Origin of the sequence: Segniliparus sp., from assembly GCF_051660745.1 — a bacterium.
GTDB lineage: Bacteria > Actinomycetota > Actinomycetes > Mycobacteriales > Mycobacteriaceae > Segniliparus.
In genome coordinates, this window is record NZ_JBOFQF010000028.1 from 167,509 (window position 1) to 223,359 (window position 55,851).

At 68.5% G+C, this 55,851-nt stretch carries 52 protein-coding genes and 1 tRNA gene (2 of these 53 cut by a window edge); 27 read left to right on the plus strand and 26 right to left on the minus strand.

The window, feature by feature from the left end:
• Positions 1–68: the 3' end of a M23 family metallopeptidase gene (locus ACRC20_RS08305; protein ID WP_438685892.1), read on the plus strand. 490 nt of this gene lie to the left of the window's left edge; only the last 68 of its 558 coding nucleotides appear in the window; the start codon falls outside the window, past its left edge; its stop codon occupies positions 66–68.
• Here ACRC20_RS08305 and ACRC20_RS08310 read toward each other — a convergent pair.
• The 5 genes from ACRC20_RS08310 to ACRC20_RS08330 all read right to left on the minus strand — a co-directional run bounded on the left by ACRC20_RS08310 (position 65) and on the right by ACRC20_RS08330 (position 5,256).
• Positions 65–964: a tyrosine recombinase XerC gene (locus ACRC20_RS08310; protein ID WP_438686195.1), complete on the minus strand. Its 900-nt coding sequence runs from the start codon at positions 962–964 to the stop codon at positions 65–67. The genes ACRC20_RS08305 and ACRC20_RS08310 overlap by 4 nt on opposite strands.
• A 69-nt stretch (positions 965–1,033) precedes the next feature.
• Positions 1,034–2,227, minus strand: a complete 1,194-nt coding sequence (gene dprA, locus ACRC20_RS08315; RefSeq protein WP_438685893.1) for a DNA-processing protein DprA — start codon at positions 2,225–2,227, stop codon at positions 1,034–1,036.
• Entirely contained in the window at positions 2,224–3,732 is a 1,509-nt protein-coding gene (locus ACRC20_RS08320) for a YifB family Mg chelatase-like AAA ATPase (protein ID WP_438685894.1), read from the minus strand. Before ACRC20_RS08320 ends, dprA begins: the two co-directional genes overlap by 4 nt.
• Positions 3,732–4,148, minus strand: coding sequence for a YraN family protein (locus ACRC20_RS08325; protein WP_438685895.1), 417 nt, complete (start codon positions 4,146–4,148; stop codon positions 3,732–3,734). The genes ACRC20_RS08320 and ACRC20_RS08325 overlap by 1 nt, the downstream gene beginning before the upstream one ends.
• A gap of 151 nt (positions 4,149–4,299) precedes the next feature.
• Complete coding sequence (locus ACRC20_RS08330; RefSeq protein ID WP_438685896.1) at positions 4,300–5,256, minus strand: hypothetical protein; 957 nt, start codon at positions 5,254–5,256, stop codon at positions 4,300–4,302.
• 31 nt (positions 5,257–5,287) lie between these two features.
• Here ACRC20_RS08330 and ACRC20_RS08335 point away from each other — a divergent pair, with 31 nt between their 5' ends.
• Positions 5,288–6,292 carry an endonuclease/exonuclease/phosphatase family protein gene (locus ACRC20_RS08335; protein ID WP_438685897.1) on the plus strand — a complete coding sequence of 335 codons (1,005 nt, stop codon included), beginning with the start codon at positions 5,288–5,290 and terminating at the stop codon, positions 6,290–6,292.
• A 121-nt stretch (positions 6,293–6,413) separates the two neighbouring features.
• Here ACRC20_RS08335 and amaB read toward each other — a convergent pair whose 3' ends face one another.
• Together amaB and hglS are read right to left on the minus strand one after the other, a co-directional pair.
• Complete coding sequence (gene amaB / locus ACRC20_RS08340; protein WP_438685898.1) at positions 6,414–7,991, minus strand: L-piperidine-6-carboxylate dehydrogenase; 1,578 nt, start codon at positions 7,989–7,991, stop codon at positions 6,414–6,416.
• The gene (gene hglS / locus ACRC20_RS08345) at positions 7,988–9,370 is read right to left on the minus strand and encodes a 2-oxoadipate dioxygenase/decarboxylase (protein ID WP_438685899.1); all 1,383 of its coding nucleotides are present in this window, start codon (positions 9,368–9,370) and stop codon (positions 7,988–7,990) included. The genes amaB and hglS overlap by 4 nt, the downstream gene beginning before the upstream one ends.
• A 17-nt stretch (positions 9,371–9,387) precedes the next feature.
• On the opposite strand from hglS, the gene ACRC20_RS08350 reads away from it, so the two are divergent.
• Both ACRC20_RS08350 and lat read left to right on the plus strand, forming a co-directional pair.
• The gene (locus tag ACRC20_RS08350; protein ID WP_438685900.1) at positions 9,388–9,936 is read left to right on the plus strand and encodes an Lrp/AsnC family transcriptional regulator; all 549 of its coding nucleotides are present in this window, start codon (positions 9,388–9,390) and stop codon (positions 9,934–9,936) included.
• An 89-nt stretch (positions 9,937–10,025) separates the two neighbouring features.
• Positions 10,026–11,402, plus strand: a complete 1,377-nt coding sequence (gene lat / locus ACRC20_RS08355) for an L-lysine 6-transaminase (protein ID WP_438685901.1) — start codon at positions 10,026–10,028, stop codon at positions 11,400–11,402.
• 126 nt (positions 11,403–11,528) lie between these two features.
• On the opposite strand, the gene ACRC20_RS08360 is transcribed toward lat, so the two are convergent.
• A complete protein-coding gene (locus ACRC20_RS08360) occupies positions 11,529–12,704 on the minus strand; it encodes a low temperature requirement protein A (protein WP_438685902.1) in 1,176 nt (391 codons plus the stop codon).
• A gap of 64 nt (positions 12,705–12,768) precedes the next feature.
• On the opposite strand from ACRC20_RS08360, the gene ACRC20_RS08365 reads away from it, so the two are divergent.
• The 6 genes from ACRC20_RS08365 to ACRC20_RS08390 all read left to right on the plus strand — a co-directional run bounded on the left by ACRC20_RS08365 (position 12,769) and on the right by ACRC20_RS08390 (position 19,015).
• Positions 12,769–13,425 carry a TetR/AcrR family transcriptional regulator gene (locus ACRC20_RS08365; RefSeq protein WP_438685903.1) on the plus strand — a complete coding sequence of 219 codons (657 nt, stop codon included), beginning with the start codon at positions 12,769–12,771 and terminating at the stop codon, positions 13,423–13,425.
• Positions 13,422–14,363 carry an oxygenase MpaB family protein gene (locus ACRC20_RS08370; protein ID WP_438685904.1) on the plus strand — a complete coding sequence of 314 codons (942 nt, stop codon included), beginning with the start codon at positions 13,422–13,424 and terminating at the stop codon, positions 14,361–14,363. Before ACRC20_RS08365 ends, ACRC20_RS08370 begins: the two co-directional genes overlap by 4 nt.
• 50 nt (positions 14,364–14,413) lie before the next feature.
• Complete coding sequence (locus ACRC20_RS08375) at positions 14,414–14,719, plus strand: putative quinol monooxygenase (protein ID WP_438685905.1); 306 nt, start codon at positions 14,414–14,416, stop codon at positions 14,717–14,719.
• A gap of 58 nt (positions 14,720–14,777) precedes the next feature.
• Positions 14,778–15,590, plus strand: coding sequence for a serine/threonine-protein kinase (locus tag ACRC20_RS08380; RefSeq protein WP_438685906.1), 813 nt, complete (start codon positions 14,778–14,780; stop codon positions 15,588–15,590).
• 216 nt (positions 15,591–15,806) lie between these two features.
• Entirely contained in the window at positions 15,807–17,372 is a 1,566-nt protein-coding gene (locus ACRC20_RS08385) for an amino acid permease (protein WP_438686196.1), read from the plus strand.
• 71 nt (positions 17,373–17,443) lie between these two features.
• The gene (locus tag ACRC20_RS08390; protein WP_438685907.1) at positions 17,444–19,015 is read left to right on the plus strand and encodes an amino acid permease; all 1,572 of its coding nucleotides are present in this window, start codon (positions 17,444–17,446) and stop codon (positions 19,013–19,015) included.
• On the opposite strand, the gene ACRC20_RS08395 is transcribed toward ACRC20_RS08390, so the two are convergent.
• The 6 genes from ACRC20_RS08395 to ACRC20_RS08420 form a co-directional block, all read right to left on the minus strand.
• Positions 19,002–20,273, minus strand: coding sequence for an ABC transporter substrate-binding protein (locus ACRC20_RS08395; RefSeq protein WP_438686197.1), 1,272 nt, complete (start codon positions 20,271–20,273; stop codon positions 19,002–19,004). The genes ACRC20_RS08390 and ACRC20_RS08395 overlap by 14 nt on opposite strands.
• Positions 20,274–20,392: 119 nt before the next feature.
• Positions 20,393–21,220, minus strand: a complete 828-nt coding sequence (locus ACRC20_RS08400) for a carbohydrate ABC transporter permease (RefSeq protein WP_438685908.1) — start codon at positions 21,218–21,220, stop codon at positions 20,393–20,395.
• Positions 21,207–22,109: a carbohydrate ABC transporter permease gene (locus ACRC20_RS08405; RefSeq protein WP_438686198.1), complete on the minus strand. Its 903-nt coding sequence runs from the start codon at positions 22,107–22,109 to the stop codon at positions 21,207–21,209. The genes ACRC20_RS08400 and ACRC20_RS08405 overlap by 14 nt, the downstream gene beginning before the upstream one ends.
• Positions 22,100–22,915, minus strand: coding sequence for a crotonase/enoyl-CoA hydratase family protein (locus ACRC20_RS08410; protein ID WP_438685909.1), 816 nt, complete (start codon positions 22,913–22,915; stop codon positions 22,100–22,102). Before ACRC20_RS08410 ends, ACRC20_RS08405 begins: the two co-directional genes overlap by 10 nt.
• A 9-nt stretch (positions 22,916–22,924) precedes the next feature.
• Positions 22,925–23,260 (minus strand): 2Fe-2S iron-sulfur cluster-binding protein, encoded by a 336-nt coding sequence (locus ACRC20_RS08415; protein WP_438685910.1) that lies wholly within the window; start codon positions 23,258–23,260, stop codon positions 22,925–22,927.
• Entirely contained in the window at positions 23,242–24,633 is a 1,392-nt protein-coding gene (locus tag ACRC20_RS08420; RefSeq protein WP_438685911.1) for an oxygenase MpaB family protein, read from the minus strand. The genes ACRC20_RS08415 and ACRC20_RS08420 overlap by 19 nt, the downstream gene beginning before the upstream one ends.
• A 194-nt stretch (positions 24,634–24,827) precedes the next feature.
• Here ACRC20_RS08420 and ACRC20_RS08425 point away from each other — a divergent pair, with 194 nt between their 5' ends.
• From ACRC20_RS08425 to aroB, 4 genes are all read left to right on the plus strand, one after another.
• Entirely contained in the window at positions 24,828–25,445 is a 618-nt protein-coding gene (locus ACRC20_RS08425; protein WP_438685912.1) for a prepilin peptidase, read from the plus strand.
• Positions 25,446–25,520: 75 nt separating this feature from the next.
• Positions 25,521–26,723: a chorismate synthase gene (gene aroC / locus ACRC20_RS08430; RefSeq protein ID WP_438685913.1), complete on the plus strand. Its 1,203-nt coding sequence runs from the start codon at positions 25,521–25,523 to the stop codon at positions 26,721–26,723.
• 8 nt (positions 26,724–26,731) lie between these two features.
• Positions 26,732–27,313 carry a shikimate kinase gene (locus ACRC20_RS08435; protein WP_438685914.1) on the plus strand — a complete coding sequence of 194 codons (582 nt, stop codon included), beginning with the start codon at positions 26,732–26,734 and terminating at the stop codon, positions 27,311–27,313.
• Positions 27,310–28,392 carry a 3-dehydroquinate synthase gene (gene aroB, locus ACRC20_RS08440; RefSeq protein ID WP_438685915.1) on the plus strand — a complete coding sequence of 361 codons (1,083 nt, stop codon included), beginning with the start codon at positions 27,310–27,312 and terminating at the stop codon, positions 28,390–28,392. Before ACRC20_RS08435 ends, aroB begins: the two co-directional genes overlap by 4 nt.
• Here aroB and ACRC20_RS08445 read toward each other — a convergent pair.
• The 5 genes from ACRC20_RS08445 to ACRC20_RS08465 form a co-directional block, all read right to left on the minus strand.
• The gene (locus ACRC20_RS08445; RefSeq protein WP_438685916.1) at positions 28,389–29,093 is read right to left on the minus strand and encodes a hypothetical protein; all 705 of its coding nucleotides are present in this window, start codon (positions 29,091–29,093) and stop codon (positions 28,389–28,391) included. The genes aroB and ACRC20_RS08445 overlap by 4 nt on opposite strands.
• 9 nt (positions 29,094–29,102) lie before the next feature.
• A complete protein-coding gene (locus ACRC20_RS08450) occupies positions 29,103–30,404 on the minus strand; it encodes a DUF222 domain-containing protein (protein ID WP_438685917.1) in 1,302 nt (433 codons plus the stop codon).
• Between the two features lie 89 nt (positions 30,405–30,493).
• Positions 30,494–32,362 (minus strand): M91 family zinc metallopeptidase, encoded by a 1,869-nt coding sequence (locus ACRC20_RS08455; protein ID WP_438685918.1) that lies wholly within the window; start codon positions 32,360–32,362, stop codon positions 30,494–30,496.
• 87 nt (positions 32,363–32,449) lie between these two features.
• A complete protein-coding gene (locus tag ACRC20_RS08460) occupies positions 32,450–33,868 on the minus strand; it encodes an HRDC domain-containing protein (RefSeq protein WP_438685919.1) in 1,419 nt (472 codons plus the stop codon).
• A 27-nt stretch (positions 33,869–33,895) separates the two neighbouring features.
• Positions 33,896–34,480, minus strand: a complete 585-nt coding sequence (locus ACRC20_RS08465; RefSeq protein WP_438685920.1) for a DUF3000 domain-containing protein — start codon at positions 34,478–34,480, stop codon at positions 33,896–33,898.
• A 64-nt stretch (positions 34,481–34,544) separates the two neighbouring features.
• Here ACRC20_RS08465 and hemE point away from each other — a divergent pair, with 64 nt between their 5' ends.
• The 3 genes from hemE to hemQ are packed head-to-tail and all read left to right on the plus strand — an operon-like array spanning position 34,545 to position 37,728.
• On the plus strand, positions 34,545–35,633 hold the full coding sequence (gene hemE, locus ACRC20_RS08470) for a uroporphyrinogen decarboxylase (protein WP_438685921.1): 1,089 nt from the start codon (positions 34,545–34,547) through the stop codon (positions 35,631–35,633).
• Between the two features lie 22 nt (positions 35,634–35,655).
• Positions 35,656–37,002: an FAD-dependent oxidoreductase gene (locus ACRC20_RS08475; RefSeq protein ID WP_438685922.1), complete on the plus strand. Its 1,347-nt coding sequence runs from the start codon at positions 35,656–35,658 to the stop codon at positions 37,000–37,002.
• Positions 37,003–37,029: 27 nt separating this feature from the next.
• On the plus strand, positions 37,030–37,728 hold the full coding sequence (gene hemQ / locus ACRC20_RS08480; protein ID WP_438685923.1) for a hydrogen peroxide-dependent heme synthase: 699 nt from the start codon (positions 37,030–37,032) through the stop codon (positions 37,726–37,728).
• Between the two features lie 4 nt (positions 37,729–37,732).
• Here the strand turns inward: hemQ and ramB are convergent, their stop codons facing one another.
• Positions 37,733–39,148 carry an acetate metabolism transcriptional regulator RamB gene (gene ramB / locus ACRC20_RS08485; RefSeq protein ID WP_438685924.1) on the minus strand — a complete coding sequence of 472 codons (1,416 nt, stop codon included), beginning with the start codon at positions 39,146–39,148 and terminating at the stop codon, positions 37,733–37,735.
• Positions 39,149–39,263: 115 nt separating this feature from the next.
• On the opposite strand from ramB, the gene ACRC20_RS08490 reads away from it, so the two are divergent.
• From ACRC20_RS08490 to ACRC20_RS08510, 5 genes are all read left to right on the plus strand, one after another.
• The gene (locus ACRC20_RS08490) at positions 39,264–39,911 is read left to right on the plus strand and encodes a hypothetical protein (protein ID WP_438685925.1); all 648 of its coding nucleotides are present in this window, start codon (positions 39,264–39,266) and stop codon (positions 39,909–39,911) included.
• A 358-nt stretch (positions 39,912–40,269) separates the two neighbouring features.
• Positions 40,270–41,556 carry an isocitrate lyase gene (gene aceA / locus ACRC20_RS08495; RefSeq protein ID WP_438686199.1) on the plus strand — a complete coding sequence of 429 codons (1,287 nt, stop codon included), beginning with the start codon at positions 40,270–40,272 and terminating at the stop codon, positions 41,554–41,556.
• A 96-nt stretch (positions 41,557–41,652) separates the two neighbouring features.
• Positions 41,653–42,531, plus strand: a complete 879-nt coding sequence (locus tag ACRC20_RS08500) for a 3-hydroxybutyryl-CoA dehydrogenase (RefSeq protein ID WP_438685926.1) — start codon at positions 41,653–41,655, stop codon at positions 42,529–42,531.
• Positions 42,532–42,540: 9 nt separating this feature from the next.
• Positions 42,541–44,838: a 5-methyltetrahydropteroyltriglutamate--homocysteine S-methyltransferase gene (gene metE / locus ACRC20_RS08505; protein WP_438685927.1), complete on the plus strand. Its 2,298-nt coding sequence runs from the start codon at positions 42,541–42,543 to the stop codon at positions 44,836–44,838.
• 40 nt (positions 44,839–44,878) lie between these two features.
• The gene (locus tag ACRC20_RS08510; RefSeq protein ID WP_438685928.1) at positions 44,879–45,343 is read left to right on the plus strand and encodes a PPOX class F420-dependent oxidoreductase; all 465 of its coding nucleotides are present in this window, start codon (positions 44,879–44,881) and stop codon (positions 45,341–45,343) included.
• Positions 45,344–45,383: 40 nt separating this feature from the next.
• On the opposite strand, the gene ACRC20_RS08515 is transcribed toward ACRC20_RS08510, so the two are convergent.
• The 5 genes from ACRC20_RS08515 to pepN all read right to left on the minus strand — a co-directional run bounded on the left by ACRC20_RS08515 (position 45,384) and on the right by pepN (position 52,287).
• Positions 45,384–45,974: a hypothetical protein gene (locus ACRC20_RS08515; protein ID WP_438685929.1), complete on the minus strand. Its 591-nt coding sequence runs from the start codon at positions 45,972–45,974 to the stop codon at positions 45,384–45,386.
• A complete protein-coding gene (locus ACRC20_RS08520) occupies positions 45,971–47,665 on the minus strand; it encodes a hypothetical protein (protein WP_438685930.1) in 1,695 nt (564 codons plus the stop codon). The genes ACRC20_RS08515 and ACRC20_RS08520 overlap by 4 nt, the downstream gene beginning before the upstream one ends.
• Positions 47,662–47,991, minus strand: a complete 330-nt coding sequence (locus ACRC20_RS08525; protein ID WP_438685931.1) for a hypothetical protein — start codon at positions 47,989–47,991, stop codon at positions 47,662–47,664. The genes ACRC20_RS08520 and ACRC20_RS08525 overlap by 4 nt, the downstream gene beginning before the upstream one ends.
• A gap of 130 nt (positions 47,992–48,121) precedes the next feature.
• Entirely contained in the window at positions 48,122–49,702 is a 1,581-nt protein-coding gene (locus tag ACRC20_RS08530; protein ID WP_438685932.1) for a Na+/H+ antiporter, read from the minus strand.
• A gap of 14 nt (positions 49,703–49,716) precedes the next feature.
• Complete coding sequence (pepN, locus tag ACRC20_RS08535; protein ID WP_438685933.1) at positions 49,717–52,287, minus strand: aminopeptidase N; 2,571 nt, start codon at positions 52,285–52,287, stop codon at positions 49,717–49,719.
• 139 nt (positions 52,288–52,426) lie between these two features.
• Here pepN and ACRC20_RS08540 point away from each other — a divergent pair, with 139 nt between their 5' ends.
• Positions 52,427–53,077 carry a DsbA family oxidoreductase gene (locus ACRC20_RS08540; protein WP_438685934.1) on the plus strand — a complete coding sequence of 217 codons (651 nt, stop codon included), beginning with the start codon at positions 52,427–52,429 and terminating at the stop codon, positions 53,075–53,077.
• On the opposite strand, the gene ACRC20_RS08545 is transcribed toward ACRC20_RS08540, so the two are convergent.
• A complete protein-coding gene (locus ACRC20_RS08545) occupies positions 53,074–54,303 on the minus strand; it encodes a M48 family metalloprotease (RefSeq protein ID WP_438685935.1) in 1,230 nt (409 codons plus the stop codon). The two genes, ACRC20_RS08540 and ACRC20_RS08545, sit on opposite strands and share 4 nt — an antisense overlap.
• 110 nt (positions 54,304–54,413) lie before the next feature.
• Here ACRC20_RS08545 and ACRC20_RS08550 point away from each other — a divergent pair, with 110 nt between their 5' ends.
• The 4 genes from ACRC20_RS08550 to ACRC20_RS08565 form a co-directional block, all read left to right on the plus strand.
• Positions 54,414–54,878: a ribose-5-phosphate isomerase gene (locus ACRC20_RS08550; RefSeq protein WP_438685936.1), complete on the plus strand. Its 465-nt coding sequence runs from the start codon at positions 54,414–54,416 to the stop codon at positions 54,876–54,878.
• A gap of 86 nt (positions 54,879–54,964) precedes the next feature.
• Positions 54,965–55,038, plus strand: a tRNA-Gly gene (locus tag ACRC20_RS08555).
• An 89-nt stretch (positions 55,039–55,127) separates the two neighbouring features.
• A complete protein-coding gene (locus ACRC20_RS08560) occupies positions 55,128–55,451 on the plus strand; it encodes a hypothetical protein (RefSeq protein WP_438685937.1) in 324 nt (107 codons plus the stop codon).
• 98 nt (positions 55,452–55,549) lie between these two features.
• A protein-coding gene (locus ACRC20_RS08565) for a PaaI family thioesterase (protein ID WP_438686200.1) crosses the window boundary here: on the plus strand, positions 55,550–55,851 show its 5' portion. It continues 97 nt past the right edge of the window; the window shows 302 of its 399 coding nt (coding positions 1–302); it begins with the start codon at positions 55,550–55,552; the stop codon falls past the right edge of the window.

Below are 55,851 nucleotides of genomic sequence, written 5' to 3' on the forward strand. Positions count from 1 at the left end.
ACCCGCTCGTGCTGGTGGCCGAGCTGCCGATCCGGCTCAAGCCTGTGAACGGCATACCAGGCTCCTAACCCCTTGGGTGGGCCTGCTCGTGGACTTTGCGGATTCGCTCCACGCTGACATGGGTGTAGATCTGCGTGGTGGCGAGGCTCGAATGCCCCAAGATCTCCTGCACCACCCGAAGGTCCGCGCCGCCTTCGAGCAAATGTGTCGCCGCGCTGTGCCGCAGTCCGTGCGGGCCGAGATCCGGCAGGTCTGGCTCTTTGGCGACTCTGGCGTGCACCACCCGGCGGGCGGTCCGCTGGTCCAGCCGTCCTCCGCGCGCTCCGAGCAAAAGAGCCGCGCCGGATCGCGGTCCGGCGAGCGCAGGCCTGCCGCCCTGCAGCCATGCCGAGAGCGCTTCGGCTGCTTTCGCGCCGAACGGGACCACGCGTTGCTTGTCGCCCTTGCCAAGCACAGTCGCCAGCCGCCGGGCCTGGTCCACGTCGTCGATGTCGAGGCCGCAGAGCTCGCCGACGCGCATCCCGGTCCCGTAGAGCAATTCGAGGACGAGTTGGTCGCGCAGTTGCGCAGGCCGGTCGGGATGCTCGGTGACTGGCACGAGGGCTTGCTCGGCCTGGTCTTGGCGCAGCACGTGGGGCAGCGCTTTGCGAAGCTTCGGCGTGGCGAGCCGCACGGTCGGATCGTGTTCGGCGAGGCCGCCCCGCAACGCCCAGTCGAAGAAGGTTTTCATACCGGAGGCGCGCCGGGCCAAGGTCGCCCGGCTCGCCCCTTCTGAGGTCATCTCGGACAACCAGCCGCGCAGGTCGGCGATGGTGACCGAGCCGAGGACCGCGCGCGCGGCGGCATTGTCAGAGGCGGGGCCGAAATAGGCGCGTAGATCGCCCAAGTACGCGCGCACCGTGTTCGGCGACCGGTTTCGTTCGAACCGGAGGTGCCGCTCGTACTGGGCGAGCGCTTCTGCCATGGAAGGCTCGGACGTCGAAGGCATACGCAGAGCTTGCGCCCTCGGGCGGAACGAGGCAAGGCGACGTGCTCAAGGTTTATCGCATCGAGAAATTCTGATCCAACCGCCGCCTGCTGCTTCTTTCGCGAAACCGCGCAATTCGAGCAGGGCGAGCCCGGCCCGCACAGCGCCCGTGGCGAGGCCGCTGGAACGGGAGACCTCCACGACCGACCGGCCCTTGCGGGAGTCGAGCGCGCTGTGGATCCGGCTCTGGTCGGGGGAAAGCTCGTCGAGCGCCCTTTTGGAACTAGGCTCCTCCGGCGCGAGCAGCCCGAGCAGCCCGAGCGGGCCGACACGCTCGATGAGCGCTTGGACGTCCCACGCGAGCTCGGCTTCCCCCGAAGCGATCAGCTTGTGGCAGCCTGCCGAGGAGAACGCGAACACCGAGCCGGGCACGGCGAACACCGGCAGGCCGAGCCGCCGCGCCCAGCCTGCGGTGTTCAAAGCGCCGCTGCGGCTCGCCGCCTCGACGACGAGGACCCCGCCAGACATGCCCGCGACGAGCCGGTTTCGCGCGAGGAAACGGTGCCGCGCCGGTTGGACTCCGGGTGGATATTCGCTGATCGCCGCGCCGCTCGAAGCGATTCTTCGAAAGAGCTGGGCATGACCTGCGGGATAGGGCACGTCCACCCCGCAGGCGAGCACCGCGAGCGTTGTGCCGCCTGCCGCGAGCGCGCCCCGGTGGGCGGCGGCGTCGACGCCGTATGCCCCGCCGGAGACCACTGTTCCGCCTGCTGCGCCAACGGCTGAGGACCATTCCGCGGCGATTCGTTCCCCGTACCCGGACGAGGCTCGGGTGCCCACCACCGCGCAACTGAACTCGGCTGCCGAGGCGAGGTCGACCTCGCCGAGCGCCCAGAGCGCGAACGGGGGAGCGAGCGGAGCATCGGCCTGCCCCTGCCCCTGCCCATGGCCTTGGGCCCGTGCCTGCGCCTGGGAGAAGGCGAGCAAGCGCCAGGCAGGCCAGTCCGGCGAGTCCTCAGTGACGAGCCTGCCGCCGAGCTCGGCGATCGTTTCCAAGTCACGCCGGGAGAAATCGCATTCGCGCCGCGCGCAGGTCGCCGCGCGGAGCTTCCCGTGGCCTTCGGGGAGCTTGTCCCGTGCGATCAGACGGGCGGCTTCGACCACGTCCCGCGTCGCGAGGAAGTCGACCAACGCGGGGCAGGGCGGTTCCACGACACGGGAGAGATACGCCCAAGCAAGATCGCGCTCGTCCCAGCTCATGCGGCGCTCCGGTCACGGAAGGACAGGGCTTGCGCGACCTCGTCGACCGTCGGGCTGCTCTTTCCCGCGAGATCGCTGAGGGTCCAGGCGACCCGCACGCACCGGTCCGCGCCGCGCGCGCTGACAACGCCTCGACGAAGTGCGAGCTCCACCGGCCGCAGCGCGGCCTTGCCCAACGGGAACTGCTGCCGCAGGACTGGCCCTGGGACCTCTGCGTTGGTGCGCCAGCCGTGGCTTTGCCAGCGCTCCCGCGCAGCGCCGCGCGCCGCGACGACCCGAGCCCGGACCGTCTCGGAGGACTCCGCGCGCTCGGACTCGAACATGCCTGCGGACACCTGGTGCAATCTGACCCGCAGATCCACCCGGTCCATCAACGGACCCGACAGTTTGCCAAGATAGCGCCGCCGAAGCTGCGGCGGGCACACGCAATCGAGGTCGCGGGACGGCGCGCACGGGCAGGGATTGCAGGCCAGCACGAGCTGGAAGCGGGCCGGATAGCGGACCACGCCGTCGCGCCGGGCGATGCGGACCTCGCCCTCCTCGAGGGGTGTTCGCAGCGACTCCAAAGCCCGCGCGCCTATCTCAGCGCATTCGTCGAGGAACAACACGCCGCAGTGGGCTTTCGACACCGCCCCCGGAGCCGCCGTGCCGACGCCGCCGCCGACAAGCGCGGGAACCGACGCGGTGTGGTGGGGCGCGATGAACGGGGGACGGAGCACCACCGGATGCTCCTCCGAGAGCGAGCCCGCCAAGGAGTGCAGCGCGGTCACTTCTAAAGACTCCTCTGCGGTGAGCTGGGGCAGCAGCCCGACCAGCCGGGACGCGAGCAAGGTTTTGCCGACGCCAGGAGGGCCGGTGAGCATGAGATGGTGCGCGCCCGCGGCGGCGACCTCCAATGCGAACCGAGCCTCCTCGTGCCCGACGACATCGGCGAGGTCGGGCGCTTGGACCGGCGGCTCGCCTGGCCGCTCGGGCGGTCCGGGCAGCTCGCGCTCGCCGCGCAACCACGAGCAGAGCGCCCGAAGCGACGGCGCGCCGTGCACGCGCATCCCCGAGACGAGGCCCGCCTCGGACAAATTCGCCTCGGGGACCACCACGTCCGACCAGCCGGCTTTCCGCGCGGCGAGCACGGCGGGCAGCACCCCCCGCACCGGGCGCAGCCTGCCGTCCAACGCGAGCTCGCCGAGGACGACCGCTCGTCGCGCCGCCTCGGCGGGCAGCCCGCCGGACGCGACGAGCACCGCGACTGCCAGTGCCGCGTCGTGCACCGATCCCACTTTGCGGACCGTGGCAGGGGATAACGCGAGCGTCACCCGGCCTTGCGGCCACGCGGCTCCGCTGTTGTGCACGGCCGCGCGGACCCGGTCGCGGGACTCTTGCAGGGAGGCGTCCGGCAGCCCGACGAGGCACACGCCTGCGGCTCCAGCCCCGAGATAGGCCTCGACCTCGATGACGAGCCCTTCGAAGCCGACCATGCCGACTGAGTACGACTTGCCCATCGCCATCACGCCACCCCCTTGTGGTGGCGAAGGTCGAACGACCCGTCCGGGCCGAGCACCGCAGAGATCAGATCGAAGCGCAGCGCGCATGCGGGCGTGCGCGTGTCCGCGATCCGCAGCCATTCGCCCGCAGCCGCTCGGAGCCTGATCCGCGCGGGCCCGTTCGAGATTCGCTCGGGCGACGCGTGGCAGAAGTCCCCGCGCGTGAGGACCGCGACGAAGCAGAGGGTCCCGCCCTCCCTGGCGATGACGCCGAGCCGGCGGTCGTGGTGGCGCCAGTCGTGCTCGAGGACGACGGCTCCGTTCGCGCGCAGCAATCCGCAGGACAGCATGAGCGCCCGGTCGGCGAGTCGCGGCCTCGGCGGCAGCGGGTGCGCTCGGCGGCGGGTGATCCGCCGCGTGAAATCGAGTGGTTGGGTCATATCGGGTTCCTTCCTGTGCGAGCAGTGCTCATGACACGAGGAAACCGAGGAGGCCCGACACGATTCGACAGTTTTCGCCGGAGCGTGGAAATTGTGGACAAGCTTTTCCGCCATCCACAGGTCGCGGCGTGTCGCCGCAGGCGGAGCGAGGCTATTCAGCCGGGCAGAACGCGATCGCTTTCGCCGCGTTCACTTGCATCGCGAGCGCGAGGCGGAGGTAGACGTCGCCGGTCTGCAGCGGGCCCTGCAGCTTCTCCCGGAAGCGGTCGGCGTTCTTCACGTACAGTTTCAGCTCCGTGCGCAGCTGCGCGGGAAGCGGTCGGACCGCGAGACGGCGCGCGACGTTGGCCGAGTCGATGAGCCCTTCCGCCGCCGTCGCCGAGGTGAGGGACATGGCTTTGGCGGCTTCGACGCTGAGCGGCTGGCCCGCCGCGTCCAAGAGCGGGAGCGCCATGGCGCTCGCCCTGGACTGCGCCGACCGGAACTGCGCGCACGACTCGACGAGTTCCGTCGACCCTGGGTCGGCGCTCGGCGGCGCGGCGGGAGCCTCAAACGGGGCGCGCAGCAGGTCGGGCAGGCCGTGGGCGGCTTTTTGGAGCAAAGCCAGGTGCGCGCCGCAGGCCCCGGGCGCTGCGGCGGGCTTGGCAGGCCCGAGCTCGAAACGCACGCCCCAGCCGTCTTGCTCGCCGGAGAGCGGCAGGATGACTTGGCAGTTGTCGGCAGACTCGGCGACGACGAGGGCCGGGCGCTCGTCGAGGCTGATCTGGCGTTGCCACGCCCCTGCGGGCGGCGGCCCTTGCTGGGGCGAGAGCAGCGCGAGGTCGCGGGGGTCGTAGCCCAAATAGACGAGGACGGCAGAGAACCTGTCGAAGCCGGAACGGTCCACAAAGACGCAGCCTGCGCGGTCCGGGTCGTCCTGGCGCTGCTGGACGAGCGGCTCGGTCCCGAGCTCGGCCAAGTCCTGCGCTTTGATTCCGGCGCACACATCTGTGGCGCGCCAGTTCAGCGAGTCCGTCCCCGTCGGGGCCTGGCTGCGCCCCTCGCCGCAGCTTGCGGCGAGGAGCGCGATGAGCGCGAGAACAGATCCGGTTCTCGCGCTTCGCCTCATACGCCGAGTCTAGACAGCTAGAATCCTCGCCATGAGGGCGCGTCGGGTCGTGGGGCGGTCGGGCCTGGTCTTGTTGTTGGCTCTGGTCGCAGGCTTCTTCGCCCGTGAGACCACCTGGGATTGGGCCCCGAGCGTCATGATCGCCATGCTCTGGCCAGCGTGGCTCTTGTCGGGGGTCTTCGGCGTGGCGCTCGTCGCATTCGCCCGGTGGCGGCGGACCGCCGCCGTCGGGCTGGTCCTCGTCGTCGCGACGGCCTCGTTCGAGCTGCCGCTCTTCCGGGGAGGCGCGTCTGCGGGCGCCTCGGCGGGGCGGCTGACGGTCGCCCAGGGCAACTTGTTCTGGGGCACGGCCGATCCGAAGAAATTGCTCGACGTGGTCCGGACGCGCCAGGTGGACGTGCTCGCGGTGGAGGAGGTGACTCCGCACGAGCTGGACGCGTTGCGGTCGGCGGGATTCGCCGACGCGCTGCCGTATTCGTTCACGCTGCCCGGCCTCGTCCGTGTCGGCGACTCGCAGCTCTCCACCCCGTGCGACACGGTGCTCTTCAGCCGTTACCCGCTCACCGGCTCCGCAGAGCTCACCGGCCCCGGCGGGTGGAATTTCCTGCACCATCCGCTGCGGGCTGCGGCGCAGACTCCCTGGGGCCCGGTGACTGTGGTCGCGGCGCACGTCATGGTGCCGTGGCCCGCGTATATGACCAACCCCGGGTACGCGCGCAACCCGGCCTGGGGGTTCGAGATCCGGCCGTTCCGCGAAGCCCTCGCGGCGCTGCCCAGTGGCGATCGCGTGGTCGTGGCGGGGGATTTCAACGCCACCTACGACGTCGCCGACTACCGGGCGATCCTCGCGGAGGGGTTCGCGGACGCGGGGATACAGGCCGGGGCGGGGTTTGTGCCGACCTGGGAGCAGGGCACGCTCTGGCAGCTCTTGGCCGCAGACCACGTCCTCGCCCGCAATGCGACAGCGACCCGCTTCGAGTCCTTCCCGCTCGTGGGCTCCGACCACGCCGGGGTGATCGCGACCGTGCAGTTCTAGCGGAGCAGTTGTAGCCGAGAGCCAATGGGATGAGCTGCAAGGCGTACCGAGCCGTGGCGCACGGAGGCGGTGTGGGTGCGCGAGGCGAGGAACAACGCCGCAGATCGCCTGTTGGGCTCGGCTAGCCGAAGTTGACGCCCTGGGCCAGCGGTAGCTCCGTCGAGTAGTTGACTGTCGCCGTGGAGCGGCGCATGTAGGCCTTCCAGGAGTCCGAGCCGGACTCGCGCCCGCCGCCGGTCTCCTTCTCGCCGCCGAACGCGCCGCCGATCTCGGCCCCGGAGGTGCCGATGTTGACGTTCGCGATGCCGCAGTCCGAGCCCGAGGCCGACACGAAGCGCTCCGCCTCGCGGACGTCGTTGGTGAAAATGGCGGAGGAGAGACCCTGCGGCACGGCGTTGTTGAGCGCGATGGCCTCGTCCAGCTCGGAGTACGCGAGCACGTACAGGATCGGCGCGAAGGTCTCGGCGGCCACCACGGCGCTCTGCCCCGGCATCCGCACGATCGCGGGGGAGACGTAGTAGGAGTCCTCCCCGGTCCCGTCGATTCCCTCGACGCGCTCCCCGCCGACGAGCAGCTCCCCGCCCTCGGCCTTGGCCTGCCCGAGCGCGGCGGCCATGCCCTCGTACGCGCCCCGGTGGATGAGCGGGCCGACGAGCACGCCCTCGTCCAGCGGATTGCCGATGCGCAGCCCCCGGTACGCGGCGACGAGCCGGGGGACGAGGGCGTCCACGACGCTCTCGTGGACGATGAGCCTGCGCAGAGTGGTGCAGCGCTGCCCGGCGGTGCCCGCGGCGGAGAAGACGACGCCGCGCAGCGCGAGGTCGAGGTCCGCGCTCGGCGCGACGACCACGGCGTTGTTGCCGCCGAGCTCGAGGAGGCTGCGGCCGAACCGCGCGGCGACGCGGGGGCCGACCTCCCGGCCCATCCGGGTCGACCCGGTGGCCGAGACGAGCGCGACGCGGGGGTCGTCCACCAGGGCCTCGCCCGCCTCGCGCCTGCCGAGGATCAACTGGTGCACGTCGGGGTCGTGGCCCGTGTCGGCCAGCGCCCGGCGCAGCAGTCCGTGGCAGGCCACGGCGGTGAGCGGGGTCAACTCGGACGGCTTCCACACCACGGTGTCCCCGCAGACCAGCGCGATCGCGGCGTTCCACGCCCACACCGCCACCGGGAAATTGAACGCCGAGATCACTCCGACCACCCCGAGCGGGTGCCAGGTCTCGCGCAGCGCGTGCCCAGGGCGCTCGGAGGCGATCGTCTTGCCGTAGAGCTGGCGGGAGAGTCCCACCGCGAACTCGCAGACGTCGATCATCTCCTGCACTTCGCCGAGCGCCTCTGTGGCGATCTTCCCGGCTTCGAGCGTGACGAGCCTGCCAAGGGCCTCCTTGTGCTCCACGAGCAGCTCGCCCAGTCTGCGCACGACGTGGCCTCGGGCCGGGGCGGGCACGTCGCGCCAGCGCGGGAAGGCGTGGTGCGCCGCCTCGATGGCCGCCCGGTAGCCGACGACGGCTCCGAAGTGGTCGGCCCCGATGGACCCGAGCAGGTCTCCCGTGATCGGCGTGCGAACGGGGAGTGCCCCGATGCCTTCCGATGTGGCGCTGAAATGCCAAGGCCCGACGTGCTCGCGGACGCCGAGCGCGGCGAACGACGTCGCGGCCAGCTCGCCCAAAGCGCTTTGGGAAGGCGTCGTGGTGGCAGTCATATGGCGGCTCCAATCTGGTCGGCGCCTGTGGTGGAGGCGCCTGTGGTGAAGGGGTGGGCAGGGCCGAGCTCGGCGGCCACAGCTTCGCGGGAAGCCCGCTCTTGCGCGCGGTAGAGCTCGTAGGGGTCGAGGATGTCGCGGCCGATGGCTCCGGAGAGCCAGTCCTGGTTGTAGTCGGCTTCCGGCGGCAGCGACGGCGCGCTTGCCTCCTCGTCCAGGTTCGATTGGAAGATGCCCGCCGCGCTGCGCGGCAGGAAGTCCTCGTAGACGATCGGCACGGCGCGCGCGGCCCCGTTCTCGACGCGGTACGTGAAGAAGCCGAGCCCCAGCTCGGCCAGTTCGGCCTCGGTGGCGGGGAAGAACTCCGGCCACACGCGCGCCGCCGCCTCCTGGCCCGTCAGGCTCTCGGCGGCGCGGAGCCGGTCCGCCGCTGCCAATGCCTGGTCGTAGCGGTCCCGGCCCGCCTCGGTGAGCGCGATCCCGCGCGCCTCGACCTCGCCGAATCGGACCCGCAGGCTTCCCGGCCGGACCGTCCCGTCCGCCTCGCGGAAGGTCCTCGGCTCGTCCAGGGCGCGGAAGGAGGTCTGCCGCAAGAGCACATCCGGCCCGTCCCAGCGCGGCGGGCCTTGGATCTCGTCGATCATCTTGAGCCCACGAGCCGCGAGGCGGCGGTAGAGCTCGTCGATGTCCAGGACTCTCGGCGTGAGGTGGTTGATATGCGTCGAACCGATGCCGCCGATGTCCGCCGCCACCGCCGAGATCGACTCCAGCTCGCGATACCACGGGCCGTCGATCGGCTCGGAGCCGAGCGCGAACGCCTTGGCGGCGAGCGTGACGAACTCCTCCGCCCTCTCCTCGGGCAGGCCTCTTTCGTCCGCCGCGCGGTCGGCGAGCTCCAAAAGGCGCGGGGGGAAGAGCTGGCGGCGGGCGAGGAACGCCTCCAGCCGCGGACGCAGGCCGGAGTCGAAGAACGCAGGGTCGCGCGTGGCGAGCATGGAGGTGAACACCCGGAACGGGTTGCGCTCCAGCTCGGCTGGGTCGATCGGGCGGAAGGCGGTGGAGACAACGGGCACAGGGACGGGCCGCGCGTCGCGCAGGTCGTAGAACCCGACCGGGAACATGCCGAACCCGGCGAAGATCCTCGCGGCCTGGGCGAGCTCGGCGGGGGTGCCGACGCGGATCGCGCCGTGGCGCTCGGCCCCGACTCTGCCCGCGCCGCCCAGCGCCTCGGCCCCGGGGGACGCGCCCCGCTCGGACCACCAGTCCCGGTTCACCTCGTCGACGACGTCCACCAGTGTCGTGTACGCGGGCACTTCGACCCCGTAATGCGCCGAGAGGCGCTCCGCGAAGCGGGCTCGTAATGCGTGCGGCTCGATCATCTCCTACCCTTCACTCCATGCCCTCTGAGTCTTTGTCGCCCCTGTCCCCGGCCATTCCGTCCGAGGCTCCCGCGACCGCGTCGCAGCCCGAACCCGCCCGTGTCGACCCGTCGGCGGAGCCGACAAGGATCGACGCGGTGGACCGGCTGCTGGTGCGCGAGCTCGTGGCGGACGGACGGGCCACGCTCGCCGAGCTTGCCAAAGCGACTGGGCTGTCCGTCTCCGCCGTGCAGTCCCGTGTGCGAAGGCTTGAGGCGAAAGGCGTGATCACCCGGTACACGGCCGCCGTCGACCATGAGGCGCTGGGGAGCCCGCTCGCCGCTTTCGTCGCCATCACGCCTTTCGATCCTTCCGCTCCGGATACCGCTCCTGAGCTGCTCAGGAGCATTCCCGAGGTCCAAGCCTGCTATTCCGTGGCGGGCGAGGAGAGCTACGTCCTCTTCGTCCGCACCGGCTCGCCCCGCGAGCTGGAGCGTCTCTTGCAGCAGATCCGCTCCACGGCCGCAGTGAGCACCCGGAGCACCATCATCCTCCAGACATTCTACGACCACGCGCAGGGCCTCTGACGTGAAACTGTAGCGCACCACGCCAAGTTTGTGAAAATTTTTCCGGTATTTCCATAGGAATGGCGTAAAAATTTTGTTAGAGTAGTTGCATGACCGCGCTTTTCTCCTCTGACACAGGCTCCTCCGCAGCCGCCTCGGCAGCTTCCGACGTCGAACCGGGCCAGGTCCTCGACTCCCTCGCGAAGTCGCAGCTGGTCGACGGTTTCCCCTTCGTCCTCGACTTGGCGCGCTCCCATGGGAGCTGGCTCGTCGACGAGCGGGACGGGGCGAGCTACCTGGACATGTTCGGGTTCTTCGCCTCCAACGCGCTCGGCATGAACCACCCGGCGCTCGCGGAGGACGAGGCGTTCGTCGCCGAGCTGGGCCGCGCCGCGCTCAACAAGCCGTCGAACTCGGACGTGTACACCACGCCGATGGCCCGGTTCGTCGCGACGTTCCGCCGAGTCCTCGGCGTCCCCGAGCTGCCGCGGCTCTTCTTCATCGACGGCGGCGCGCTGGCGGTGGAGAACGCGCTGAAGGTGGCGTTCGACTGGAAGAGCCAGCGAAACGAGGCCGAGGGCAGGTTCGGCCCGGACGGCGAGCCGCTCGGGACAAAGGTGCTGCACCTGGCGGGCGCCTTCCACGGGCGCAGCGGCTACACGATGTCGCTCACGAACACGGACCCGGCCAAGACGGACCGTTTCCCGAAGTTCGACTGGCCCCGGATCGAGGCTCCGCACACCGGGCTCGCCGATGTCGAGGCCGCCGAGGAGCGCGCCCTCGGGCAGATCCGGGCGGCGTTCGCCGCGCATCCGCACGATATCGCCTGTTTCATCGCCGAGCCGATCCAGGGCGAGGGCGGCGACCGGCACCTGCGGCCCGAGTTCCTGCGCGCCGTGCAGGGGCTCTGCGTCGAGCACGACGCGCTCTTCGTCCTCGACGAGGTGCAGACCGGCGTCGGGATGACCGGCACGATGTGGGCGCACCTCGGCCTCGGCCTGGAGCCGGATATCGTCGCCTTCGGCAAGAAGACCCAGGTCTGCGGCATCATGGCGGGCCGAAGGGTCGAGGAGCTCGCGACGAACGCGATGCGCGTCTCCTCCCGGATCAACTCCACCTGGGGCGGGAACCTCGTCGACATGGTGCGCGCCCGGCGGATCTACGAGGTCATCGAGGCCGAGCATTTGGCGGAGCGCGCCGCGCGCCTCGGCGAGGGGCTGCTCGATGGCTTGCGGGACCTCGCCGAACGCCATCCGGGCCTCGTGTCCAATCCGCGCGGGCGGGGCCTGATGTGCGCGATCGACCTGCCGAGCGCCGAGACGCGCAACGCCGTCGTCGCCGACCTCTTCGCGAAAGAGCAGGTCATCATCCTCGGCACGGGGGAGCGGGGCATCCGCTTCCGCCCGACGCTCACTGTCACGGAGGAGGAGCTGGCGCTCGCGCTCGGAGCCCTCGACCGCGCGCTTGGCCGGGCCTCGAAGGGTTAGTGCGTCGCGAAGGCTGGCGACACGACGACGGCGAGCGTGGCGAAAAGTCTGATAAAGCGTCGCACGACAACCCCTCCTCGATGTCCAGCGTTTGACGACGGACTGTACCGCAGCGCCCGGTGGGTTTTATTCGCCGACCGCGCGGGCCTCGTGGCTCTGCGGCGCGCAGGCCGTGGTGAGCAGCAGCACGAGGGCTGCCATGAGGACGGCGGTGAGGACTTCGGGCCACGGTGTGAAAGCGCTCGCGAGCACGAGCGCGGCGACAGCCGGGAAGCTGGCCGAGACGAACCTCGGCACGGTGGAGCGCTCGAATTGCAGCAGCCAGACCCCGAGCACGTAGACGGCGACCGGGAGGGTGAGCGCGAGCCCGCTCAGCAGGTTGTGCTCGTGGTGGGACAGCCGTTCGCTGAGCACGCCGATCCCGGCTCCGACGGCCGCGCCGCTCGCATAGATCCAATAGTGGCCGAAGCCCCACGTCAGAGCGGGGCCGAAGCCGGTGAGCCGGTTGTGCACCGGGCGTTCGAAGTAGATCCACCACATCGCGAACAGGATCACCAGCGCGGAGCCCGCCAAGGTGAGCTCGACGCTTGCCGCGCGCTCCTCGACCACGCCTTCGCGGATGGCCGTTGCCGAGCTCGCGACGGCCTCGCCGAGCACGATGATGGTGAAAAGGCCGTAGCGCTCCGCGATGTGGTGCGGATGCCACGGCGTGGCGGACTTCCACTCGGCGAGGGCGGGAATGGCGAGCTCGAAGGCGGCGCCGAGCAAGAAGCAGACGGGCCCGAACGGCCCGCCCGGCAGGAAGAGGGCTCCGACCCAGAACGCTTGGACGAGCGTGATGCCGACGGCGTAGCGCAGGGCGGTGGCTCGGTGCTCGGGGTCGCTGGCCGCCGCGCGCAGCCACTGCGAGACCATGGCCAGGCGCATGAGGACGTACCCGGCGATCATGACGCTTTCCCTGGTGGCCTCGGGGAGGTACACGGCCGCGGCCAGGACCAGGCTCCCGGCGATCTGCACCATCGCGGTCAACCGGTACACGAGGTCGTCCACGTCGTAGGCGGAGGCGAACCAGCTGAAGTTGAGCCATCCCCACCAGATCGCGAAGAAGAGCTGGCCGTAGACGAGCACGCCGTGCTCCCAGTGCCCTTCGGAGAGCTGGTGGTGCAAGAGTGTGGCCGCGCCCGCCACAGCGACCACGAAACACAGGTCGAAAAGCAGTTCCAGCGGGGTCGAGACGCGGTGCTCCTCGCCGGGGTCGCGGGCGGTCATGCGGCGTGGTCGGGGCAGGAAGGGCAATCCCATGGCATGAGTGTGGCAATCCGGCAGCGCTCAGGCAAGTCGCCGCGAGACGTGCTAACCTACATATATGTCGGTTAAGGCGACGGAACTCGCGGCCCCGAGCCGCCCGGCGGCTCGGCAACGCCGCCTGAAGGGGCCGCAGCGCAGGGAGCTGGTCCTCGAAGCGGCCCGCGCCGCGTTCGTCGAGCAGGGCTACGACAGCGTCTCGATGAACGACATCGCGCAGCGGGCCGGAGTCGCCCGGCCCGTCCTCTACGACCATTTCCCCTCGAAAAGAGCATTGATGTTGTTCCTGCTCACCGAGGAGACCGAGCTGCTGCTGGCGCGGATCGCCGAGCAGGCCCGCAGCGGGGCCTCGTCGGAGGAGCGAATGCGCGCCTCCCTCGAGGTGTACTTCTGTTTTCTTGTCGAGCGCCCGCTCGCGGCGCGGATCTTCCAAGGGGCTTCCGCCGCCGACCCGGACGTCGCGGAGGCCGCGCAGCGGATGCGCGAGCTCGCGAGGCGCGGGACCGCCGCCCTCCTTGGGCCGGTCGGGGGGACCGGGCGAGAGGTCTCGGCCGCCGTGCTTGTCGCATCGGTGATCGCGGTGGCCGACTGGTGGGCGCAGCACCCGGAGACGCCACAGGGCGAGGTGGTCGACACGACGCTGCGCCTGCTGTGGCCGGGAGTGGGCCAAACCCTGCGGAGCGGGGGAGCGTCGTCGACGGACGGAGGAAAGGCATGACCGCGATATCGCAGGAGGAAAGCTGGGCGCGGGGGAACTCCGTCGCGCGCGCCGCGGCTGCGGCCTACGCCAAGAGCGAGTCGTGGGACGTGTCCGCCCCACTGGGCCCAGGCTCCCTGACCTGGGGGCATTTCGGCGACATCCGCTCGTTCCTCATCCTCGGCAGGGCGGGGACGTTGCAGAACATGCACCCGGTCCTCGACGCCGCCCTGCGGCAGCATTCGAACTTCTTCGCCGACCCGATGGACCGCTTCCGCCGCTCGGTCGAGCCGATCCACATGATGATCTACGGCGACGACCCGCAGCAGCGCGCCGCGACCGTGCGCGACTTCCACAAGCCCATCAAAGGCACGGGGGACGACGGGGCCCGGTACCACGCGATGGACCCGGAGGTCTACTGGTGGACCCATGTGACTTTCTACGAGTCGGTCATCGCCACCCAGGAATTGTTCGGCACGCCCTTCACCGAGGAGCAGAAGCGGCAGATCGTGGCGGAAGGGCTGTCGTGGTGGCGGCTCTACGGGATGAGCGAGCGGCCCGCGTTCGGGAGCTACGAGGACTTCCAACGCTACTGGGCGCACATGCTCCGCGACGTGCTCGGGCGGAATTTCACCACGGACTTCGCGAGGGACATCCACCGCAAGAAGGTCCCCGCCCCGCCGTTCGTCCCCTCGGCGCTCTGGCCACTGGTGCGGTACCCGGTCATGGCGGTCGGGGGCTGGGTCACGACCGGGACTATGCCGCCGCAGGCTCGGGAGATCCTTGGCTGGGACTGGCGGCGGCGGGACGAGCTGGCGTTCGCGCTCTTCCGCAGGGCGGTGCGCTCGGGCTGGCGGTTGCTGCCGCAGCGATGGCGGTACATCCCGACGGCGTGGCGGGGCATGGAGCGCTCTCGCGAACAGGCGGAGCCCTCTTCGGGCGCGGGGCGGCCAGGCTAGGCTGGAGGGGAGTGCTCGCCCGGAGCCTCGGTTTGAGAGGAGTTCCTGCTATGAGCATTGTCGTGGTCGCCGTCCTCACCCCGAAGCCCGAGCGTCGCGACGAGGTCCGCGCCGCGCTGCTCGAAGCCGTCGCCGCGACGCACCAAGAGCCGGGTTGCGAGCTGTACAGCCTCAACGAGAACGAGGCGGCGTTCGTGTTCGTCGAGCGCTGGGCGAGCAGGGAAGAGCTCGAAGCGCACTTGGCCGGGCCGGTGCTGCACAAGCTGCGCCCGTTGTTCGACGACGCGATCCTCGACTCGAACGTCCAGCTCTTGAAGCCCGTCGAGGCGGGAGATCCCGCGAAGTCCGCTGTTTGACCCGCAGCGCGGCGAGCGGCTGCTCGCCCCTGGCGACTGGTTCGCCGACCGGCAAGTCGTGGCATTCCTCGGTCGGGGCGGCCGAGCCGAGGTCTACGCGGTCCGTGAGCCGCTGACCCGCAGGTTCGAGGCTGTCAAGATCCTCATCCCCCAGTACGCGGAGGATCCCGCCGAGCGGACGCAATTCGCGCACGAGTACGTGGTGACGCGCCATTTGGAGCATCCGAACATCCTCGTGCCGACCGAGCTGGGCGAGGCGGGCGGCACGATGTGGCTCAGCTTCCCCGTCGTCGCGCAGCACAGCGCCTCGGCCCTGGTCCCGAAGCGGGGGGAGGCTCCAGACCTCGACAGGGTCGGGACGCTGCTCCGCGAATCGGCTTCTGCCCTGGACTACGCGCATGCCCGTCAGATCGTGCACCTTGACGTGAAGCCTGCGAACCTGCTGGTTGTCGCGAACCCGGATTTTCTGGTCTTCCTCAGCGATTTCGGCTCCGCCGAGGAGATCCGGGACGGGGCGGGCCACGCGAACCGCCTCGCCTCGCTGCCGTACGCCGCGCCCGAGCTGCTCACCGCGCGCCGGGGCGATTACGGCCCGCTCGGCCCCGCGACGGACCAGTACGCGCTGGCCGCGAGCGCGATGGAGCTGTTGACCGGGAGGCCGCCGTTCCCGAAGGGGACCACATGGGCCGTGGCCGGGGCGCATTTGAAATCGCCGCCGCCCAGCGCGCGGTCCCGCGCCCCGTGGCTGCCGCCCGCAGTGGACTCGGTGCTGCACAAGGCGCTCGCGAAAGCGCCCGGCGCGCGCTATCCGAGTTGCGGGGAGTTCGCGGACGTCCTCGTGCGCGTGCTCTCGTATTGCGACATCGAGTGATATGCGCCATAGTGAGATGTCACATGGTGTTAACATCCGAAGTTAGGCATGCGTCACATGACGCGATATCGTCAAGGCACTTTATTTTCACTTCGATCCTAAGGACAGAGCTTGACCGCATCGACAGATGAGGCCCCTCCGGCGGCTCCCGCGAACTCGTACTTGACCAGGGAGGACGAGGGATACCACAAGGGACTCGGCAACCGGCAGATCCAGATGATCGGCATCGGGGGAGCCATCGGCACCGGTCTGTTCATGGGGGCGGGCCTCAAGCTGCACAGCGCGGGCCCGGGCTTGTTCATCGCGTACGGGCTCTGCGGGCTGTTCGTCTTCTTCATCCTGCGGGCGCTGGGCGAGTTGGTGCTGCACCGCCCGTCGTCGGGCTCGTTCGTCTCGTACTCGCGCGAGTTCCTCGGCGAGAAGGCCGCGTACGCCGTGGGCTGGATGGTCTTCCTGAACTGGGCCATGACCTCGATCGCCGACACCAGCGCCATCGCGGGCTACATCAGCCGGTGGGTGAAGACCGACGTCGTGCCGGGGTGGACGTGGGCGCTCTTGGCGCTGGCCATCGTGCTCTCGGTGAACATGATCTCGGTGAAGTGGTTCGGCGAGATGGAGTTCTGGGCGGCGCTCATCAAGGTCATCGCCCTCGTCACCTTCCTGGTCATCGCGGTCGTCGTGCTCATCTGGGGCATGGATCTGAGCGCGTACACGCCGCCGGGCGAGAAGCCCGCGCCGGTCGCGCAGTGGCACACCGGCTTCGCCATGGTGTCGAGCAGCCCCGGCGGATGGTTCCCGCACGGGCTCTTCCCGCTCTTGGTGGTGCTCTCCAGCGTGGTCTTCGCGTATTCGGCGGTGGAGCTCGTCGGCACTGCGGCGGGCGAGGCCAAAGACCCGGAGAAGGTCATGCCGAAGGCCATCAACGCGGTGCTCCTGCGGATCGTCTTCTTCTACGTCGGGTCCGTGGTGCTCCTGGCGCTCTTGGTGCCGTACCTCAACTACGGCAGCGGCAGCCCGTTCGTCACGTTCTTCTCCAGCCTCGGCGCGCCGTGGGCGGGGGACGTGATGAACGCGGTGGTGATCACCTCGGCGATGTCCAGCCTCAACGCGGGGCTGTACTCCACGGGCCGGATCGTCCGCTCGATGGCGATGAACGGCAGCGCCCCCGAGTCCCTCGGCAAGATGAACTCCGGCGGAGTCCCGTACCCCGGCATCTTGTTGACCTGCTGTTTCACCGTGATCGGCGTGGTGCTCAACTATCTGCTGCAGGACGCGAAAGAGGTGTTCAGCATCGCGATCGAGATGGCCTCGATCGGCGTCATGGGCGGCTGGGCCTCCATCGTCATCTGCCAGCTCCAGTTCTTCAAGCTGGCGAAGCAGGGCTTGGCGGTTCGTCCGGCGTTCCGGATGCCGTGGGCCCCCTACAGCAACTACGCCACGCTCGTCTTCCTCGCCGCCGTCGTGGTCATCATGGGCCTGCCGAAGTCGGGCGAGACCGAGTTCGTCAAGAAGTACGAGGGCACGATCACCGTCGCGGCGTTCTTCTTCGTCTTCGTGCCGCTCCTCGTCCTCGGCTGGTACCTCCTTCGAGACCGCGTGAACGCGATCGCGCAGGAGCGGATGGGCTACACCGGCAAGTTCCCGGTCATCGCGAACCTGCCCGTCGACCCCGAGCACATCCCGCTCAAAGACCACGAAGACCCGCGCCATCTCGGCGCGGGCGCGCACCACGGCAAGCATGAGAAGGGGCACTCGGAGGAGGCCCCCTCGGCAGGGGACTAGGCTCGGGAAAGAGCGTCCGCAGATGCGACGCGCCGACAACAGGCACGAGCGAAGGACGTGAGGAATAGAGTTTGACCGTCACCATCGATCAGGGCAGGCCGGACACCTCGTATTTGTCCCAGGAGGACGAGGGGTACCACAAGGGGCTCGGGAACCGGCAGATCCAGATGATCGCCATTGGCGGCGCGATCGGCACAGGGCTGTTCCTCGGCTCGGGGCTGCGGCTGCACGAGCGCGGCCCCGGCTTGTTCATCGTCTACGGGCTCTGCGGGTTGTTCCTTTTCTTCATCCTGCGGGCGCTGGGCGAGTTGGTGCTGCACCGCCCGTCGTCGGGCTCGTTCGTCTCGTACTCGCGCGAGTTCCTCGGCGAGAAGGCCGCGTACGCGGTGGGCTGGATGTTCTTTTTGAACTGGGCGATGACCGGCATCGGCGACACCAGCGCCGTCGCGGCCTACATCGGGCGCTGGGTGCCGCCGTCGGCGGTGCCGTCGTGGGTCTGGGCGCTCGCCGCGCTGGCCATCGTGCTCTCGGTGAACATGATCTCGGTGAAGTGGTTCGGCGAGATGGAGTTCTGGGCGGCGCTCGTCAAAGTCGTCGCGCTGACCACCTTCCTCACCGTCGGCCTGATCGTGCTCGTCTTCGGCTACCGCCTCGGCGTGGAGGGGGAGCAGGAGACGTGGCGGCCCGGCTTCGAGATGGTGGCCAGCTCTGGCGGCTGGCTGCCCAAGGGCTTCACCCCCTTGCTGCTCGTGCTGTCCACCGTCGTCTTCGCGTACGCGGGCTCGGAGATGGTCGGCACTGCGGCGGGCGAGGCCAAAGACCCGCAGAAGGTCATGCCGAAGGCGATCAACTCGGTCATCGCCAGGGTCGCGGTCTTCTATGTCGGCTCGCTGGTCCTCCTCGCGCTCTTGGCCCCGTACACGCGGTACGGCGACGGCAGCCCGTTCGTCACGTTCTTCTCCCTGATCCATGTGCCCCACGCGGGGGACGTGATGAACGCGGTGGTGATCACCTCGGCGATGTCCAGCCTCAACGCGGGGCTGTACTCCACGGGCCGGATCATCCGCTCGATGGCGATGAACGGCAGCGCGCCGTCGTTCATGACCGGGATCTCCGGCAGGGGAGTCCCGTACCCCGGCATCCTCTTGACCAGCAGCGTCGCCCTGGTCGGGGTGATTTTGAACTACTGCTTGGGAGATGCGGCCGAGGTGTTCAGCATCGCGACCGAGATGGCTTCGCTCGGCATCATCGCCAGCTGGGGCTCGATCATCCTGTGCCAGCTGCGTTTCCACAAGCTGAGCAAACAGGGCTTGGTCAAACGTCCGGCGTTCCGGATGCCGGGGGCGCCGTACACGGGTTACGCCACGCTCCTCTTCCTGGTGCTGGTGCCGGTGCTCATGGCCTTGCCGAAGAACACCGAGACGGTATGGATCAAGAGGTACGAGGGCACGGTCACGGTCGGCGCGTTCTTCGTTTTCCTGCTGCCGATCCTGATCCTCGGCTGGTTCCTGCTGCGGGACCGGGTGAACGCGATCGCGCAGGAGCGGATGGGCTACACCGGCCAATTCCCCGTGGTGGCGAACTTGCCGGTCGACTCGGACCGGCTGCCGCTCAAGGACCGACCCGAGACTACGGGCTCGTGATCGCGTTGGCGGTCTCGTCGTAGCGGCGGACGGCCTCCGGGACGGGCAACCGCCCCAAAAACATCTCGTCCAAGATCGGCTTGCCTGCCTGCGCAGCCGCCGAGTAACGAGCCCCGCGCGGGGCAGGGATGCGCGCTTGGACGGCGAAGAACGGTCCGGTGTCCACCCCGAGGCCGCGCCAGTGCTCGGTCCAGCTGGCGGTGGCGGCGGTGACCGCGGGGACGGCGGCCCCGCTCTCGCCGAGCGGCGCGTTGCCCGCCGCTGAGCCCAACCAGGCCAGCGTCTCGCGGGCGGCCTCCGGATGGGGCGAGCGAGCGTTCAAGGCCACCGAGATCCCGTTCGTGACGGTCACCCGCCCGGCAGGCCCCGCAGGAGCAACGGCGATCCCCCAGTCGAAGGCGGCGTTCTGCCGGATCGTGGCGAGGGTGTACGGCCCGGACTCGAAGAGCGCGAGATTGCCGTGCAAGAACTGGTCCAACGTGAAGCCGGGATTGAGGTTCGTGTCTCCCGCCGACGGCGCGACATGCCAACGGTTGACGAGGTCGACGATGTATTGCAGCGCGCCTTGGGCCTTGGGGTTCTCGAAGGCGAACCGGTCGCCGTCTTGCAGCTGTCCGCCCGCAGACCCGACGAACGGCATGATGGTGCCCTGGAGGTCCTCGAAGGCGCCGAGCCCCCATGCGCCAGACGCGGCGAGCTCGCGCAGGAGCGGCAGGAACGTGTCTTTCGCCGGGTCGGGGTCCCAGCTCGCCGCCGCGAGCTCGTCCGCGCCGACGCCGGCCTTGGCGAGCAGCGCCTTGTTGTAGTACAGGACGATCCCCGGGTCCCAGAGCTGCGGCACCGCCCAGAGCGTGCCGTTCCGGCTGAACTGCTCGACCACCGCAGGCGCCCAGGCGGCTTTGGCCTCGGCGCCGAGCGCGTCGTCGACCGATCGGAGCTTGCCGGCCTCCGCGTAATTCGCGAAATACGTCCCGTCCACCCAGAACAGGTCGTCCGCGCCGTCCCCGGCGATGTCGGTGCGCAGCTTGATCGCGTAGTTCGTGTAGGCGACCAGGCGCAGCTCCACATGGATCTGCGGGTGGCGGCGTTCGAACTCGTCGAGCGAGGTCCGGTACGCGGCGGCGACCTGCTTGTCCCACAGCCGCACGGTGACGGTGACACGTCCGTCGGAGGGTTCCCGGCCCAGCCACACGACAGTACTGATGAGCAGCGCGAACGCGGCGGCAAAGGCGAAGAGTCCTTTGGTGGACGGCTTCAGCCCGCTCGTCCAGACGGATGAGGTCCAAGGCGGAAGGAGCCGACGCGTACGGGGGAGGGGGTGGTGTACGCGAGGCGACGACAACGAAGGAGATCGCCGTTTGGGCAGCGGGAAAGAGATCATTTCAACCCCGTGAGGGCTATGGAGCGGACGATATGCTTCCCGGCCACGAGGAAGCAGACGAGGAGCGGGAGGATCGCGACCGTGGTCGCGGCGGTCACCAAGGTCCAGTTCCCGATTTCCCGGTCCTGCAGGTTCGCGGTGGCCACCGACAAGACTTGCCATTTCGGCCCGGACGTGGCGATGAGCGGCCACAGGAAGCCGTTCCAGTTCGCGACCGCCGTGATGAGCGCCAGCGTGGCGAGGATCGGACGGGAGACGGGCAAGACCACATGGTAGAACACGTCGAAGGCGTTCGCCCCGTCGAGCCGCGCGGCGGTGATGAGCTCTTCGGGGATCTGGCGGAAGTTCTCGCGGAGCAAGTAGACGGCGTACGGGGAGCCGAAGACGTAGGGCAGCACGAGCGTCCAGAACGTGCCGCGCAGCCCGAGCTCGCCCATGAGCAAGTACCAGGGCACGACGGTGGTGATCGGCGGGACCATGAGCGTGGCGAGGTAGACCCAGAACAGGGTTTCGCGGCCCCGGAACCGCAGATGCGCGAACGCGAAGGCGGCCATCGCGGAGAACGCGATCTGGCCGAGCAGCAGGAACGCGACGACGAGCGCGGTGACCAGCGCGGCGCGGCCGAAGCCCGCCTGGCCGAGCGCCGAGTAGTTCGCCGAGGTCGCCGGGTCTGGCATGTCGAGCGGGGGACGGCTGAAGTACTGCTGCGGGGTCTTGAGCGAGGTCAGCACCGACAGTCCGTACGGGGCGAGGACGAGCAGGGCGGCGAAGCCTAGAACCAGGTACGCGCGCAACGCGTCGAGTTTCGAGTCATCGGAGCGCATAGGCGCCCTTGCGCTCCGTGGCGCGCCGGGCGGCCACCGTGATGAGGATGAGCCCGAGCGCCAGGACGATGGCCATGACGGCGGCCCGCCCCGGACGGGCCACCTCGAACGCCTCGGCGTACAGCCGGTGCGCGACGAGGTCGGTGCTCCCGCTCGGACCGCCCCTGGTGAGCCCGTAGACGAGGTCGAAGATCTGCACCGCGTTGATCACCCCGGTCAACGACACGAACACGAGGGTCGGGCGAAGGAGCGGGAAGGTGATCCGCCAGAACCGCTGCCGCGAAGTGGCGCCGTCGAGGTACGCGGCCTGCCCGAGCTCCTCGGGGATGGCGTAGAGGCCCGCGACGAAGAACAACGCGACGTAGCCGACTTGCGACCACACGCTCACGGCGGCGACGGCGGGGAAGGCGAGGCTCGGGTCGGTGAGCCATTCGACCCGCTCGCCCGAGAGGGCGTTCACTGCGCCGTCCGTCGGGGAGAGCAGCCATTTCCAGATGAGCGCGATCGCGAGCGGCGCGCAGACCCAGGGGATGGCGAGGATCGTCCGAAACGCCGAAGAGCCGCGCAGGCCCTTGGTGAGCAGCGTCGCGACCCACAGTCCCAGCGCGGTCTGCGCGGGCACGACGACAGCGACAAAAGCGAGGGTGACGAGCAGGGAGTGCCCGAACTGCGGGTCGGCGAGCACCGCCCGCCAGTTCTGCAGGCCGACGAAACGGCTCGGCCCGATCAGGTCCCAGTCTTGCGTGGACAGCCACAGCACCGCGAGCACGGGCAGCAGCATGAACGCCCCCAGCCCGAACAGGCTCGGGGCGATGAACAACCAGCCGGTCGGCGATTGAGACGCCAACGCCGCGCCCGTCGGCTGCCCCCGGCGCTTGCTCACCAGGATCGGCGATGGAATTTCGGAGCGGTCTTTTGCGCGTAGGCCTTGGTCGCGACGCGGAAGTTCTTGCCCGCGAGCAGCGGGGCCTGGATCAACCGCTCGGCGAGCAGCGAGGCCCGCGCGCCCCGGTTCCACACGCCTTGGTAGAGGCGTTTGGCGGCGGCGACGGCGTCCGGGGAGCGGTTCGAGATCTCCCGGGCCAGCTCAAGGGCCTTCGCCTGGGGGTCGTCGGCCAACTCGGTGATGAGTCCCAGTTGCAACGCCAGCTCCGGCTTCACGAACTCCCCGGTCATCACGAGGCGTTTGGCCACATCCGCGCGGACCAGCTCAGGCAGCGTGAGCGAGGCGGTGAGGTCCGGGATGATCCCGAACCTGGTCTCCAGCACAGAGAACTCGGCGGTGGGGTCCGCGATGCGGAAGTCGGCCGCGAGCGCCAGCTGCAGCCCGCCGCCGTAGCAGTGCCCGCGGACGACGGCGATGATCGGCACCGGGAGCTTGCGCATCTCCCACATCGGCGCTTGGAAGAAGTTCGCCGTCGTGACCGTCGCGAGGAGGCGGCGCAACGTGGTGGCCGGGCTTGAGTCGGTGAAGACCGAGGTGTCCATGCCCGAGCAGAAGCTCGCCCCGGCCCCGGAGAACACGACGGCGCGGACCTCGCGGTTTTTACGCAGGTCGCGGAACGCTTTCGCGAGCGCCGGGTACGAGCCGAGCAAGAGGGCGTTGCGCTTCTCCGGACGGTTGATGGTCACATGCGCGATGTTCTGCTCGTCGATCGTGGTGAGCACCAAAGGGGCTGCGACGGTGTCGGTCATGCGTTTAGCCTAAAGGTCGAGGACGACATGCCCTCCGGCAGGTGCGCGCGAGACGCAGGGCGTCATGAACCGCTCGTGCTCGTCGTCGGTGAGGAATTCGTCCCGATGCTCGACTTGCCCCGAGAGCAGTCGCGTTTGGCACGTCCCGCAGATCCCGTTGCCGCACATCGACTCGATATGGATTCCTTTGGCGCGAATCGCGGCGAGCACGGAGAGCCCGGGCGGCACGGTCACGGTGATCCCGGACTGGCGCAGCTCGACCTCGAAGCATTCGGCCGGGTCGGCTGTCGGGACGGGCTCGACGTGACGCCGTTTGAACAATCGCATCAATGCCCCATCGGGCATTTGCCGATCCTCGGGATCGCGGCCCCCGGCGCGATGCTCGCGGTCGCGTTGTGGTGGTCGTATGAGGCCTCCTGCACTCCTTCGCGCCGGGCGGAGAGCTTGCCGATGCGGACGAGCGCGCGCCAGTGCAGGTCCTCTTTCCTCTCGGCGGTCCGCCTGCGCGCGCCGGGAAGCAGGTCGAGGACGCGTCGGAGCGTCACGTTGGCGTGGGCGAAGACCCGGTAGGGGAGGATCCACGGCTCGAACCGCGCGTCCTGCATATCGGTGCCGCGCAGCATGGCCCGCACCATGGGCGTGCCGCCGTAGTAGGCCAAAACTCCAAGGACGGGGGTCATGACCGCCTGCTTGACGCGGCCCGCGCGGCCCTTGCCGTTGACCGCCGCGCCGACTTGGGCTTCCGTCCATTCGGAAGGACCGCCCGCGTGGGCGACCCCGTAGTCCATGATCTCGATGCCCTGCGCGGCGCTGCGCGGGATGATCTCGTCGGGGACGCCGAGGACATGGGCGATATACGCCCAGTAGGCCATCGTCGCGTCCAGGTCGGCCCAGGTGCGCTTGCGCCCGTGCTGGTGGTCGATGAGCAACGACTGGAGGCCGAAGGTGGTGGCGGCAATCATGACCATGGCGGCGGAGATCGGGTTGCCGTGGTGGGCGAACCCCGCAGGCGTCCCGGCCTCGTTCCCCCAAGACCGGCGCAAGCCCGCGCGGACTTGGGCGTGCATGAGCCGCAGGCGCACGGTGTCCTTGAACCCGACGCCGTGGCGGCTGAGCCCGTCTTTGACCGTGACGTGCAGGAACCAGGTGCTCGTCTCGAGGTTCCTGCGGCCGAAGTCGGTCACGAACCGTCCGGTCGCGCCGGTCGCGTAGGCGACCTCGTCGCCGACGAAGGTCCCGAAGACGTCGCCGATCCCCATGCCAATCTTCCCGGCGAGCGAGGTGTCGGCCCAGAGCTGCCTGCCGCGCTCCGCGACCACCGGGTCGTGCCAGTCCGGCGGGTTGTCCAGCTCCGCGAACAGGTCGACCAGCTCCTCGGGCGGGTTCTCGATCGAGTCGATCCCGTGGTCGAGTGCCTGTTCGAGCAGCTTGCGCCCTTCGGCCATGCCGATCTCGCGGAACCGCGCGACGACCGCGTCCATGAGCTGGTCCCCCTGCCAGTGGTGGTCGAGCACCAGCTTGACGAGTTCGGTCTCCCTCGGCGTCTCCTGGAAATCGATCCACGGCACGAGCTGGCCGCGCCGCGCGTAGGTCCACAAGTCGCCGAAGCTCTGGCGGGGCGGCCTCGGGCGCAGCTCCATGCCCGTCCGCCAGTAGTAGTCGAACGGGTGCTGGCCCGCGCTGCCGCTCTCGTTGCGCTCGGCGAGGTCTTGTGTCATGTGGCGCTCCATTTCACGTCTGTGCTCCACAGCATAGTAAGACATCGTTATATGCGCAATGCGGTGGGACATATCCGTCACGATGTCCTTTTCCTGGAGCTGTCGCCCCGGCGGTTGTCCACAGGGCGAGGAACGAATTCCACAAATGCCGCAAACCGGCCGAGAACCAGGTCGGCAGAGCGGAGGATGTGGCTATGGCGTTGTTCGTGATCGAGGTTGCCGCGGCGGCGTGCTGCGGCCTCGTCGCGGGCCAGGCCGGGGCGGCGCTGCTCGGGTCTGCGGCTCCGCGCTGGTGGTGCGAGATCGGGTGCGCGCTGTGCTTCGCGCCGCTGCCCGCGCTCGGCGCGGGTGCTCTGCTCGGTCCAAGCGCCATCTCCAGGCTCTGCGCGGCTGCAGCCGTGGTGTGGTGGCTGGTCTGCCTCTCGGTCGCAGACTTGTCCGTCCGGCGGCTGCCCGACGCGCTCACGCTTCCCGGCGCGTTGGGGTGTGTGGCGGCGGCAGCGGTCCTGGGGCGGGGCGGGGCCGCGCTTGTCGGCGCGCTGTGCTTCGCGGGCGCTTATTTTGTGATCCACCTCGTTTCGCCGAGGTCGATGGGGGCAGGAGACGTGAAGCTCGCGCTCGGTCTCGGCGCGCTCTGCGCAGCCGTCCATCCGCTTGCCGTGCTCCTCGTCGCGCTGTTGTCGTCGCTGATCAGCGCTTTTTTCGCGATCGTCGTGCTACTCGGGCGGCGACGTGCGCCACCGGGCACAGTGGCGCATGGGGCTTCGATGTGCCTCGCCGCATACGCGGTGCTCGCGGCGGCCTGGGTTTGACGAAGCGACGATTCGTCTGACGGATTCTCCGAGCGTCCTCGTTCGGCGTTTGCGACGAATGAGACAATGGTCGGCGTGTTGCGATGGACGACTGCAGGCGAGTCACATGGCCGGGCTTTGATCGCCCTGCTCGAAGGAATGGTCGCCGGTGTCGCTGTGACCTCTGAGGGTGTCGGCGAGCAACTCGCGCGCCGTCGCCTCGGCTACGGGCGCGGCGCGCGGATGAGCTTCGAGAAGGACGAGGTCGTTCTGCTCGCAGGCCTCCGCCACGGCCTCACGCTCGGCGGTCCGATCGCCGTGCAGATCGGCAACACCGAGTGGCCGAAATGGGAAGAAGTGATGGCCCCGGACCCGGTGGACGTCGAAGCCGTCCGCCAGAGCGCCCGAGGCGGGGCGCTCACCCGGCCGCGCCCCGGGCACGCTGATTTCGCGGGGATGCTGAAGTACGGCTTCGACGACGCGCGGCCGGTGCTCGAACGCGCGAGCGCCCGCGAGACGGCGGCCCGCGTCGCGGCAGGCGCCGTGGCGAAGGCGTTTTTGCGCCAGGCGTTCGGCGTGGAAGTCCTCTCGCACGTGGTCTCGATCGGCGCGAGCGAGCCCTACGCGGGCGAGCCGCCCACCGCAGATTTGTTGGAGAAGATCGACGCGAGCCCGGTCCGCACCCATGACGCGGCGGCGGAGGCCTCGATGATCGCGGAGATCGAGGCGGCGAAGAAGGACGGCGACACGCTCGGCGGGGTCGTCGAAGTGGTCGCCCACGGACTGCCGATCGGCGTCGGGTCGTTCATCAGCGGCGAGGAGCGCCTCGACGCGCAGCTCGCCGCCGCGCTCATGGGCATCCAGGCCATCAAGGGCGTCGAAGTCGGCGACGGCTTCGAGACCGCGCGCAGGCGCGGCAGCCAAGCGCATGACGAGATCTTCGGAGCCGACGGCTCCGTCACCCGGTCGAGCAACCGCGCGGGCGGCCTCGAGGGCGGGATGACCAATGGCGAGCCGGTGCGGGTCCGGGCGGCGATGAAACCGATCTCGACCGTGCCGAAGGCGCTGCGCACCGTGGACATGTCGACCGGCGAGGCCGCGACGGCAATCCACCAGCGCTCCGACGTGTGCGCCGTCCCGGCGGCCGGTGTGGTGGCCGAGGCGATGGTGGCGTTGGTGCTGGCCCGCGCCACGCTGGCGAAATTCGGCGGCGACAGCCTCACGGAGACGAAACGGAACGCTGAAGGGTATCTTCGAGAGATACACGAGCGGCTTCGTCACGACACCGCTGTCTCATGAAAGGTCCTATGCCTCCTCGCGCAGTGCTGATCGGAGCCCCTGGCTGCGGCAAATCAGTCATCGGGCGAAGGCTCGCGCGCGCGCTGGGAGTCAAGGTCTTGGACACCGACGCGGAGATCGAGCGCACGGCAGGCAAGACGATCACCGAAATCTTCTCGGCGGAGGGCGAGCCCGCATTCCGCGCTTTAGAGGAGCAGGTGGTCGCCAGCGCCTTGGCCGAGCATGAAGGCGTGCTCTCGCTCGGCGGGGGGGCCGTGCTCTCGTCGAAGACGCAAGAGGCGTTGCGCGGACACACGGTGGTCTGGTTGCAGATCAGCGCCGCCGAGGGCGTGCGGCGCACGAGCAGGCGGACGCACCGCCCGATACTCGCGGGGGAGAACCCCGACGAGCGGTACCGCCAGCTCTTGGCGGAACGCACCCCGGTCTACCGGAGCCTCGCGACGCTGAAAGTGCGCGCGGAGGGCCGTCCCACCTCCAGCATCGTCCGGGAATTGGAGCGCAGGCTGACCGCCAAGGGGACGGCGGCCAGTGAAGAGACCGGGGCCGTCGTGGAGACAGAAGAGACCCCCACACAGGAGCAGCAAGCATGAGCCACACAGTGATCGCGGTCGGCGGGACGGACCCCTACACGGCCACCGTCGGGCGAGGCCTCACCGGCGAGATCCTCGCCGCGGCGAAATCCGCGGGCACCGTCGCGGTGATCCACCAGCCTTCGCTCGCCGAGCCCGCCGAAGAGCTGCGCAAGGCGTTGGAGGAGCAGGGCCAGGAGTCGCACCGGTTGGAGCTGCCGGACGCCGAGGCGGGCAAGTCGCTCGCGGTGGCAGGGTACTGCTGGGACGTGTTCGGCCAGATCGGCCTCACGCGCTCGGACCTCGTCATCGGGTACGGCGGCGGGGCGGCGGGGGACCTCGCCGGGTTCGTCGCGGGGACGTGGATGCGCGGGGTCAAGGTGGTGCAGGTGCCGACGACCGTCCAGGCGATGGTGGACGCCGCAGTCGGCGGCAAGACCGGGATCAACACCGACGCGGGCAAAAACCTCGTCGGCGTGTTCCACAACCCGAGCGCGGTGGTCGTCGACCTCGACACCCTCGGCACGCTGAACCGGAACGAGCTGGTCTGCGGCATGGCGGAAGTCGTCAAGGCCGGGTTCATCGCAGACCCGAAGATCCTCGACATCATCGAGACGGACCCCGTGGCCGCGCTCGACCCGGCCACGGCCCAGTTCGAAGAGCTGGTGGTCCGCGCGATCCAGATGAAGGCCCGTGTGGTGGCCGCCGACTTCAAGGAGAGCTGGGAGCGCGAGATCCTCAACTACGGGCACACACTCGGGCACGCGATCGAGCGCAGGGAGAACTACCAATGGCGCCACGGCGCTGCCGTCTCGGTCGGCCTCGTCTACGCGGCGGAGCTCGCCAGGCTCGCGGGCCGGTTGGACGACGAGACCGCCGACCGGCACAAGCGGGTGCTCGAGCTGGTCGGCCTGCCGACCACGTACGACGCGGGCGCGTTCGAGGAGCTGTACGCGATCATGGGCACGGACAAGAAGAACCGGGGCGGCGTGCGCCGGTTCGTGGTGCTCGACGGCCTCGCGAAGCCGGGCAGGCTGGAGTCTCCGGACCCGAGCCTCTTGGCGGCGGCCTACGGCGCCGTCGCGCAGGAGCGCAGCTAGCGGTTGTAGTCGCTGAGGCCTCGGGCGCGTAGCTGCGGGACGGCGAGCGCGCAGAACTTCTGCTCGGCTGCTTCCTTCGTGAAGCCGTAGCGCGCCAGGTTCGGCGAGTCCTGCAACGAGCAGAGCGGCGACCCTGGTTCGGGGATTCCTGCGGGGGCGCTCCGCCCGACATGCGCGACGAGTGCGAACGCGTCGTTCTCGATCCGGGAGAATCCCACGGACCAGCCTCCGCCGCTGGCGTACGAGGCTGTGTAGCCCTCGCCCGCCGACCAGAACTCATTCCCGAAGAGTCCTTTGCCCATGCGTTGGAACTGCGCCGAGCCCCCAGCCGGACGCCAGACCGCCCAGTCGGGATTGCCATGTGCGCCCCCATCGGAGATGGAGAGCAGCAGATCGTCGTGCCCGTCGCCGTCGATATCACGGAGCAGCATGATCCCCGAGCCCGCATTGATCGGAGCCGATGCCGTGATGGTCTGCGCCGCCGATCCGTCCTTTCCGAGGACTCGGATCTCGACATCCTTGCCCGCCACTCGTTTCTCGAAGCGCAGCCCAGTAGGGTCGGGCGAGATCAGCTGGCAATTCGCCTGCTGGATTGCGCCGAATTTGTTCGCGCAGTCCGGCAATGGGTCGGCGCTTGCCGGGGACGCGGCGGCGAAGGGCAGCAGAACAAGGCCGAGGGCGAAGAGTTTGATCCCGAACACAGGGGCAGCTTAGCTGTCGACCTTGGTGGTGTGGTGTTGGCCGGTTGGGCTGGTCCAGTGGACGGTTCCGTCGGGTTCTTGGGTGTCTCGCCATCGAGCATGGGTCTTCGCTCGATGATGATGGCGGCAGAGGCGTTTGAGGTTTTCGGGGATTGTGAAGCCGCCTTCTGCCGGATTCTCGTGGTTGAAGGGAATCGTATGGTCGAGTTCTGTTCGGGCTCTTCGATAGCAGCCGGGGAATCGGCAGTGTTGGTCTCGGGTGTTGACGTGGGTTTCGAGGCTGGGTGTGGGTTTGTAGTGCTCGGGGCTTGTGGTGAATTTGATTCGCGAGGCTGCTTTGGCGAGCATCTGCGCGAGATCGGAGTCGATGGGTGCTCCGTCGAGGAGCGCGGGGATATCCTCGCCTGAGATCAATGCGGGGAGTTGGATGACGAGTTCGATGTTCTTGGGGTGATGTGCGGGTCGTTGGGCTGCCTTGCAGGACGGTTTGCCGCATTCGCAGGCGAGTTGGTGTTCTTCGCCGAGGACAGCTAACGCGTCGCTGTGGCGGGTGAAGATGGGGCGCGGATCGTCGGGGCAGACCGTGCGGGCGATGGCGTCGAGGCGTTCGCGGAGTTCCGCCGCGGCTTCGAGGGGCATCGTCCCACGCAAATCCGCCATGCCGTCATCCCCCACTCGCAGAGCTCGTGGGAGGTGCCCCCAGACGGGGGTGATGGTGAAGGAGCGGGACTTGTGCGCCCGCTCCCTGCGTTTCTTGCACCACTCCGGGTCGAGGCGCAGGTACTGGGCCTCCATCAATTGCGAGATCTTCCCATAGGAGCACATCCGCCAGCGCGGGGCTTGGACGGCGAGCCACGCGTCCAACTCCTCCCGGCACTGTGCGGGCGCGAAGCCCAAGTTCTCCCCGATATACCGGGCCGCTTTCGCCGTGACCTCGGCCGCCGCCAGTTTCGCCCCGAGCTTCGGGTAGTTGGCGGTCCCATTTTTTGAGGTCGACACCGTCTCCGCGAACGACAGCATCGCCTCCGCCCCGCGCGACGACACGCCTAAAGCCGGGCCGAGCTCCAACAACACCGCCTCACGCGTGGCGAAGGAGAAGATCCCTTTCCCCGCCTGGCGTTCTTCGACAATCTGCCGCTGCGCCACGTCCTCGGCGATAGAGGCCACCATGTGCGCCTTGCACGACAACAGCACCGCCTCCAAGCCCTCCATCTTTGCGAGCGCTTGAAACTTCGCTTCTATATCGGGGCACGAGGACGGCGAAAGACTCGCGAAGAGCTCCTCCACAGACATTCCCGCCGTGTCATTCATACGTTCGATTCTACTCGAAAACCCCAGGCGGCACAAGGAAAAATTTGAAATAATATAGTGAAAATTTCCTCGGAAGATCGATTCGAAAGCTATCCGAGGTAGTGCTGGCGGTCGGGCAGTCCCATCTCCTCGCGCAGCCCGTTCTCGGTGAGGTCGTGCGGATGCACGCTGTCCGGGATGTACGTCTCCGGCGTGCTGCTCTCGCCGTCCCAGTTGAACGGGAGTCCGACCGCTTCGCGCTCCGCATTGCGGAGATAGGTGCTCGCCCCGACCAACTGGCCGTCGACCCGGTCCGTTCCGTTCGGGCCGTAATAGCCCGGAGCCATGGTGCCGTTCGCGAAGTCGTACGCATGTGCCAGCTCGTGGAAAAGCACCACGGTCGGGGGAGTCTCGTGGTAGTCCTGCCGCGCGCCCTGCGCAGGGTCGCCGAGCGCGGTGAGCGTCGGGTCGAACGCAACGATCGCATTGTGGCCCTGCCCGTGCGCGCCGGCCTTCGGGTCGGCGAACTCGGTCTTCGGGTCCTTCGCCAAGTAATCGCCATTGTCGTCGGACATCCATGTGAACGAGTTGTTCCGCACCGGTTTGCCGTGGTCCGCGCTGTTCCAGCTCTCCCCGTTGCTGATGTCCAGCGTGTGCCCGCTGTTGCCAAGGCCCGCCAGCATGTGCTGCCCGGCAGGCGACGAGGCCAGGAGCTGCAGGTCGGCGAGCACGCGCTCGCGGAACTCGGGCGTTCCGGAGACGGCGATCGAGTCCGGGATGTTCGTCGTGGCCACGGTGACCACGGTGTTTTTCCCCGCGCCGTTCGGATCGGCGTTGATATGGCTGCCCGCCTGGGCGTACACGGCGTCCTGCCCGCCTTGGTTGTTCACGGTGATATCGCCGCTGCCGGTGTAGATCGTGCTCGCGCCGGTGCCCGCGTTGATGGTGCTGCGCCCAGTGCCGCCGTAGAGGACGCTCGGCCCGGACCCCGCGTTGATGGTGTTCTTGCCGGTCCCGCCGTTGACATAGTCGGCCCCGGTCGTGCCGGTGACTCGGTTCGCGCCCGCCCCGAGGTAGACGTAGTTGTGGCCGTCGCCGAGCGAGACGGTGTTGTCGCCGTCCCCGGTCTGGATGTACGCGCCGCCCGAAGCCTTCTCGTCGATTGTGTTGTTCCCGCCCGCGTCCACCAGCCGCAGCCGCACAGTGACGTCCGGGGAGACTGTGATCGTGTCGTTCCCTCTGCCGGAGTCGATCTCGATGCTCTTCGCCTGGCGCCCCGAGAGTGTGCGGGACTGGCCGTTGACGGTGATCGTGACCCGGCCCTGCGCGTCCTGTGCGACATCGATGGCCGAGTCCCCGTCGCCGGTGTTGACGAAGACCATGCCTTGGCTCTGGTCGGAGGTCACGACGACGCCGTCGCCGAGGTCTTCGACCTGCGCCTGCCCGGGGCCTGACGCGGTCGGCGCCGTCAGGCCTGCCGCGTGGGCGAGCGCGGCAGAGGCCTCGTCGTCCAGGACGTCGCCCTGCGCGACCGCGTGGGCGATCCGTGCCGGAAGCTCGGATTTGAGCCTCAGGTACAGCGCCCTCTCGTCTTCGGGAAGCTCGGTCCACAGCCCCGACGGCCCGTAGAAATCGCCGACCGTCCCGTCGTCGGCGATGGTGAAGCGCATGCGAGCCCCGTCTTCGACGATGTTGGAGATCTCCGCCTTCAATTGGGATCTGCCGTCCACAATCCGTCCGAGCGCGGCGGCGAGCGCCGCCGCCGCATGGCGGGCGGAGTCGGTGTGCGCCTGATTGCGATCGAGCGCCTCGCCCGCGGCTTCGGCTCCGCTCCCAGTCCAGGCGCGCAAAGCCGGACGGCGCTCTCGCATCGCCGCCCCATGCGTCGAGAGGCCGTCCGCGCGCCGCGCGGCCGCTTGGGCCAGGGAATGCCCTGCGGCGATGTCCCAATCGCGGTCTTCTTGGAAAGTCGTTGCCATCGCCTCCCAACGCTAGGAGGTGATGGCGCCGCCAGGCTCAGCGCGCAAGAAATGCCGAGGCTGTAGCCCTATTCGCGGTGAGCGCAATCACTCGGTCTCGTCGTCGGAGGGCGCGTCTTTCGCGACGAGCAGCGCGTCTGCGACCGCCTCGGCGACGACGGCTCGTTGCCATTGCCGCGCGCCGTGCTCGGCGAGGAATCCGGCCACCTCGGTGGCGAGCTGGCCAGCCGCGAGTGCGGACAGCCGCGCCTCGTCCTCCACGTACCAGGCGCACAGCCTGCGCACAGTCTCTGGCGACAGAAGGTTCTCTTGCGGAGTCTTGTGCTGCGCCGAGAGGACGGCGAGCGCGGCTTTCGCGGCGGCGACTTCCACAGGGTTGCGCCCCTTGCGCGCCGAGACCTCCCCGGGCGCCGGCTTGGGATGGATCGGAGGCAGTTCGCCCTCCGGCAGCGTCGCCGCGCGGGAGAGCGCGGCGAGCCACCAATGGGCGAGCTTGCTCTGGTTCGGCCCGGAGAAGATCGGCATGGCGGCGAGCAGCGCGGTCGAGCGCTCCGAGGGCGCTGTCTCCTGTTGGGCGTCGGCGCGCAGGCTCTCGGACAGTGCGGCGTTGTTCGCGGCGGCGATGATCGCGGAGTCCGGCAAGACGCGGCCCGGCGCGATATCGCGCTGTTTGGCGAGCTCTTCGCGGGAGAGCCACAATTCCCGGACGGTCGCGAGGGCGCGCCGTCCCTTGGCCTCGTGGATCCGCCCCGTCCTTCGCCAGCGGTCCGGGTTCGGGGCGTTCGGCGGGCGGGTGCGGACGTACTCGAATTCTTCGAGCGCCCACTCGGTTTTGCCCTGCCCGTCGAACACTTCGAGCAAGGCCTCGCGCATCGGGATGAGGAGCTCGACGTCGAGCGCGGCGTAATTGAGCCATTCGGGCGGCAACGGCCGCTGGGACCAATCCGCAGCGCCGTGCCCCTTCGCGAGGCCGACCCCGAGCAGCGCCTCCACCAATGCGGCGAGCCCGACACGGTCGAAGCCCGCGATCCGGCCCCCGAGCTCGGTGTCGAAGAGCTTCGCGGGACGAAGCCCCAGCTCGGCGAGGCAGGGCAGGTCTTGGTCCGCCGCGTGCAGGACCCATTCCAAATCGTTCACCGCGTCGGCCAAGGGGCCGAGAGCCTCGGGGTGGTCGATCGGGTCCAGCAGGACGGTTCCCGAGCCCTGCCTGCGCATCTGCACCAGATACGCCTTCGGCCAATACCGGAACCCGGAGGCCCGTTCGGCGTCCACCGCCAACGGCCCCCGCCCGCCCGCGAGCCTGCGGGCGGCGGCGGCGATGTCGTCGGGGGTCCGGGTGACAGGCGGCACGCCCTCCGGAGGGGCGAGGAGCATCGGGGATGAAGCGGCCCCTGCGGGCGCGTCGGCTCCGGGGGGCTGCTGGGCCGAAGGGGGCGCCTCTGCGCGACGGCGGTCGCGGACTCGGCGGCGGGCTGTGCCTCGGGTTGGCTCGTTGGGGGACGTCATCAAGGTCTTGAGTCTAGGGTGTGCCGGTCATCGTTGTTGCGGGCGCAGCTCGGCAACGCCGACCGGGGGGAGCCCGGAGGCGGCTTCGAGCACGGAGCAGAACGCTTCGACGTGCGCGGCGAAATGGTCGTTCGCCGGAGTCCACGAGGCGCGCAGCTCCAGCTGGTGGGAACGGGCCGGGCCCGCGATGTCGCCGTAACGGATCGAAGCGACCGAGGTCACCGTGCCGCCGAGCGCGACGTGCTCGGTGTCCTCCGAGGCGAGCGCTTCGGTGAGCCAGCTCCACGCCACTTCGGGGAGCAGCGGGTCGCCCGCGATCTCGTCGTCGAGCTCGGCTTGGACGTAGGCGACGAGCCGGAAGACCGACTGCCACACCTCGGTCCCCTCGGGGTCGTACAAGAGGATGAGCCTGCCGAACGCTTCGCCAGCCGCTGTGTGCGAGGCCGGGTCGCCGCTGATCTCCGCGCCGATCGCGTAGCTGTACGGGGCGAGCCGCCCTGGCGGGCGGATCGGGCCGAGCGAGATCTCTGGGCGATGCGTGGCCTCGCGCATTGCCTCCGCGGCAGCACGGAAAGCCTGCGGTTCCTCGACGCCAGCAGCCGGTCCATTCACGATGCCCAACAGTAGTTGACCTGGGTCTCGTGTCCGGGTAGGCGCACCGCTAAGCTAGTCAGTGATGTCTGTTGTTCCCGCTGAAAGCACCGCCGCGTCGAGGCGCCAGCTCCTCGACTCTCCCTTCCTCGCGGCGCTCGCCGGGAAACGCCCGAGCAGGCGCCCGGTCTGGTTCATGCGCCAGGCGGGGCGCTCGCTGCCGGAATACCGTGCTCTGCGGGCTGGGCGGGACATGCTGGAGACCTGCCTCGACCCCGAGCTGGTCTGCGAGATCACCTTGCAGCCGGTGCGCAGGCACAGCGTGGACGCCGCGATCTTGTTCTCCGACATCGTCGTGCCGCTCAAGACGTCGGGAGTGGGGGTGGTCATCAAACCCGGAGTCGGGCCGGTGATCGACGCCCCGGTGCGGACGCGGGCGGACATCGACGCGTTGCCGTCGCCCTCGCCGGAGGGGCTCGAACCGGTGGGGGAGGCGGTCGGATCGCTCATCGCCGAGCTGGGCCAGACGCCGCTCATCGGTTTCGCCGGCGCGCCGTTCACCCTCGCCTCCTACTTGGTGGAGGGCGGCCCGAGCAAGCACCACGCGACGACCAAGGCGTTGATGGCCGCCGAGCCGGAGACATTCGCGGCCCTGCTTGAGAAGCTCGCCGACTTCACGATCTCGTTCCTCAAGGTCCAGCTCGCGGCTGGCGTGGACGCGGTGCAGGTCTTCGACTCCTGGGTCGGCGCGTTGACCCTTGCCGATTACCGGCGCCACGTGCTGCCGCACACGCAGCGGGTCTTCGCCGAGATCTCGGAGTTCGGCGTGCCCGGCATCCACTTCGGGGTGAACACGGGGCACCTCCTCGGCGCTATGGCCGAAAGCGGGGCCCGGGTGATCGGCGCAGACTGGCGCACGCCGCTCACCGAGGCCGCCAAGGCGGTCGGCCCAGGCTTCGGACTGCAAGGCAACCTCGACCCGGCGCTGCTGTTGGCTCCTCGTCCCGCGCTTGAAGCCGAGACCCGGCGTGTGCTCGCAGAGGCCGACGCGGCGCTCGCCCTCGGCGCGTCGGGGCATGTGTTCAACCTCGGGCACGGCGTGCTGCCCGAGACCGACCCCGGCGCGCTCACCGCCGTGGTGGACTTGGTGCACAACCAGCCGGTCGGCGAATGAGACACAACGCGGGGTCATTGCCATGACGAGGGTCGTCGTCGTCGGGGCTGGTTTCACCGGCCTGGTCGCCGCTTATGAGCTGCGCAAACGGCTCGGCGACGCGGCGCAGATCGTCGTGGTGGACGAGGCGGGCCGGATCGGCGGCAGCGTGCGACCGGTCCAGCTCGGCGAGCGGAGGCTCGACGCGGGAGCGGAGTCGTTCCTCGCCAATTCGCCCGACATGCTCCGCCTCTCGGACGAGCTGGGGCTGACGGAGCGAATCGTGTCCTCGGGCAGCGCGCGGCCGAGCGTCTTCGCCGACCGCGCGGCGCATCCGCTCCCGCTCGGGACGTACTTCGGCCTGCCCGGCCCCGACACCGAGACGGCGCTGCTCGGCCCGGACGATCTGGCGTTGATGCGGGAGGACCGGCCCTCGGACTGGGACGCGAGCACCGACATGACCATCGCAGAGCTCGTGGAGCCGGTGTACGGCTCCGCTGTGCGGACGCGGCTCGTCGACCCGCTCTTGTCAGGGGTGTACGCGGGCGACTCGTTCACCATCGGGGCGCGCGCGGGCTTGCCTGGGCTCGCGGCCAGGCTGGACGATATGGCGCGGTCAGGCGAGCGGGTGAGCCTCGTCCGGGCGGTCGCGGAGTCGCGGCCCGCGAGCCCCGCTGGCGGGGGAATGTTCCGCAGCTTCGACGGCGGTCTCGGGGTCCTGCTCGACGCCTTGGCGGCCGCCGCGAGGCCGGAGCTGCGCCTCGGCGAGGAAATCGCCCGGCTCGAACAGTCCTCCGGCGGCTACGCGGTCGATCCGGTCGGCGAGGCCGACGCGGTGGTGCTCGCGGTCGGGGCGCCCTCGGCGGGGCGGCTGTTGGCGGGCGTGGACGTCGGGGCGGGGCGGGCCGCCGCGTCGATCTCGACCGCGTCGCCCGTGGTGGTCGCGCTGCGCTGCGAGTCGCTGGATGTGCCGGAAGCCGTGTCCGGGGTGCTGGTCGCGGCGGGCGAAGGCCTCGCGGCGAAAGCATTGACCCTCACCGCGAACAAATGGCCGCATCTCTCGGCCCCCGTGCTGCGGGCCTCGTTCGGGCGGTACGGCGACGACCTCTCGTCGACGGCGGACGAGCAGCTGCTTGCCTGGGCCGTGTCGGATTTCGCCAGGATCTTCTCGACTCGGCTCGATGTGGCGGACTGGACGGTGCAGCGGTATCCGGAGGCCTTGCCGCAGTACGGGCCGTGGCACAGCCGCAAAGCCGAGGCCATCGCCTCGGCTTTCGGCTCGGGCCGCCTCGCGGTCGCGGGGAATTTCCTGCGCGGCGTCGGGCTCGGCGCGTGCGCGGCCACGGCGGCCGCGGCGGCAGCGCAGATCGCACAAGCCCTTGGCGTGTGACAGCGCTCGCGGCGTAACATGGCCCGCATGGCTGAACGATTGGACTACGCGGCGCTCAACTCCGAGATCCGTTACCTCATGTTCTCGACGTTCCGGGTCCGGCCCGGCGAGTTGGACGAGAACCGGGAGAAGGTAGGGGCCGAGGCTCGGGAGTTCTTCGAGGAGCAGGCGCAGTCCGGAGTCGAGCTGCGGGGCGTGTACGACGTGTCCGGGCTGCGCGCGGACGCGGACGTCCTGCTGTGGACGCACGCGGAGAAGATCGAGTCGTTGCAGGCCGCGTACCAGGGCTTCCGGCGCAAGACCGCGCTGGGCAGGGCGAGCGACGCGGTGTGGAGCGCCGCCGCCTTGCACCGGCCTGCCGAGTTCAACAAGTCGCACGTCCCGGCGTTTATGAAGGGCGAGCCGGCTCGGGGCTACATCTGCGTGTACCCGTTCGTGCGGTCCTACGAGTGGTATTTGCTGCCCGACGAGGAGCGCCGCGCCATGCTCGCGGAGCACGGCCAGGCCGCCCGCGTCTACCAGGATGTCCGGGCCAACACGGTGTCCAGCTTCGCGCTCGGCGACTACGAGTGGGTGCTGGCCTTCGAGGCGGACGAGCTGCACCGCATCGTCGACCTCATGCGCGAGCTGCGGGCCACCGAGGCCAGAATGCACGTCCGCGAGGAGACCCCGTTCTTCACCGGCCCCAAGACCACTTTCGAGGCGTTGGCGGAGTCTCTGCCGTAAGGGGCTACCGGGGCTCGATGAGGTAGGGGGACACAGTCGAGCGGTGCTCGTCGAGGTCGAGCTTGCGGCCGAGCGGCGGGAAGGCGCGCTGCGGGCAGTTCTCGCGCTCGCAGACTCGGCAGCCGGTGCCGATCGGGGTCGCGTTCGCCCGGTTCGAGAGGTCGAGCCCGTCGCCGTAGACGAGGCGGTGCGCGTGCCGCGTCTCGCAGCCGAGCCCGATGCCGAAGGTCTTGCCGGGCTGGTTGTAGCGCGTGGCCCGGCGTTCGACGGTGCGCGACACCCAGAGGTAGCTGCGCCCGTCGGGCATCTGGGCAAGCTGGGTGAGGATCTTGCCGGGGGAGCCGAAGGTCTCGTACACGTTCCACAACGGGCAGGTGCCCCCGGAGGAGGAGAAGTGGAATCCCGTCGCGGACTGGCGTTTGGACATGTTGCCCGCGCGGTCCACCCGGACGAAGGAGAACGGCACGCCGCGCAGGTTCGCCCGTTGCAATGTGGAGAGCCGGTGGCAGATCGTCTCGTACGAGACGGCGAAGTAGGCCGAGAGGCGTTCGATGTCGTATCGGAACTCCTCGGCCACCTCGTAGAACTGGCGGTAGGGCAGCACGATGGCCGCCGCGTAGTACTTGGCGAGCGCCATACGGGCGAGGCGGGCCGAGTTCTCGCTGGAGAAGTCGCCTTCGCGGACCAGCTCCTCGATGAGCCCCCCGTGCTCGAGGAAGGCGAGCTCGGTGGCGAGTTTGAAGATCCGCTGCCCCGGCGCGAGCCTGGTGGCGATGGACAGCGACTGGGTCTCGGGGTCGTATTGGTGCGTGACCCCCTCGGGGAGGTCCACCCGCTCCACGATGCGCACGCCGTGGGACGACCGGATCAGCGTCGGGATCTCCGAGCTCAGCTCGCCGCCGTTCATGCGCATGCGCCGGGTCACGTCCTCGGCGGCCCGGTCGAGCGAGTCCAGGTAGTTCTGCCGTTCGTAGAAGTACTGCTGCACCTCCTCGTGCGGCATGCTCGCGATAGCGGGCAGCGGCTCGCCCGCGCGGTGCTCCCCGAGCGCGGCGACCTGGTCGGCGAGCTCCCGGTAGCGGTGGTAGAGCTGGAGCATGGCCTTGGCGAACTTCGGATGGGCGGAGACCACCTCGGCGACGGCGTCCGGGTTCGTGTCGATGTCGACCCCGGTGTCCATCGCGACCTCGCGGATCTCGGCGACGAGCCGGGTGTCTTCCTGTTCGGTGAAAAACTCCGCGTCCACGCCGAGCTTCTCGGAGAGGCGCACGAGCAAGGGGACCGTGAGCGGCCGCACGTCGTGCTCGATCTGGTTGAGATAGCTCGGCGATATGTCGAGGTCGGCGGCCAACGCGACCTGCGAGAGGCCGCGTTCCACGCGCAACTGCCGCAGGCGGGGCCCTGCGTACGTCTTCACCACCAGATCAGAATAGAACGGGAGTCCGAGATCACGTCGCCGTCGCAGGCAATTTTTTGATATGATCAGTAACAGTATGGTCACTAAAAGGTTACTGCTCGCAGCTTTTGCGCTGGCAGTGGGCGCTGGGGTTTGCACGGCTGCGCAGGCTTCGGCCGACCCTGGCGCGCAGGACCTCCTCCTCACCGCCGAAGACTCGCCAGAAGGCTACACCCCGCACCCGCAGTCGCTCGAAGACGCGTTGAGCACGCTCACGACGGCCCGCGACTGGATGTTCGGGGGCGGCGCCCAGATCGACCCCCCGACGTGCACGGCGGAGCTGACCTGGTTCATGACGAACCTGATCCCCGACGATTCGGCGGCCATCACGATCTGGGGCCCGCAGATGCTCCTCGCCGACGGGGTGGGCAGGGGCGGCCACCAGCTCAAGGACTTCGACTCCCATATCGACACCTGCAAGAAGGTCCGGGTGACCTCGGGGGCGGTGATCGTGGACGCCACGCTGGAGAAGCAGGAGCCGCCGAAGACTGCGGCGACCGCGTCCAGGGGGTTCAAGGAGACGGTGACGTTCACGCTCGGCGGGTTCCAGCAGACCCGCGTGGTGGTCGGCTTCTACGGCTCGGTCGGGAGCACGGCGGCATTGGTGATCGGGGGCTCGCGAGACCTCGACCCCTCCGCGTTGGCCTCGGACACGATCCTCTCGGTGGTCAGCGATTTCTACCTGCGGCAGATCGCCAAGGTGGACAAGGCCCGCCCGCACAAGTGAAGCCGGGGCTCCCGGTGATGTCTCACACATTTCAAGACGGCGGGCGGAGGCTCGCGCGCCGCTCCGCGACCGACGCGGCCGGGCTCCGCGGATCTGGGGCTCGCGGCTCGCGCCGATAAATCACAGTACAAGCGTACTTTTTACCAATCGCTCGATAAATTTCGCACGAAGAGATTGGCAAGGTTAGCAAAACCATCTGGAAAAGTAGCTGTGTTTCACAGTTTTCATCGACTTGACCTGCGTCGATGGTCATGTCATTCTGGAGATCGCCAAAGCGAGGCGGGTGTAAAATATCCGTCAATGCCACGGCAGGCTTCACCCTCCAACCGTTAGCCAAGGAGTAACCATGGGCGCCAACATCAGCAAGGTCGGCACGCCGCCCAGCGCGGAAGAGATCCAGAAGGACTGGGACACCAACCCGCGTTGGAAGGGCATCACGCGCACCTACACCGCAGAGCAGGTGAACGCGCTGCAGGGCAGCGTCATCGAGGAGTACACCCTCGCCCGCCGCGGCGCGGAGACGCTGTGGAACCTGATCCACAACGAGGACTACGTCCACTCGCTCGGAGCGCTCTCCGGCAACCAGGCCGTGCAGTACATCAAGGGCGGCCTCAAGGCCATCTACCTCTCCGGCTGGCAGGTCGCGGGTGACGCGAACCTCTCCGGGCACACCTACCCGGACCAGAGCCTCTACCCGGCCAACTCGGCCCCGAACCTGGTCCGCCGCATCAACAACGCGTTGATCCGCGCCGACCAGATCGACCGCCAAGAGGGCAAGAAGTCCGTCGAGAACTGGCTCGCGCCGATCGTCGCGGACGGCGAGGCAGGCTTCGGCGGCGCGCTCAACGTGTTCGAGCTGCAGAAGGCCTTCATCGCCGCGGGCGCCGCAGGCACCCACTGGGAAGACCAGCTCGCCTCGGAGAAGAAGTGCGGCCACCTGGGCGGCAAGGTGCTCCTGCCGACCCAGCAGCACATCCGCACCCTGACCTCCGCGCGTCTGGCCGCCGACGTCTCGAACGTCCCGACCGTCGTCGTCGCCCGCACCGACGCCGAGGCCGCGACCCTCATCACGAGCGACGTGGACGAGCGCGACAAGCCGTTCGTCACCGGCGAGCGTTCCACCGAGGGCTACTACTACCTGAAGAACGGCGTCGAGCCCTGCATCGCCCGTGCGATCGCCTACGCCCCGTACTCCGACCTGATCTGGATGGAGACCGGCAAGCCCGACCTCGAACTCGCGCGGACCTTCGCCGAGGGCGTCAAGAAGGAGCACCCGGACCAGCTGCTGGCGTACAACTGCTCGCCGTCCTTCAACTGGAAGCAGCACCTGGACGACGCCACCATCGCCAAGTTCCAGCGCGAGCTCGGCGCGATGGGCTTCAAGTTCCAGTTCATCACCCTCGCGGGCTTCCACGCCCTCAACTACAGCGCCTTCCACCTCGCGAAGGGCTACACCGAGGGCGACATGTCGGCCTACGTCGAGCTGCAGGAGCAGGAGTTCGCCTCTGAGGACCAGGGCTACACCTCCACCAAGCACCAGCGCGAGGTTGGCGCGGGCTACTTCGACCTGGTCGCGACCACGGTCGACCCGACCTCTTCCACCACTGCTCTGAAGGGCAGCACCGAAGAGGGCCAGTTCCACTAAGCCTGAGCCCGTGCTGCTCCGATGCCCCTGGCTATCGCCAGGGGCATCGGAGTAGGCTCAGAAACACAGACAAACCTCGACATTGAGGAGCAAATCTTGACGAGCGAGAGCATCTCTCGAGTTGGTGTGATCGGCGCTGGGCAGATGGGGGCCGGTATCGCCGAGGTGTGCGCCAGGGCGCACACGGACGTGCTGGTGTACGAGCCGACAAGAGAGCTGCTCGCGGCTGGTCGCGCGCGCATACTGCGCTCCCTCGACCGAGGCGTCTCCAGCGGCAAGGTCACCGAGCGCGAGCGCGAGCAGGCCGCGTGGCGGTTGCGCTTCACCTCCGACCTCGGCGACTTCGCCGACCGCCAGCTCGTCGTCGAGGCCGTCCTTGAGGACGAGAAGGTGAAGACCGAGATCTTCAACGAGCTCGACGCCGTGGTCACCGACCCGAACGCGGTGCTCGCCTCGAACACCTCCTCCATCCCGATCATGAAACTGGGCATGGCGGCCAAGCAGTCCAACCGCGTGCTCGGCCTGCACTTCTTCAACCCGGTCCCGGTGCTCCCGCTCGTCGAGCTCGTGACCACCCTCATGACTTCCCCCGAGGTCTCCGAGCGCGCCGAGGCGTTCGCGCGCGACGTGCTCGGCAAGCAAGTGGTCCGTTCCGCGGACCGCGCAGGCTTCATCGCGAACGCCTTGCTGGTGCCGTACCTGCTCTCCGCCATCCGCATGGTGGAGTCGGGGTTCGCGACGGTGGAGGACATCGACAAGACCATGGTCCTCGGCTGCGCGCACCCGATGGGGCCGCTGAAGCTGACCGACCTGATCGGGCTCGACACCACGAAGGCGATCGCAGACTCCATGTACGCGGAGTTCAAGCAGTCGCTGTACTCGCCGCCGCCGCTGCTGCTGCGCATGGTCGAGGCGGGCAGGATCGGCAAGAAGGTCGGCCACGGCTTCTACCAGTACACCAGCGGCGACCGCTGAGGAGCGGCGATGACGACCCCAGCGGTTGAGACGGAGTACGGGTCCAGCATCCTGGGGTATCCCAGAATCGGGCCGAGACGTGAGCTCAAGCGCGCGTTAGAGGGGTATTTCCACGGGCCGGTCTCGAAAGAGGAGCTCAAGGCCGTCGGCCTGAGGCTGCGCGACAGCACCTGGCAGGAGCTCGCGGCCATCGGCCTCGAACAGGTTCCCGGCAACACCTTCTCCTACTACGACCACATCCTGGACTCGGCGCTGGTCTTCGGCGCGGTGAGCCCTCGGTATGTGCCGTTGCGCGAAGAGCTCGACGACCTCGACCTGTACTTCACGATGTGCCGGGGCCGTCCAGACTTCCCGCCGTTGGAGCTGGTCAAACTCTTCGGCAACAACTACCACTACCGCCAGCCCGAGATCAGCGAGGACACCGTCTTCGAGGTCTCCTCGTACGCCGAGGAGCTCCTCGCGGAGCACGCACGGGCGAAGGCGCAGGGCGTCGAGCTCCGGCCGGTCCTCCTCGGCCCGGTGTCGCTGCTGCTGTTGTCGAAGCGGGCGCCGGAGGCGCAGGCCGACTTCCGGCCGATCGACCGCCTCGCCGACCTCCTGGCCGCGTACTTGGACCTTTTGGGCAGGCTCGCGAAGCAGGGCACGAAATGCGTCCAGTTCGACGAGCCCGCGTTCACCTCGGACCGCTCGGACTTCGAGCTGGAGCTGCTCGGCGAGGCGTATGCGAAGCTCTCCGCGCCGAGCCTCGCCGCCCGGCCGAGGATCTTGGTGACGGGGCAGTACGGCTCCCTCGGCGACGCGCTGCCGATCCTCGCGTCCTCGAATATCGAGGCGATCAGCCTCGACCTGGTGGCCGCGCCGATCCCGCCCGAGGAGCTGGCGGCCCTTCCCGGCCTGCGCCGCAAGCGCCTCTACGCGGGCGTGGTGGACGGGCGCAACGTGTGGCGCAACGACCGGCTCGCCACCTTGGGGTATTTGACCGAGCTCAAGAACGTCGTCCCCGACATCGTGGTCTCCACTTCGTCGACTCTGCTGCACGTCCCGTACGACGTGCTCGCCGAGTACGACCTGCCCGAGATCCTCGACGGCAGGCTCGCGTTCGCGAAGCAGAAGGTCGGCGAAGTCGTCGCGCTCACCAAGGCGCTGCGCGAAGGCGCTCCCGCGAGCTGGAGCAAGACCACGCCCGCGAAACCGCACGTGGACCAGGAGGTCCGCGACCGGGTCGCGTCCGTGACCGGCGCAGACCGGAACAGGCGACTGCCCTACGAGGAGCGCAGGGCCCTGCAACAAGAGCGCTTCAACCTGCCGAAGGCGCCGACGACGACGCTCGGCTCCTTCCCGCAGACCCCGGAGATCCGCCGCGCCCGCTACGAGCTCGGCGAGGGGCGGTTGTCCTGGGAGGACTACCTCAAACGGGTGCGCGACGAGATCGAGCGGATCGTCCGGCTGCAAGAGGACATCGGCTTGGACGTGCTCGTCCACGGCGAAGTCGAGCGCAACGACATGATCCAGTACTTCGCAGAGCTCATGGAGGGCTTCGCGACCACGCGCCACGGCTGGGTCCAGGCGTACGGCACCCGTGCGACCCGTCCGCCGGTCATCTACGGCGACGTGTCCCGGCCCAAGCCGATGACGGTGGAGTGGATCGCCCACGCGCAGTCCTTCACGAACAAACCGGTGAAAGGCATTCTCACCGGCCCGGTGACGATGCTGGCCCGCTCGTTCGTCCGCGAAGACCTCCCGCATCAGCAGATCGCCGACCAGATCGCCCTCGCGGTGCGCGACGAGATCGCGGACCTGGAAGACGCGGGCATCGGCATCATCCAGGTGGACGAGCCCGCGATCCGCGAGCTGTTGCCGCTGCGGGCGCAGGGCAGGCGCAAGTATTTGGACTGGGCGGTCGGCGCGTTCCGGCTCGCCACTGGCGGGGCCAAGCCTGCGACCCAGATCCACACGCACCTGGAGTACTCCAGCCTCGGCCTTGTGGTCGAGGCGTTCGAGCAGATGGACTGCGACGTCACGGCGCTGGTCGCGACCAGGTCGATCGCGTGGGTGCTCCAGCAGCTGCGCAACGGAGGCTTGAGCTGCGACGTCGGTCCCGGCGTGTACGAGAGCCGCTCCGCACGGATCCCGGACATCGACGAGCTCGACGAGCGGATCACCGAGGCGCTGAAGTTCGTGGACTTCGACCGGCTCTGGGTGAATCCCGACGGCGGCCTGAAGACTCGGCACTACTGGCAGCTGCAGCCCTCGCTGCGGAACATGGTCGCAGCCGCTCGGAGGCACCGGCGGCGCGCGGGGGTCTGACCGCCGAGCGGAGACGGCGACTCGATGCGATGATGGGGGCATGACGGAAGCTGCACGGCCCGCCCTGCCAAAGGAACTGCGAGACTTGGTCGAATCCGGGCCCCTGGTCCATTTGAGCACGATCAACGCGGACGGGAGCCCGCAGGTGAGCGTGGTCTGGGTCGGGCTGGACGGCGACGACCTCGTCACCGCCCACATGGGGTGGTACGCCAAGTTGCGCAATATCGAGCGGGACCCGAGGGTCGTGCTGTCCTTCGACGCGCCTCGGACGCCAGGAGTCTTCCTGAACGAGCACGCCGTGCTGCGGGCGCGGGCGACCGTGGGGCCGAGCGACGAGGCCTGGGCGCTGCTCGACCGTTTGGCGAAAGTCTATATATCGCCGGAGGCCGAGTTCCCCGCGCCGCAAGGGCCTGGGTACATCGTGCGGTACGCGGTCGAGCGGATCGGCGGAGTCGGACCGTGGTCGGCCTCTTCGCACCGAGGCGGCGGGGCTAGGGCCGAGTAGCTCGACATCGGCTGATCCCGCTGTTCCTGCGGCTGGAACCTCAGCGGTTGGGGAGGGCTCTCGCCGAGATGGCGACATCGTGGACTTCGGGAAGATAGGCTGGGCCGCCGTGACCGTTGAGGGCCTGGATTTGGATGCGCTTGCCCGGGTAACCGACGACGGCGACCACACCGCTCCAGTGTCGGCCGTCTGGCGCTGTGCTCTCGTAGGAGTACAGTCCGCCGGGGAGGTTTGGGCCGTCCCAGGAGAGTTGCCGGATATTGGTGAGCGTGTCCTCTTTGTCTACCCATGCTAGACGCTTGGCGTCTTCGACAGGGGGAGCGGTGGAATCCGCGACACCGGGCCAGTTGACCTTCTGCATGTCGATCATCGGATCTTTTTCGGGGTGCTCGGGGCCTCGCCCGGATTGCCATAGAGAGACGCTTTTGATAGTGGTGGCTTCGTATTTATCTTGGTAGAAGCCTTTTGGGATGGTGTAGGAGATACCGAGGGAGGTATTGGCGACGGTGCTGCCTCCTTCGAGGATGCCGTTGAAGACCTTGTTGAAGGGCCAGGCGCTGCATCCGGAGATAGCGCTTGTTGCGAGGACTGCGGCGATGCTTCCTCGGAGCCAACGTTGTGTTTTCATCATCGGACCTGGGTTGCCTCGGGGACATTGAGATGACCGTTCTCGAACGTCGGATACGGGGCGTCCGGCAGCGAGTGTTGTTGGAACTGCTGGTCCGGGGCGAGGACGATCCCGCCATTGGGGTTGGGCTGGGCTTGCGCGGGATGGTAGTGGTCGTACCACTGTTGGAGCACGCTGGGATCGTTGACATTGACGTTCCCGTACATACTCAGGCCGACCATCGGACCGAGTCCCCAGCTCTCGGGCGTGCCTAGCGGTCGGGTGTCGGCCTTTTGATTGAGCAAGGGCGGGTATTCCACCTGCCCGTTTCGCATTTGGTACATCTCGAAGGAAGGATACTGCGAGACCCGGCCATTGACCGACGCTTTGCCCTGCCCGCCGTGCGGGTCGACCACGACATCGGCCTTCACCGTGCCATGGATGGCCTCGCCAGCCGGGTTCGCCAATGCGTCCGACCCCTCGACCCGCATCCGCACGCTCCCGTCGGCGGACTGCTCGACCCCGACGTGCGGGTTGCCGGAAGCTGCGGTCCCTTTCTCATCGTGGGTGACGTTCTGCCGCACCACAACGACACCGCGCTCGTAGTCGATGTACCAGCTCATCCGTGACTTGTCGGGCGCGGCGTTCGGGTCGAAACTGCGGTTGTCCCCGAGGTTGAAGGGGATCGGGTTGAGCCCGTCGGTGCCGGAGAGCGGGTTCATGACATCGTCTTGGGGGATGAAGGCGTCGCCATAGACGACGCCTGCTCCTGGCACGGGCTTGATGTGGACGACCACGATATGGGACTCGGGGTCGGTGTCGGTCGCGTCGCTGCCGTTGGGGTCGAGCGCGGCGGCCATGAGCCGGTCCTCCGGGGTTTGCGGGTAGTGCCCGTACACGCTGTAGAACAGGGCGCCCCGCCGCAGGTCCGCGTCGCCGGGACGGTCGTTCGGGCCCGCGCCCTTGTCGACCACGCCGTGCAGATCGGTGAGGTGGCCCGATTCTTCGCGCAAGACTTTCTCGTACTTCTCAAGGACGTCGTTCGCGGTCATGTTGAGGGCCACAGCGTCGGGGCGCAGCGGCTCGATGAAATCCATGAGCGATTGGAGCTTGTTCTGAGAGTGGCTGAGCGAGTTGACGAAACTCGACACCTGGCTGCTGCCGGGGATCTTCTGCACCGCTGAGACCACGCCCTCGGACACCCGTTCCACGATGTGCTCGATCCCCTTGACGACGCTGCCGACGACGGGGATGTGCTCGACGAAGCCGAGGAAGCCGTGCGCTTTCTCCTCCACGCCATGGATGATCCGGCCCGCGCCGTCGATGAACGGCTCCAAAGCGTTGCAGACGGCGTGGAAGATCCCGTCGATCTCTTCCGCTTTATGACGGATCTCTTGCAGGCGCCGTTGCGCTTCGAGGAAGGCCGCGAGCGTCCGCTGGTAGGAGTCGCTCGCGGTCTGGCACTGCTGGGCCTGCTCTTTTCGCTGCTCCAACTCGTGATTCAGGTAATTCCGGGCTGCGTCGGCTCCATCGCCCCGCCAGTCGTCGAGCTTGTCGATGGCCTCTTGAATGCCATGTGCGACCGTGCCGAGCTTTTGGTTCGCGCTTTTGTAGAGCCCGATCCGGTCGTGCAGGGTGGCCGGGTTCGCGGTGAGCACGCGGTCGCAGGTTTGTTTCGGGTCGTCGAGCCCGAGCCCCGACCACACCGTGCTCATTGCCCGCCCTTGCAGGGGCGCAGGGTGAGCTCGTCCGCGTTCGCCGAGTCTTTGCTCTCGTAATGTTCGGCCGACTCATTGAGTTTTTTGGCGGTTTCGTCGTGCTGGACCTTCGCGGTCTGCAACAGATCCTCGAAGCGGGTTTGCGCGCAGGCCCAGTCGCCGTGCTGGTACTGCGCGGCGGCTGCCACATTGCCAACGTCCGGAGCGGACTGCGAAGCCGCTTCGAGCAGCTGCGCGAGCTCGTTGAGCACCGGGCTGAACGAGGCGATCAGCGTCGCCGCGTCGCGGAGGTCCTGCGGCACGACCTCAAGATTTCCGCCCATAAATACCCATCCTCTATACGGTGGCTTTAACCTTTGGAGACTATCAGGTAGCGATATCGGGGCAAAGGCGACTTGGACTTGGCTTCTTCGTCTTGCTCTGCTCGCCTAGCGCAGGCCGGTCGAGGCCCGCTCAGGGGCGTGAGAGCCAGATTTCCTCGGAATCGACGAGGTTGCGGGCGCGGCGGAGCACGGTCTCGTCGATCTCCTGTTCCTTGTGCAGCCGGAGCAGGGTCTCGCGTTTGTGCTCGAGCAGAGCGAGCCGCAAATCGGTGTACTGCGCCAGCTGTCGCAGGCCGGGATTTGTTTCGGCCTGCTCCGCCGCTTCGGCGTGCAGCACGTCCAAACGCGTCTCGTACTCCATTTGGACACGCTCGGCGACAGCATCGTCGATGTGCAGGTCGCACGCGATCTCGGGCAGTGCCGCGAGCGCCTCTTCGAGGGCGCTGCGCTGCGCGAGCTGCAACCGCTCTTCGGGGGACTCGTCGGCCGGGAGCTTCGCCCAACGGATGACGGAGGGCAGCAGCAGCCCCTGGACGAGGGTCGTCGCCGCCACGACAGCGGCTGTGACGAACACGATGAGATCGCGGGCCGCGAACTCGCCGCCGTCTGCCACAACAACGGGGACGGCGAGGGCTACGGCAAGGGAGACCGCGCCTCGGAAGCCTGCGACCGTGCTGACGACGCATGAGCGGCCAATCGGACGCAGCAGGCCCTGATCGGTGCGCTTGCGGTCGAAGAGCCAAAGGATTTGGTCGCCCAGGGCGAAAAACGCGAGCCTGGTCGCGACCAAGGTCGCGTAGCAGGCGACAGCCAGCAGCACGCCGCGTTCGAGGGCGACGCTTTTGAGGTCGTGGACCGTGCCCGGCAGCGCGAGCCCGACGAAGACGAAGATGCCGCCGTTGAGGAGGAAGGTGATAAACGTCCAGAACGCTTGGGTTTGTTGCCGGATTTGGGCGGTCAGCACTTTGGGGACGATTTGTGCGAGGTAGAATCCGCAGGTCACCACGGCGAGCACGCCGGAAGCATGGATCGCCTCGGCGAGCAGGTACGCGAGGAAGGGCGTGAGCAGCATGGCCACCGATCCGAGCACGGGATCGGAGATGCGGCGGCGGGCGTGGAAAGCAGCCCACCCCACCAGCAAGCCTGCGCCGACGCCGCCGACGAAGGAGAGCACGACAAGCCCGCCGACGGTGAGCGCGCTCAGACGCACGGCTCCGGTCGAAGCCGTCACGGCGAGCGCGTACAGGACGAGTGCGATGCCGTCGTTGAACAAGCTCTCCGCGCACAGGATGGTCCGGCCTCGCGCGGGCAAGGCGCGGCCGAACGTGCTGATGGCAGTCGCGTCCGTGGGGGCAAGCGCCGCTCCGAGCACGCAGGCGGGGGCCCACGGCAGCGCCAACGCGTGCGCGACGTATGCGACCGCTGCGGCGGTGAGCACCACGAGCAGGGTGCTGGTGAGCGCTATCTCGCGCACATAGGCGCGAATCTCGCGCAGCGAGCTGGTGAGGCTCTCCCAGTACAGAAGCGCGGGCAGGAAGATGAAGAGCATCACCTCCGACGGCAGCGTGACCCCCGCGAACGCGGGCACCGCAGCCAGCGCCGCGCCGACGCAGAGCAGCACGATGGGAGGCGCGATGTTCAGCCGGCGGGCCACGATGGACCCGATGAGCACGGCGAGTCCGAGCGTGACGACGAGTTCGAGCTCAAACACAGCGGCTCCGAATGTCAGACAGCGTCGAATTTCCGGGCCCGCAGCGACCGCCGCACGCCGTCTTGGCCTTCGAGGACGAGCCTGCGCAGCCCCGGCGGGAGATCCGGGCCTGCGAGGAATTCGTCGGCGAGGCCGACCGAGGCCTCGCTGATCGACCAGGACGGGTACAGCCCCGTGGCGATGGTCCGCCCGACCTCGCCGGTCCGCTCCTCCCACACCGCGGGGATCTCCTTGAAGAACGTCGCGGTGTACTGCTCGAGCAGCTCGCGCTGGCCGGGGAAGGAGAATCCGGCGATCAGCGCGCGCAGCGTGGTGTTGGCAAGGTCGTCCTCGCGCAGAATCTGGTTCCAGACCTGTGCTTTCACCTCGGCCTGCGGACGGGCGGCGCGAGCTTGCGCGGCCTGCTGGGCGCCCTTCGCGGTCTTGTCCTTGGCCTGCGCCGCGTCGATGAGGGGCGAGTCGGCGCTGTCGGCGTCCACTTCGCCTGCGGCGGCGAGGGCGATCAACAGGCGCCACCGCAGGTCCGTGTCGACGACCAGGCCGGGCAGGCCGACGGCAGAGGGGTCGGTCTCGCTGATGAGGACCCGCGCTGTGCGGATCTCGTCCTCGCCGAGCGGGGTGGCCGCGAGCGCGTTCACGAAGGCGAGCTGGCTGTCCGAGCCAGCGGGGGCGCCCTGCGCAGAGCGCAGCGCGAGCTGGGCGAGCCGCGCGTAGCCCTCTGCCCTCGCCCACTCGGGGTCGGCGTAGGAGTTCACCGCCACCTGCGCCTGCATGAGCAGTCGGGACTGCACGCCGACATCGGTCTCCGACGCGACGCCCTGCTCGACCAGGGCCAAGAAGTCACGGGCCTTGGTGCGCGCGTCGCGGGTCATCTCCCACGCCGCAGACCAGGCCAACGTGCGGGGCAGGGGCTCGGCGATATCCGCGATCCGCGTCTTGAGCGTCTCCAAAGAGCCTGCGTCCAGGCGCAGCGAGCAGTAGGTGAGGTCGTCGTCGTTCACCAAGACGAGCGTCCCTGCGCGGGTTCCGGCGAGCTCGGCCACCTCTGTGCGGGAGCCCGCCACGTCGAGCTCCACCTGCTTGACGCGGACGAGCTTGCCGTCCTCCTCGCTGTAGACCCCGACCGCGAGCCGGTGCGTGCGGGTCTCGCCCGCGCCGGGGGCGGCGCCGTCCTGCTCGACCGCGAACGAGGCGTAGCGCCCTTCGCCGTCCAGTTCGAACGAGGGGCTGAGCGGGTTGATCCCGGTGGTCTTGAGCCACTGGCCGCCCCAGTTGGAGAGGTCGCGGCCGCTGGCCTTCTCCAGCGAGGCGACGAGGTCCTTGAACTCCGCGTTGCCGTAGGCGTGGGTCTGGAAGTACTCGCGAAGGCCCGCGAGGAACGGCTCGCGCCCGACGTAGGCGAAGAGCTGCTTGAGCACGCTCGCCCCCTTCGCGTACGTGATCCCGTCGAAGTTCACCTCCACAGCCTCGACGTCGGGGATGTCGGCGGCGATCGGGTGGGTCGAGGGGAGCTGGTCCTGGCGGTACGCCCACGCCTTCTCGGCTGAGGCGAAGGTGGTCCACGCGTCGGTGTACTCGGTGGCCTCAGCCTGGCAGAGCACCGACGCGAACGTGGCGAAGGACTCGTTGAGCCACAGGTCGTCCCACCAGCGCATGGTGACGAGGTCGCCGAACCACATGTGCGCCATCTCGTGCAGGATCGTCTCGCAGCGGCGCTCGTAGGTCGCCTGGGTCACCTTGGACCGGAACACGTACTCCTCGGTGAAGGTGACGCAGCCCGCGTTCTCCATCGCGCCCGCGTTGAACTCGGGCACGAACAGCTGGTCGTATTTGCCGAACGGGTACGGGAAGCCGAAGTGCTGGTGGTAGAAGCCGAAGCCTTGCTTGGTCTGCTCGAAGACCCGCGCCACGTCCATGGACTCGGCGAGCGAGGCGCGGCAGTAGAGGCCGAGGGGGATCGCGCCGTGCTCGTCCTCGTAGTTGTCCGTCCATTTCGCGTACGGCCCGGCGACGAGCGCGACGAGGTAGGTGGAGATGCGCTTGGTGGGGGCGAAGACTCGCAGCGCGCCGTCCTCCTCGACGCTCGCGACCTCGGCGTTGGAGACGACTTCCCATGCTGCGGGGGCTTTGACCTTGAGCTCGAAGACGGCTTTGAGGTCGGGCTGGTCGAAGCAGGCGAACATCCGCTTCGCGTCGGCGGTCTCGAACTGCGTGTACAAGTACACGCTGTCGTCGGCGGGGTCGACGAAGCGGTGCAGGCCCTGGCCGCTGCGCGAGTAGCGGCAGACGGCGTCCACGACGAGCTCGTTGCGCTCGGCGAGGTTCGCCAGCGCGAGCCCCTTGTCCTGCGAGTAGGAGCTCACGTCCAACGCGGTCCCGTTCAGCGTCGCCGACCGCACCTCGTCCGCGATCAGCTCGATGAACGTCTCCGAGCCGGGGGACTTGGCGGCGAACACCACGGTCGTCTTGGAGTCGAACGCGGTCTCGCTCCCGCCGGTGAGGTCCAGTTCGATGAGGTAGTGCTCGATCTCGAGCAGCCCGGCTCGTTCTTGCGCCTGCGCACGGGTGAGATTCGCCTTTGCCACGTTCGGTCCTCTCCAAGTTCTTCGGTCTGTTGCTGACAGCCTACTGACCGGGCTGGAATGCGCGCGGCGGCAGTGGTGTTGGATAAGAGGCTGTCCGTGTGCTACTGCGCGAGGCGAGAGAACTATTGAGGAGACCCCGATGCCGGAGAACAAAAAAGACCTCATCGAATTCTGGTTCGACCCGGCCTGCCCGTGGTGCTGGCTCACCTCCCGCTGGATCCTCGAAGTCGAAAAGGTCCGCGATGTCGAGGTGAAGTTCCACGTCATGAGCCTGTACGTGCTGAACGAGGGCAGGGAGGGGCTGTCCGACTTCTACCGCGAGCTCATGCCCAAGACACTGCCCGCCGTCCGGGTGGTCGAGGCCGCGCGGCAGAAGCTCGGCGAGGACGTGGTGAGCCCGCTGTACACCGCGCTCGGCTCGCGCATCCACCAGCCGAGGCCGGAGGACGCGGAGCGCCCGGACCAGCGCGAGCTCGTCCCTGCGGCGTTGGCGGAGGCAGGCCTGCCCGCCGAGCTGGCCGAGGCGGCTGTCGAGGACCCGTTCGGCTCGGGCCCGTACGACGAGGCGATCCGCGCCAGCCACCACGCGGGCATGGACAAAGTGGGCCCGGACGTCGGGACGCCCACGATCCACATCAACGGTGTCGCCTTCTTCGGCCCGGTGATCTCCCGCGTCCCGAAGGGCGAGGAGGCGGGGAAGCTGTGGGACGGCGCGTTGGCGCTCTCCAACTACCCGTACTTCTACGAGCTCAAGCGGACCAGGACGGAAGGCCCCCAGCTCGCCCTTTAGGCGGGCGGGGCGTGGCCGTCTTCTCTCGGCGGCGCGTCTTTCCTCGGCGGAGGAGCCCAGTGCTGGTGGGCGTGCCCTGCCTGGTGCTGGGCAGAGAGGGCAGGCTCGTGCGACGGCGCGGGCGCGGTGTGCCCGACAGCAGAGGGAAGACGCCCGAGCGGCACCGACGGGACGACGCCCTGCGGCGGCGCGGCGGGCTGCGGCGAGCGCGGCGGCGCAAAGCCGGGCGTCGGCTTGGGGGCGAAGAAGAGCGCGCCAGCGCGGGAGCGGTCCCGCAACGCCCATGCGCGCCATGTGCCGATCGGGTGGCTCGCGAGGAAGTTCACGAACCACACGAAAAAGCCCCGGTCCCGCATGGCCCGGTCCGTGTACGTGTCCACGTCGATCTGGTGGTTCAGGTACTTGCCGGCCGAGAGCAGCCGTATGGTGCCCATCGCGCCCTGCGGGTAGACGCTGTAGCCGTGGTTGTCCGCCGTGTACTCCTGCGCGCGGGAGAGCGCCATCTGCAGGGGCGGGAAGTACTGCGCGATCTGGAAGACCAGCATTCGCGCGTAGCTCGTGTGCCCCGCGGAGATGTGCCCGCACTCGTGGCCGATCACGAAGGCCAGCGCGTCGGGGTCGCGTGCCTCGCCGCCTGCCTCGAACAGATCGCTGTAGACGACGATGAAACGTCGGAAGCCATGGCCGGAGGAGAACGCGTTGATCGTGCCGCTGCCAGAGACCACGTACGCCTCGGGGATCTTCTTGAGCCCGTAGTGCTGCGCCGCGTTCGCCACCATTTGGTACGCCTGGGGGAACTGCGTCGGGGTGATCTCGACCGCCTGCGCGCGCTGCGAGCCCCAGAGCACGCCTCGTCCGAAGAGGATGAGCAGCGGGAGGAGCATGATGAAGAGGAACGGCAGCACTGCTGTCAGCCGTTCGAAGAAGCCTGGATGGGCAACGGAGATCACGTCTTTGCCCAGGTTCGCGTCATGCGTCACGAGCACCTTGTCCGGCACGCCAAGGTAGGTGACGATGGCCCCGACCAGGACCAAGACCACCACGGCCAGCACGAACAAGATGGTGACGACGAGCAGCGGGATCTCCCCGGGGTGGCGCGGGATCTGGAACTTGAGCGGGCGATGAGGGTGCTGCTGGTGCTGCCCGTTCTGTTGCTGGTACGCCTGCGGCTGCGCGGGATAGGGCGCGTAGCCTCCGCCGATGTGGCTCGATGAGAACTCCGTCATAGCGCAGGAGCCTAGCAGCGGGACTGAGATTCCACCTGCGGCCCGGCAGATCGGCGGATCGACCTCGGGGCAGCTGGACTCGGCGGCAGCAGGTCTGCAAGACTGGGCCTGTGCGTATCTACCTCGGCGGCGACCATGCCGGTTTTGAGCTCAAAAGCGTTGTGAAACGCCACCTCCTCGACGAAGGCTACGAGGTCATCGACTGCGGGGCCTACGAGTACGACCCGCAGGACGACTACCCGGCGTTCTGCGTCGAGGCCGCCCGGCAGGTGGTCGCGGACCCAGGCAGCCTGGGGATCGTGTTCGGCGGCAGCGGCAACGGCGAGCAGATCGCGGCGAACAAAGTGCCGGGCGCGCGGTGCGCGCTCGCATGGAGCACACAGACCGCGCAGCTCGCCCGCGAGCACAACAACGCCCAGCTCATCGGCATCGGCGGACGGATGCACACGGAGGAAGAGGCGCTCGCCATCGTGGACGCCTTCCTCGGCGCGCAGTGGTCCGGAGAACCCCGTCATCAGCGGCGGATCGACCAGCTCGCGCATTACGAGCGCACCGGAGAGCTGGAAAAGCTGTAGCGCAGGCGCTCAAGGCCCCGGCGCTGCTCGGGCGGCGAACTTGACGTGGTCGGTACTATCGACATGGTCCGCTTGAGGCGGGCCGCGCGGGCGTAGCTCAATGGTAGAGCCTCAGTCTTCCAAACTGATTACGCGGGTTCGATTCCCGTCGCCCGCTCCACAGGGCCCTCGGCGGGGCTGGAGCCGCGAGGTCCCGCAGCGGCTGAAATCTCGTTGCTCGGCGATCAGGAACGCGGCTAACATCGCTGTGTGGCTCACAACGGTGTGGAAAACGTCGACCCCTCGGTGGATCTGTTCGCTCTTTTCGGCATAGCCGACTACCTTGAGCGCAAGGGCGTTGTCGAGAGGGCGATTCCGCTGGTCGCCCGCGTGCTCGACTGCACCGTCGAAGAGGCCGCGTTGCTGCACGCCAAGCAGAAAGCCCCGGCGGAGGCCTGGGTCAACGAGAACGCCGCCAACGACGAGCAGTGGTCGTCCGAGCGCGCCCACAACACGTTCCAGCTGTTGCTGCAGCATATGGACCCGGACGAGGCCAGCCGCGCGGTCGTCTGGCTCGAGAACTTGAACAGGTAGAGCGTGCGGTGACGGCCGAACCCGAGGCCTCGTTGCCCGTGTTGGAGTACTTGCGCCGCCAGCTCGCGGGGGAGCTGCGGCCGGGCGAAGCCACGCATATGCGGTATCCGACCGCGATCTCCCGGCTGCTCGACTTCCAGATCGTCGACGTCGGCGAGGGGACCGCGTCGCTCCGGGCCGAGGTCGACCCCGCTCGGCACGGCAACCAGCAGGGGACTGTGCACGGCGGCTTCCTCGTCGAGCTCGCGGACGCGGCGATCGGCACGGCCCACTCGACCCTCATGCGGCCCGGCGAGACGTTCACGAGCATCGACATCCGGGCGGCTTTCCTGCGCCCGGTGTGGTCGGACGTCCTGGTCGCCACCGCGCGCCCGTCCCATTCCGGGCGGACGATCACCCA

Coding starts and splice junctions, on each gene's coding strand:
- ACRC20_RS08310 (WP_438686195.1), bottom strand. CDS start 964: ATGGCAGAAGCGCTCGCCCAGTACGAGCGGCACCTCCGGTTCGAACGA.
- dprA (WP_438685893.1), bottom strand. CDS start 2,227: ATGAGCTGGGACGAGCGCGATCTTGCTTGGGCGTATCTCTCCCGTGTC.
- ACRC20_RS08320 (WP_438685894.1), bottom strand. CDS start 3,732: ATGGCGATGGGCAAGTCGTACTCAGTCGGCATGGTCGGCTTCGAAGGG.
- ACRC20_RS08325 (WP_438685895.1), bottom strand. CDS start 4,148: ATGACCCAACCACTCGATTTCACGCGGCGGATCACCCGCCGCCGAGCG.
- ACRC20_RS08330 (WP_438685896.1), bottom strand. CDS start 5,256: ATGAGGCGAAGCGCGAGAACCGGATCTGTTCTCGCGCTCATCGCGCTC.
- ACRC20_RS08335 (WP_438685897.1), top strand. CDS start 5,288: ATGAGGGCGCGTCGGGTCGTGGGGCGGTCGGGCCTGGTCTTGTTGTTG.
- amaB (WP_438685898.1), bottom strand. CDS start 7,991: ATGACTGCCACCACGACGCCTTCCCAAAGCGCTTTGGGCGAGCTGGCC.
- hglS (WP_438685899.1), bottom strand. CDS start 9,370: ATGATCGAGCCGCACGCATTACGAGCCCGCTTCGCGGAGCGCCTCTCG.
- ACRC20_RS08350 (WP_438685900.1), top strand. CDS start 9,388: ATGCCCTCTGAGTCTTTGTCGCCCCTGTCCCCGGCCATTCCGTCCGAG.
- lat (WP_438685901.1), top strand. CDS start 10,026: ATGACCGCGCTTTTCTCCTCTGACACAGGCTCCTCCGCAGCCGCCTCG.
- ACRC20_RS08360 (WP_438685902.1), bottom strand. CDS start 12,704: ATGGGATTGCCCTTCCTGCCCCGACCACGCCGCATGACCGCCCGCGAC.
- ACRC20_RS08365 (WP_438685903.1), top strand. CDS start 12,769: ATGTCGGTTAAGGCGACGGAACTCGCGGCCCCGAGCCGCCCGGCGGCT.
- ACRC20_RS08370 (WP_438685904.1), top strand. CDS start 13,422: ATGACCGCGATATCGCAGGAGGAAAGCTGGGCGCGGGGGAACTCCGTC.
- ACRC20_RS08375 (WP_438685905.1), top strand. CDS start 14,414: ATGAGCATTGTCGTGGTCGCCGTCCTCACCCCGAAGCCCGAGCGTCGC.
- ACRC20_RS08385 (WP_438686196.1), top strand. CDS start 15,807: ATGATCGGCATCGGGGGAGCCATCGGCACCGGTCTGTTCATGGGGGCG.
- ACRC20_RS08400 (WP_438685908.1), bottom strand. CDS start 21,220: ATGCGCTCCGATGACTCGAAACTCGACGCGTTGCGCGCGTACCTGGTT.
- ACRC20_RS08410 (WP_438685909.1), bottom strand. CDS start 22,915: ATGACCGACACCGTCGCAGCCCCTTTGGTGCTCACCACGATCGACGAG.
- ACRC20_RS08415 (WP_438685910.1), bottom strand. CDS start 23,260: ATGCCCGATGGGGCATTGATGCGATTGTTCAAACGGCGTCACGTCGAG.
- ACRC20_RS08420 (WP_438685911.1), bottom strand. CDS start 24,633: ATGACACAAGACCTCGCCGAGCGCAACGAGAGCGGCAGCGCGGGCCAG.
- ACRC20_RS08425 (WP_438685912.1), top strand. CDS start 24,828: ATGGCGTTGTTCGTGATCGAGGTTGCCGCGGCGGCGTGCTGCGGCCTC.
- ACRC20_RS08435 (WP_438685914.1), top strand. CDS start 26,732: ATGCCTCCTCGCGCAGTGCTGATCGGAGCCCCTGGCTGCGGCAAATCA.
- aroB (WP_438685915.1), top strand. CDS start 27,310: ATGAGCCACACAGTGATCGCGGTCGGCGGGACGGACCCCTACACGGCC.
- ACRC20_RS08450 (WP_438685917.1), bottom strand. CDS start 30,404: ATGAATGACACGGCGGGAATGTCTGTGGAGGAGCTCTTCGCGAGTCTT.
- ACRC20_RS08455 (WP_438685918.1), bottom strand. CDS start 32,362: ATGGCAACGACTTTCCAAGAAGACCGCGATTGGGACATCGCCGCAGGG.
- ACRC20_RS08460 (WP_438685919.1), bottom strand. CDS start 33,868: ATGACGTCCCCCAACGAGCCAACCCGAGGCACAGCCCGCCGCCGAGTC.
- hemE (WP_438685921.1), top strand. CDS start 34,545: ATGTCTGTTGTTCCCGCTGAAAGCACCGCCGCGTCGAGGCGCCAGCTC.
- ACRC20_RS08475 (WP_438685922.1), top strand. CDS start 35,656: ATGACGAGGGTCGTCGTCGTCGGGGCTGGTTTCACCGGCCTGGTCGCC.
- hemQ (WP_438685923.1), top strand. CDS start 37,030: ATGGCTGAACGATTGGACTACGCGGCGCTCAACTCCGAGATCCGTTAC.
- metE (WP_438685927.1), top strand. CDS start 42,541: ATGACGACCCCAGCGGTTGAGACGGAGTACGGGTCCAGCATCCTGGGG.
- ACRC20_RS08510 (WP_438685928.1), top strand. CDS start 44,879: ATGACGGAAGCTGCACGGCCCGCCCTGCCAAAGGAACTGCGAGACTTG.
- ACRC20_RS08515 (WP_438685929.1), bottom strand. CDS start 45,974: ATGATGAAAACACAACGTTGGCTCCGAGGAAGCATCGCCGCAGTCCTC.
- ACRC20_RS08520 (WP_438685930.1), bottom strand. CDS start 47,665: ATGAGCACGGTGTGGTCGGGGCTCGGGCTCGACGACCCGAAACAAACC.
- ACRC20_RS08525 (WP_438685931.1), bottom strand. CDS start 47,991: ATGGGCGGAAATCTTGAGGTCGTGCCGCAGGACCTCCGCGACGCGGCG.
- ACRC20_RS08540 (WP_438685934.1), top strand. CDS start 52,427: ATGCCGGAGAACAAAAAAGACCTCATCGAATTCTGGTTCGACCCGGCC.
- ACRC20_RS08545 (WP_438685935.1), bottom strand. CDS start 54,303: ATGACGGAGTTCTCATCGAGCCACATCGGCGGAGGCTACGCGCCCTAT.